At 65.7% G+C, this 57,671-nt stretch carries 47 protein-coding genes and 1 pseudogene (1 of these 48 cut by a window edge); 17 read left to right on the top strand and 31 right to left on the bottom strand.

All coding sequences use genetic code 11. The features are described 5' to 3' along the window. Positions 1-49: 49 nt before the first annotated feature. The 3 genes from nosR to AC0KUR_RS09785 form a co-directional block, all read right to left on the bottom strand. On the bottom strand, positions 50-1,462 hold the full coding sequence (gene nosR, locus AC0KUR_RS09775; RefSeq protein WP_034191779.1) for a response regulator c-di-GMP phosphodiesterase, NosR family: 1,413 nt from the start codon (positions 1,460-1,462) through the stop codon (positions 50-52). Positions 1,463-1,743: 281 nt separating this feature from the next. Beyond that, a complete protein-coding gene (locus AC0KUR_RS09780; RefSeq protein WP_034191780.1) occupies positions 1,744-2,181 on the bottom strand; it encodes a tetratricopeptide repeat protein in 438 nt (145 codons plus the stop codon). 215 nt (positions 2,182-2,396) lie between these two features. Beyond that, positions 2,397-3,005 (bottom strand): short chain dehydrogenase, encoded by a 609-nt coding sequence (locus AC0KUR_RS09785; protein WP_473375790.1) that lies wholly within the window; start codon positions 3,003-3,005, stop codon positions 2,397-2,399. A gap of 107 nt (positions 3,006-3,112) precedes the next feature. Between AC0KUR_RS09785 and AC0KUR_RS09790 the strand changes: the two genes are divergently transcribed. Continuing rightward, on the top strand, positions 3,113-4,006 hold the full coding sequence (locus AC0KUR_RS09790; protein WP_473375791.1) for a LysR family transcriptional regulator: 894 nt from the start codon (positions 3,113-3,115) through the stop codon (positions 4,004-4,006). Between the two features lie 41 nt (positions 4,007-4,047). On the opposite strand, the gene AC0KUR_RS09795 is transcribed toward AC0KUR_RS09790, so the two are convergent. From AC0KUR_RS09795 to AC0KUR_RS09805, 3 genes are read right to left on the bottom strand one after another with little or no spacing between them, the layout of a single operon-like run. After that, positions 4,048-4,509 (bottom strand): chromate resistance protein ChrB domain-containing protein, encoded by a 462-nt coding sequence (locus AC0KUR_RS09795; protein ID WP_034191783.1) that lies wholly within the window; start codon positions 4,507-4,509, stop codon positions 4,048-4,050. A gap of 14 nt (positions 4,510-4,523) precedes the next feature. After that, on the bottom strand, positions 4,524-5,696 hold the full coding sequence (locus AC0KUR_RS09800) for a chromate transporter (RefSeq protein WP_034191784.1): 1,173 nt from the start codon (positions 5,694-5,696) through the stop codon (positions 4,524-4,526). Positions 5,697-5,712: 16 nt separating this feature from the next. Continuing rightward, positions 5,713-6,675 (bottom strand): chromate resistance protein ChrB domain-containing protein, encoded by a 963-nt coding sequence (locus AC0KUR_RS09805; RefSeq protein WP_301741863.1) that lies wholly within the window; start codon positions 6,673-6,675, stop codon positions 5,713-5,715. A 334-nt stretch (positions 6,676-7,009) separates the two neighbouring features. Between AC0KUR_RS09805 and pstS the strand changes: the two genes are divergently transcribed. After that, a complete protein-coding gene (pstS, locus tag AC0KUR_RS09810) occupies positions 7,010-8,035 on the top strand; it encodes a phosphate ABC transporter substrate-binding protein PstS (protein WP_175027723.1) in 1,026 nt (341 codons plus the stop codon). Between the two features lie 87 nt (positions 8,036-8,122). Next, the gene (locus tag AC0KUR_RS09815; protein ID WP_034191787.1) at positions 8,123-8,692 is read left to right on the top strand and encodes a YdeI/OmpD-associated family protein; all 570 of its coding nucleotides are present in this window, start codon (positions 8,123-8,125) and stop codon (positions 8,690-8,692) included. A 172-nt stretch (positions 8,693-8,864) separates the two neighbouring features. Here AC0KUR_RS09815 and AC0KUR_RS09820 read toward each other — a convergent pair whose 3' ends face one another. From AC0KUR_RS09820 to AC0KUR_RS09830, 3 genes and pseudogenes are all read right to left on the bottom strand, one after another. Continuing rightward, positions 8,865-9,986: an ATP-binding protein gene (locus tag AC0KUR_RS09820; protein WP_473375792.1), complete on the bottom strand. Its 1,122-nt coding sequence runs from the start codon at positions 9,984-9,986 to the stop codon at positions 8,865-8,867. 165 nt (positions 9,987-10,151) lie between these two features. Next, the gene (locus tag AC0KUR_RS09825) at positions 10,152-11,099 is read right to left on the bottom strand and encodes a ketopantoate reductase family protein (RefSeq protein ID WP_473375793.1); all 948 of its coding nucleotides are present in this window, start codon (positions 11,097-11,099) and stop codon (positions 10,152-10,154) included. Between the two features lie 10 nt (positions 11,100-11,109). Further along, positions 11,110-11,371 (bottom strand): annotated as a pseudogene (locus tag AC0KUR_RS09830) (aldehyde dehydrogenase family protein); the annotation flags it as partial. Positions 11,372-11,535: 164 nt separating this feature from the next. On the opposite strand from AC0KUR_RS09830, the gene AC0KUR_RS09835 reads away from it, so the two are divergent. Then, the gene (locus AC0KUR_RS09835; RefSeq protein ID WP_473375794.1) at positions 11,536-11,754 is read left to right on the top strand and encodes a hypothetical protein; all 219 of its coding nucleotides are present in this window, start codon (positions 11,536-11,538) and stop codon (positions 11,752-11,754) included. Positions 11,755-11,777: 23 nt separating this feature from the next. Here the strand turns inward: AC0KUR_RS09835 and AC0KUR_RS09840 are convergent, their stop codons facing one another. From AC0KUR_RS09840 to AC0KUR_RS09850, 3 genes are all read right to left on the bottom strand, one after another. Next, the gene (locus AC0KUR_RS09840) at positions 11,778-12,149 is read right to left on the bottom strand and encodes a sensor histidine kinase (protein ID WP_473375795.1); all 372 of its coding nucleotides are present in this window, start codon (positions 12,147-12,149) and stop codon (positions 11,778-11,780) included. Next, a complete protein-coding gene (locus AC0KUR_RS09845) occupies positions 12,121-12,339 on the bottom strand; it encodes a hypothetical protein (RefSeq protein ID WP_473375796.1) in 219 nt (72 codons plus the stop codon). Before AC0KUR_RS09845 ends, AC0KUR_RS09840 begins: the two co-directional genes overlap by 29 nt. Positions 12,340-12,493: 154 nt before the next feature. Continuing rightward, positions 12,494-13,384: a LysR family transcriptional regulator gene (locus AC0KUR_RS09850; protein WP_473375797.1), complete on the bottom strand. Its 891-nt coding sequence runs from the start codon at positions 13,382-13,384 to the stop codon at positions 12,494-12,496. Between the two features lie 187 nt (positions 13,385-13,571). On the opposite strand from AC0KUR_RS09850, the gene acnA reads away from it, so the two are divergent. From acnA to AC0KUR_RS09870, 4 genes are all read left to right on the top strand, one after another. Next, complete coding sequence (gene acnA / locus AC0KUR_RS09855) at positions 13,572-16,223, top strand: aconitate hydratase AcnA (protein WP_473375798.1); 2,652 nt, start codon at positions 13,572-13,574, stop codon at positions 16,221-16,223. A gap of 144 nt (positions 16,224-16,367) precedes the next feature. Beyond that, positions 16,368-17,663 (top strand): MFS transporter, encoded by a 1,296-nt coding sequence (locus tag AC0KUR_RS09860; protein ID WP_175027741.1) that lies wholly within the window; start codon positions 16,368-16,370, stop codon positions 17,661-17,663. A 699-nt stretch (positions 17,664-18,362) separates the two neighbouring features. Further along, positions 18,363-18,578, top strand: coding sequence for a hypothetical protein (locus AC0KUR_RS09865; RefSeq protein ID WP_124608743.1), 216 nt, complete (start codon positions 18,363-18,365; stop codon positions 18,576-18,578). Positions 18,579-19,132: 554 nt separating this feature from the next. Next, positions 19,133-20,053, top strand: a complete 921-nt coding sequence (locus tag AC0KUR_RS09870) for a LysR family transcriptional regulator (protein ID WP_473375799.1) — start codon at positions 19,133-19,135, stop codon at positions 20,051-20,053. Between the two features lie 1,206 nt (positions 20,054-21,259). On the opposite strand, the gene AC0KUR_RS09875 is transcribed toward AC0KUR_RS09870, so the two are convergent. The 4 genes from AC0KUR_RS09875 to AC0KUR_RS09890 all read right to left on the bottom strand — a co-directional run bounded on the left by AC0KUR_RS09875 (position 21,260) and on the right by AC0KUR_RS09890 (position 23,108). Next, entirely contained in the window at positions 21,260-21,601 is a 342-nt protein-coding gene (locus AC0KUR_RS09875; protein ID WP_049034465.1) for an immunity protein Imm33 domain-containing protein, read from the bottom strand. A 202-nt stretch (positions 21,602-21,803) separates the two neighbouring features. Continuing rightward, positions 21,804-22,208: a hypothetical protein gene (locus tag AC0KUR_RS09880; protein WP_049034464.1), complete on the bottom strand. Its 405-nt coding sequence runs from the start codon at positions 22,206-22,208 to the stop codon at positions 21,804-21,806. A 242-nt stretch (positions 22,209-22,450) separates the two neighbouring features. After that, positions 22,451-22,696 (bottom strand): hypothetical protein, encoded by a 246-nt coding sequence (locus AC0KUR_RS09885; RefSeq protein ID WP_473375800.1) that lies wholly within the window; start codon positions 22,694-22,696, stop codon positions 22,451-22,453. Positions 22,697-22,721: 25 nt separating this feature from the next. Further along, entirely contained in the window at positions 22,722-23,108 is a 387-nt protein-coding gene (locus AC0KUR_RS09890; RefSeq protein ID WP_034191796.1) for a MerR family transcriptional regulator, read from the bottom strand. Positions 23,109-23,196: 88 nt separating this feature from the next. On the opposite strand from AC0KUR_RS09890, the gene AC0KUR_RS09895 reads away from it, so the two are divergent. From AC0KUR_RS09895 to AC0KUR_RS09905, 3 genes are all read left to right on the top strand, one after another. Next, positions 23,197-24,105, top strand: coding sequence for an alpha/beta fold hydrolase (locus AC0KUR_RS09895; RefSeq protein ID WP_049034463.1), 909 nt, complete (start codon positions 23,197-23,199; stop codon positions 24,103-24,105). Between the two features lie 65 nt (positions 24,106-24,170). Further along, positions 24,171-24,653, top strand: coding sequence for a cupin domain-containing protein (locus AC0KUR_RS09900; RefSeq protein ID WP_034191798.1), 483 nt, complete (start codon positions 24,171-24,173; stop codon positions 24,651-24,653). 110 nt (positions 24,654-24,763) lie between these two features. Then, positions 24,764-25,498, top strand: a complete 735-nt coding sequence (locus tag AC0KUR_RS09905; protein ID WP_473375801.1) for an ABC transporter substrate-binding protein — start codon at positions 24,764-24,766, stop codon at positions 25,496-25,498. Positions 25,499-25,577: 79 nt separating this feature from the next. On the opposite strand, the gene uvrA is transcribed toward AC0KUR_RS09905, so the two are convergent. Together uvrA and AC0KUR_RS09915 are read right to left on the bottom strand one after the other, a co-directional pair. After that, positions 25,578-31,472: an excinuclease ABC subunit UvrA gene (gene uvrA, locus AC0KUR_RS09910; RefSeq protein ID WP_473375802.1), complete on the bottom strand. Its 5,895-nt coding sequence runs from the start codon at positions 31,470-31,472 to the stop codon at positions 25,578-25,580. Positions 31,473-31,695: 223 nt separating this feature from the next. Continuing rightward, entirely contained in the window at positions 31,696-31,914 is a 219-nt protein-coding gene (locus AC0KUR_RS09915; RefSeq protein ID WP_034192020.1) for a DUF3820 family protein, read from the bottom strand. Positions 31,915-32,076: 162 nt separating this feature from the next. Between AC0KUR_RS09915 and AC0KUR_RS09920 the strand changes: the two genes are divergently transcribed. Further along, the gene (locus AC0KUR_RS09920; RefSeq protein WP_034192021.1) at positions 32,077-32,265 is read left to right on the top strand and encodes a hypothetical protein; all 189 of its coding nucleotides are present in this window, start codon (positions 32,077-32,079) and stop codon (positions 32,263-32,265) included. Positions 32,266-32,344: 79 nt separating this feature from the next. Here AC0KUR_RS09920 and AC0KUR_RS09925 read toward each other — a convergent pair whose 3' ends face one another. The 3 genes from AC0KUR_RS09925 to AC0KUR_RS09935 all read right to left on the bottom strand — a co-directional run bounded on the left by AC0KUR_RS09925 (position 32,345) and on the right by AC0KUR_RS09935 (position 38,552). Beyond that, on the bottom strand, positions 32,345-32,740 hold the full coding sequence (locus AC0KUR_RS09925) for an outer membrane protein assembly factor BamE (RefSeq protein ID WP_049035342.1): 396 nt from the start codon (positions 32,738-32,740) through the stop codon (positions 32,345-32,347). A gap of 44 nt (positions 32,741-32,784) precedes the next feature. Further along, the gene (locus AC0KUR_RS09930) at positions 32,785-37,293 is read right to left on the bottom strand and encodes a YadA-like family protein (RefSeq protein WP_473375803.1); all 4,509 of its coding nucleotides are present in this window, start codon (positions 37,291-37,293) and stop codon (positions 32,785-32,787) included. A gap of 1,031 nt (positions 37,294-38,324) precedes the next feature. Continuing rightward, positions 38,325-38,552 (bottom strand): hypothetical protein, encoded by a 228-nt coding sequence (locus tag AC0KUR_RS09935; protein WP_473375804.1) that lies wholly within the window; start codon positions 38,550-38,552, stop codon positions 38,325-38,327. 180 nt (positions 38,553-38,732) lie between these two features. On the opposite strand from AC0KUR_RS09935, the gene AC0KUR_RS09940 reads away from it, so the two are divergent. The 4 genes from AC0KUR_RS09940 to AC0KUR_RS09955 all read left to right on the top strand — a co-directional run bounded on the left by AC0KUR_RS09940 (position 38,733) and on the right by AC0KUR_RS09955 (position 45,885). Continuing rightward, positions 38,733-39,566 carry a response regulator transcription factor gene (locus AC0KUR_RS09940; protein ID WP_034191802.1) on the top strand — a complete coding sequence of 278 codons (834 nt, stop codon included), beginning with the start codon at positions 38,733-38,735 and terminating at the stop codon, positions 39,564-39,566. After that, complete coding sequence (locus AC0KUR_RS09945) at positions 39,559-41,934, top strand: sensor histidine kinase (protein ID WP_473375805.1); 2,376 nt, start codon at positions 39,559-39,561, stop codon at positions 41,932-41,934. Before AC0KUR_RS09940 ends, AC0KUR_RS09945 begins: the two co-directional genes overlap by 8 nt. Positions 41,935-42,238: 304 nt before the next feature. Next, complete coding sequence (locus AC0KUR_RS09950; RefSeq protein WP_034191806.1) at positions 42,239-43,759, top strand: sensor domain-containing diguanylate cyclase; 1,521 nt, start codon at positions 42,239-42,241, stop codon at positions 43,757-43,759. A gap of 167 nt (positions 43,760-43,926) precedes the next feature. After that, positions 43,927-45,885, top strand: a complete 1,959-nt coding sequence (locus tag AC0KUR_RS09955) for a phosphatase PAP2 family protein (RefSeq protein WP_069704837.1) — start codon at positions 43,927-43,929, stop codon at positions 45,883-45,885. A 46-nt stretch (positions 45,886-45,931) separates the two neighbouring features. Here the strand turns inward: AC0KUR_RS09955 and AC0KUR_RS09960 are convergent, their stop codons facing one another. The 9 genes from AC0KUR_RS09960 to AC0KUR_RS10000 are packed head-to-tail and all read right to left on the bottom strand — an operon-like array spanning position 45,932 to position 55,514. Continuing rightward, complete coding sequence (locus tag AC0KUR_RS09960; protein ID WP_051701118.1) at positions 45,932-46,225, bottom strand: hypothetical protein; 294 nt, start codon at positions 46,223-46,225, stop codon at positions 45,932-45,934. 55 nt (positions 46,226-46,280) lie between these two features. Then, positions 46,281-47,804 (bottom strand): UxaA family hydrolase, encoded by a 1,524-nt coding sequence (locus tag AC0KUR_RS09965; RefSeq protein ID WP_473375806.1) that lies wholly within the window; start codon positions 47,802-47,804, stop codon positions 46,281-46,283. After that, positions 47,801-48,964 carry a mannitol dehydrogenase family protein gene (locus AC0KUR_RS09970; protein WP_226229115.1) on the bottom strand — a complete coding sequence of 388 codons (1,164 nt, stop codon included), beginning with the start codon at positions 48,962-48,964 and terminating at the stop codon, positions 47,801-47,803. Before AC0KUR_RS09970 ends, AC0KUR_RS09965 begins: the two co-directional genes overlap by 4 nt. Before the next feature lie 31 nt (positions 48,965-48,995). Continuing rightward, positions 48,996-50,006 (bottom strand): zinc-binding alcohol dehydrogenase family protein, encoded by a 1,011-nt coding sequence (locus AC0KUR_RS09975; protein WP_175027702.1) that lies wholly within the window; start codon positions 50,004-50,006, stop codon positions 48,996-48,998. A gap of 22 nt (positions 50,007-50,028) precedes the next feature. Then, complete coding sequence (locus tag AC0KUR_RS09980; RefSeq protein WP_473375807.1) at positions 50,029-50,904, bottom strand: amidohydrolase family protein; 876 nt, start codon at positions 50,902-50,904, stop codon at positions 50,029-50,031. Next, complete coding sequence (locus tag AC0KUR_RS09985; protein WP_175027701.1) at positions 50,901-51,917, bottom strand: aldo/keto reductase; 1,017 nt, start codon at positions 51,915-51,917, stop codon at positions 50,901-50,903. The genes AC0KUR_RS09980 and AC0KUR_RS09985 overlap by 4 nt, the downstream gene beginning before the upstream one ends. Positions 51,918-51,955: 38 nt before the next feature. Continuing rightward, a complete protein-coding gene (locus AC0KUR_RS09990; RefSeq protein ID WP_069704842.1) occupies positions 51,956-52,903 on the bottom strand; it encodes an ABC transporter substrate-binding protein in 948 nt (315 codons plus the stop codon). A 42-nt stretch (positions 52,904-52,945) separates the two neighbouring features. Beyond that, entirely contained in the window at positions 52,946-53,977 is a 1,032-nt protein-coding gene (locus AC0KUR_RS09995) for an ABC transporter permease (protein WP_473375808.1), read from the bottom strand. Continuing rightward, positions 53,970-55,514, bottom strand: coding sequence for a sugar ABC transporter ATP-binding protein (locus AC0KUR_RS10000; RefSeq protein ID WP_473375809.1), 1,545 nt, complete (start codon positions 55,512-55,514; stop codon positions 53,970-53,972). Before AC0KUR_RS10000 ends, AC0KUR_RS09995 begins: the two co-directional genes overlap by 8 nt. 234 nt (positions 55,515-55,748) lie before the next feature. Between AC0KUR_RS10000 and AC0KUR_RS10005 the strand changes: the two genes are divergently transcribed. Beyond that, positions 55,749-56,450, top strand: coding sequence for a FadR/GntR family transcriptional regulator (locus AC0KUR_RS10005; RefSeq protein WP_069704844.1), 702 nt, complete (start codon positions 55,749-55,751; stop codon positions 56,448-56,450). 230 nt (positions 56,451-56,680) lie between these two features. Here AC0KUR_RS10005 and AC0KUR_RS10010 read toward each other — a convergent pair whose 3' ends face one another. Continuing rightward, positions 56,681-57,671 carry the 3' portion of an MFS transporter gene (locus AC0KUR_RS10010; RefSeq protein WP_049028483.1) on the bottom strand. It continues 338 nt past the right edge of the window, so the window shows 991 of its 1,329 coding nt (coding positions 339-1,329); its start codon lies off the right edge, out of view — the gene reads right to left on this strand; the stop codon is at positions 56,681-56,683.

Consider the following 57,671-nt stretch of genomic DNA (forward strand, 5'->3'; position numbering starts at 1 on the left):
TTGTGGAAAACCATTGCGGGGGTGGAGGTGCGGCGGCCCCCCGCGACCGTCACGCCGGCGGCGCGCCTGCGTCGGGCGCCTGCGCCGACGCCGCCGGGCCGGCCAGCACGAGGATGTCGAACGGCGTCCCTTCGCGCGTCTCGAAGCGCCGCACGAGTTCGATCTGATGCGCGGACATCACGCTGCCCTTCGTCATCAGCAGCACGCCGCGATGCGTGCGCAGATCGTCGGCGAGCCGCATGCCTTCGCGCAGTTGCGCCGACCGGATCTCGGCGACGGATGCCGCGATGCCGAGACTCGCGGGGTCGCGCATCAGCTCGGTGAAGCGCTCGACCAGTAGCGGGTCGTAACGCACGCCGGCCTGCGAACGCAACACGTCGATCGCCTGCTCGATCGAATGCGGCGCGCCGATTTCGCCGTGGCGCAGCCCTTCGAAATCGCGGGCGATCGCCACGATCCGCGAGCCGGGCGGGATCGCTTCCCCGATCAGCCCGTCCGGCGTGCCGCGCCCGTTGAAGCGCTCGTACTGGTGCAGCACGATCGACGCGACCTTGTGCAATTGCGCGACGGGCGTCAGCACCATCTGCGCCCGCAACGGATGCTCGTGGAACAGCCGCTGCTCGTCCGTCGTCATCCGCGTGAGCGGCTTGTGCAGCAATTCGTCCGGCAGCGACAGCTTGCCGATGCCGTGCAGCAGCCCCGCGAAATAGACGTCCTGCGCGTGCAGCTCGCTCATCTGCGCCGCCAGCGCGAGCCGGCGCGCGATCTCGCCGACCCGCATCGCGTGGCCGCTGGCGGCGCCGCAACGCAGTTCGATCATGCTCGCGCAGACCTGCACCATCGCCGTGAAGCTGCTTTTCAGGTCGCGTTGCGCGGCCTCGAGAAACATCACGGTCTGGCCGAGCTCCTCGGTGCGCGCACGCACCTGCGTTTCGAGTTCCGTGTTGAACCGGCGCAGCGCGTCGTTCTGCGCTTCCGTCAGCGCGGCCAGCCGGGCCGCTTCGCGGCGCAAACTGCGCTGCTCCAACGCCTGCTCGATGGTCAGCAGCAGGTCGTGATCGTCCCACGGCTTGTTCAGGTAGCGGTACACGCCGCCTTCGTTGACGGCCTGCACGACCGACGCGATCTCCGCATAACCGGTCAGCAGGATGCGCATCGTGTCCGGGTACAACGCCCGTGCGCGCGCCAGAAATTCCGCGCCGCTCATGTGCGGCATCCGCATGTCGGACACGATCAGGTCGATCTCCGTCGACGCCAGGATCGCGAGTGCGGCCTCGCCGCTGTCGGCGGTCAGGACGTCGTAGCCGGTGGGACGAAGCACGCGCCTGAGCGCCGACAGCACGTTCGGCTCGTCGTCGACCAGCAGGATCGACGGGGCGCGTTCAGCGTCGCCGGAAGCCGCTGTTGCGTCGGGGGTTTCGGATGGCACGCCATTCACGCCGTTCGTTGCAGATGTCGTCACAATGGGCCTCGGATCGATTGTTCACGTCCTCTCTGCAACATCGGCCGGACTCGCGTTTTCCATATTGGTGGAAACGCTGATAGGTGCGTGCCGGTTTCCACCGACATGCATCCGGCGCTGCGCTACCTCCGTTGTCGAACCCGCTTCGCGCGCGGCGTAGACATCCCCTTCCGCTTCGTCGATACGTCAAAACCCGAGCGGGCGCCATCGGCTTCGATGAAGCGGCATGGCGTCGGGGGCGCGGGTCGGGCTCGTTGGCCGGGACTCGCGCCGCGCACCCGTCAAGGCACCTGGATCCCGTCCGCCCGCGTGGCCAGGAAGCGCAGGTACTTGTCGTCCTCGTCCTCGAAAAGCTCCGGCCCGCCGCCCATGTAGGCGCGCATCAGCTCGTCCGCCGCGCGGTCGAGATCACCGAGTTCGAACTGGCACTGACCGAGCCGCAGGTGCAGGAACGGGTTGCCGATCGCGTTGGGAAACCGCATCGCGTAGCCGAGATTGTCGCGTCCGGCCGCGTAGTCTTCCTGAAAAAAGTTCGCGTCGCCGATGGCGGCCATGAGCCAGGTGCCGGCTTCCCACTGGGTCTTGGGTTCGGGCAGCAGGTCGAACGCCTCCCGGTATTTCGCGAGCGCGCCTTCGAAATCCTCGTCCTCCGCCAGCGCGTCGCCGGCCTCGCTCAGCGCGCCGATCTGCTCGTAAAGTGCGTGGTCCAGTTCTGCCATGAGGGGTCCTTTTTTCCGGAAATCGAAGGGGCGTCGCGCGGCGAACGGGGCGCTGCCAGCGCGGTATCGGCCGCGCCATGCATCGTCGTGCCCGATTCGTTCGCCAGGCGCGTCAACAGTGACGCAGCATACCCGAGCGCGATGACGCGTGCGCTGCGGTTTCCGGTGTACCGGCCCGGCGCGTGCCGCAGGTGCCGACATGCGGGCCCGTCACTTCAATGACCGACCCGATAGATGCGACCGCTATGCACCCCCTCGACACTGCGGCGGTAGGCCAATGCCACGCGTGCCGCCGGCACGCCTTCGTAGCCGGGAAAGAATGGCCCGAACCGGTCCATGGATTCCGTCAGCACGGTCGGACTCACGGCATTGATGCGGAGCCCGCGTGGAAGATCGCATGCGGCGGCACGCACGAACCCTTCGATCGCGGCATTCGACGCTGCGGCATGGGTGCCCTGCGCGATCGGATCATCGACCGCGATGCCCGAGGTCAGCGTGATCGAGCCGCCGTCGCCCAGGAAATGCTGACCCATCAGCGCGACACGCACCTGACCGAGCAGTTTGTCCTGCAGGCCCTGATGGAATTCCTCCGCCGTCATCTCGTCGATGGGCGCCAGAATGACATTGCCCGCGGCGACCACGATGGCGTCGATGCGCCCGATCTGCTCGAACAGCGAACCCACGCTGTCGTCACGGGTGATATCGACCTGGCGGTCGCCACGGGTGCGGCCGACACGAATGATTTCGTGCTTGCCGTCACGCGCCAGTTCATCTGCCACGGAACGGCCGACGTCCCCGCCGGCACCGATTACGACGATCTTCATCGAACACTCCTTTTCGCGTTCAGGTGGAAACGTCGCCATTCTTCCCCGAACCGAAGAGCCCATAAATATGCTCTAATTTCCGACACTACTAACCTACAGTTCGCAATATGGACAGACTGCGTGCGATGGAAACCTTCGTTGCCGTCGTGGAGGGCGGCAACTTCACCGGGGCAGCACGGCGGCTGGCAATCTCGGCGGTCATGGTCGGCAAATATGTGCGCGAACTGGAGGAGCGCCTCGGCGCACGCCTGCTGGAGCGGACGACCCGACGCCAGAACCTGACCGATGCCGGCCGCGCGTTTTACGAAGACGCCAAGCGCGCGCTCGAACACATGCGGATCGCCGAAACGTCGGTCGAACGGCTGCGCGCGTCACCGTCCGGCACGTTGCGCATCAGCGCGCCGATCACCTTCGGCGCCTGTGTGATCGCGCCGCTGGCCGCGACGTTCCGGCAGCGGTATCCGCTCGTGCGTGTCGAACTGGAATTGAGCAATCGCAACGTCGACCTGATCGACGAGGGTTTTGATCTGGCGATCCGCATTGGCGACCTGGGCGATGCCGACCTGGTTGCCAAGCCGTTGACGCTGTATCGCATGGTGATCTGTGCGTCGCCGGACTATCTCGCCCGGTACGGGCGGCCGGAGACGCCGCAGGACCTGGCCGCGCATCACTGCCTGTCTCACACGGTATGGAACAGCCGTCACGGCTGGAAGCTCGGGGACCAGGACAGCCCGCACTTGTCCACGGAACCGGTATTCACGTGCAATGACGGCAACGGCCTGCGGATGGCCGCGATCGCAGGCGCGGGATTGTTGCTGCAACCGGAAGTCCTCGTGCGCCACGATCTGGCCAGCGGCGCGTTGGTACAGGTGCTGCAGGACCATTCACCGAGGCCGCATCCCGTTCATGTCGTGTATCGACACGACCGGCGGCCGCTGCCGAAGCTCACCCGCTTCGTTGCCCATTTGCTCGAGCAGGTGACGGAGCGCGAAGCGTCGTAGCATGCGTTTCCCGCCAGAAAGCATGCACGACAGCGGGTGCGTCACTCCGCCATCTTCGGCGGCCACGCATGGCTTTCGGCCTGACAATGCCTGCACCACGCATACAGTGCGTCGTACATGACCAGGCCATGCTCGAGCATGTCGTGATCGTCGGAAAACAGCGCCGACAGCCCGAGTGAAATCGCGTAGAGCCCGCTGGACTGCGGCGTCAGGTCGAGCCGCGACGTATCCGCGCCCCGCACGATGCGGGCCATCTGCTGCAGCGCCCGGTCGCCGGTCAGGCCGTACTTGTCGAGAAACGCGTCAAAGCTGCAGTACTCGCCGACATGCGTCAATTCCACGCCTGGAATGTCGTACGGGATCGCACCGGTCTCGCCGGCGATCCGCAACACGTCGCCCGGCGGTACGTAGAGGAACACCGGGCGCTCGTCGATGAAACGAACGATGAGCCAGGGACAGGCGACCCTGTCGATCTTGGGACGTTCTCGCGTAATCCACTGCATGACAGCCTCCCCGATCAGTGATGCAACAGCGGATACACCATCAAGCCAATCACGGCGGCCCCCGCCACGACCGCCGGCTCCGGCAGCTTCTTGAATCGGACCAGCAGCACGATCGTCGCCAGCGCCATCAATGCGGTGGGCACGTCGACGATCGAACGTCTGGCCAGCACGATCACCGAACCCGTGATCGCGCCCACGGCGGCTGCCGTCACACCGTCGACGAAGGCCAGAATGGCCGGCAGCTTGCCGTACTTCTTGAAGTACGGGGCCGGCAACACCGTGAACAGATAACACGGCAGGAACGTGCCGGCTGCCGCCACACATGCGCCTGGCAGGCCCGCCACCAGATAACCGATGAAGCCCACCGTGATGACGACCGGCCCCGGCGTGATCATCGCGACCGCAACCGCGTCGACGAACTGTTTCTCGTCGAGCCAATGGTGCTCCGTGACCACACCGCCATAGAGGAATGGCACGATGGCGAGGCCCGAGCCGAACACGAAGGCGCCGGCCTTGGCGAAGAAGGCGGCAAGTTGCGCAAGCTGCGGCCAGTCGGCGATACCCAGCCAGGCGCCGGTAGCCGATACCGGCAGCGCGACCATCGCATCGACGCGCCGCTGGCGCAACCAGCCGGGCGGCGAGCGCGTGAACCAGACGAGCAGGCCTGCCGCGAGAAACAGCCACGCCACTTCCGATTCGGTGATCACCGTCACGGCGACCAGCGTCAGATAGATCGCCCAAAGCAGCTTGTCGCGACCGATGCTCTTCGCGGTCAGCTTGCGTGCGCTGATCGCGATGATGCCGATCACCGCCGCGCCCACCCCGTAAAACACCGACTGCATCCACGTCAGACCGCCGAATCGGGTGTACGCATAACCGAGCAGCACAACCATCAGAAACGACGGCAGCACGAACGCGATCCCGACCATCGTCGCGCCGACGATGCGGTAGTGCACATAACCGAGATATATCGCCAGCTGCGCTGCGAGCGGACCAGGCGCGAGCTGCGCGAGCGCGAGGCCTTCCTTGTAGTCCGCGTCGGCGATCCATTTGCGGGTGTCCACGAGGTCCCGATGCATGTAGCCGGCGAGCGCAACCGGGCCGCCGAAGCCCGTCGCGCCAAGCCACGCGAAATAGATGATCAGCTGCCACAGCGTATAGGCGGGGCGATCGCGATGAATGTTCATGGGGCGAGCAGCAAGATCAAGGTTTCCGGGGGCCGCGGAAATGGGCGTACAGCGAATCGAGCACGGCACCCATCTCCGCCAGCAACGCATCGTCGCCGACAAGGCGCTTGCGGGCGCCGGCCAGAATGGCCTCGAAGCCGCCGGCTTCCGGCACGCTCGCCCCGCCCACGTCCAGCGCATGCACCATCGCCCCCAGCCGGACGAGCCCTTCGTTGTCGTCCAGTCCGAAACTGGCGACCAGGACCTCGAATGAAACGCGATCGCCCACATGCGTGAACGGAGCGCCGTCGAAATCGAAGCCAAGGGCATCGGCCGGGCATTCGGCGATGTTTTCCAGCCACACGAAGCGCGCATGCGGATCGATGAAGCGCTGAATCAGCCATGCGCTGGCGACGCGGTCCACCCACAGGTGACGCCGCGTCGCCCACACTTTCCCTTGATACCGGCCACGATCGCGCCGCGGAATGCCACCCTGGGCAGCACGCGGCTCGTCGGGGGATTTCACCGCTTCGATCGCAGCGGTGAAATCCCGCCATTGCGCACTGGCGCGCAGCGAGGTTTCGCCGGGAAAGAAATCGATGCTGCGAATGGCCTCATACGTGCGCGCGTGGCGACGGTGCAGACGATTGAGATCGGCTGCGGCGAGCTCGGGCAGTGTCTTGCGGTCCTCCGACAGCTCGGCGAGCCAGTCCGCGTAGTCGCCGCTGCGATCGAACAGCGCCTGGTACGCGTCCTCGTCGGACGCATCTTCCGGGCGGACCTGCAACAGCCAGGCTTGCCCCTCGCCCTTGCGCGCTTCGTCGGCCAGCTCGCGCAACTGCGCGGCCTGTTCGGCATGCGCCGGCAACAGGTAGGCACCGTCGCGCAGCGCGCCGCAGCCGAGCGTCTTGACGGTCCGCCAGATGCGCATCCGCGCAGTCGCGCCGGAGGTCGGCAGACTGACGATCAACAGGAGCCAGGGGGCAGGAATCGCATTCATGAGGGCAGCATAGTTTCCCGTCACGAAGACTGCAATCTTGTAGAGATCGCTACAACACTTCAGGCGCGTACCAGCCTCGTTCCTTCCGAATCGGTAGCTGCCGCCCCCAAACGGCCCCCGGGATGCCGATCGGTGCCCGCGCCTCGTCTCGACCCTCATCGGCATCATTCGGGCAGACAGCGGGGGCGTGACGACCATCGCTCTGCTGACGGCACGGGCCGGCAATGCGTCGCGGCCGGACTGGCGGCGGATGCCGTTGCGGAGAAGTTCGACGTGACCGAAACTGCACCCGAGCCGTTGCTCATTGCCATCGAAATCAGACAGGAGACGTTGCATGAACATCCGGATGTGGGCCCCCTGCGCCCTGGCCTTCGTTGCCATCACCGCTCACGCCGCCGACATCACGGGAGCCGGCAGCACATTTGCAGTCCCGGTTTACACGAAGTGGGCGGATGCCTATCGGAAGGCGGGCGGCGGCAAGGTCAACTACCAGGGCATCGGCTCGTCGGGCGGCCTGAAGCAGATCATCGCGAAGACGATCGATTTTGCCGGTTCGGACGCTCCGCTGAAGGATGAAGCGCTCGCGAAGGAAGGCCTGTTCCAGTTCCCGACGGTGGTCGGCGGCGTGGTGCCGGTCGTCAACGTGCCGGGCGTGAAGGCCGGTGAACTGACGCTGTCGGGCCCGGTGCTCGGCGACATCTACCTCGGCAAGATCAGGAAGTGGAACGACCCGGCGATCGCCGCGCTGAACCCGAAGGTCAAGCTGCCGGATACGGACATCGCCGTGGTTCGCCGCGCTGACGGTTCGGGCACCAGCTTCATCTGGACGAACTACCTGTCGAAGGTCAACGACGAGTGGAAGTCGAAGATCGGCGAAGGCACGGCGGTCAACTGGCCGACGGGCACGGGCGGCAAGGGCAACGACGGCGTCGCGGCCTTCGTGCAGCGCCTGCCGGGCGCGATCGGCTATGTCGAATGGGCGTATGCGAAGAAGAACAACATGGTCTACACGGCCCTGAAGAACTCGACGGGCACGGTGGTCGAGCCGAAAGCGGAAACGTTCAAGGCGGCCGCGGCCGGCGCGAACTGGTCGAAGTCGTTCTACCAGATCCTGACCAACCAGCCGGGCAAGGACGCATGGCCGGTCGTCGGCGCGACGTTCGTGCTGCTTTACGCGAAGCAGGAGAAGCCGGCACAGGGCGCGGAAACGCTGAAGTTCTTCGATTGGGCATTCCGCTCGGGCAGCCAGACTGCCACGGACCTCGACTACATCACGCTGCCTGATTCGGTCGTATCTGAAATCCGCACGCAGTGGAAGACAAAAATCAAGGATGCTTCCGGTAAGGCGCTCACGTATTGAGCGCACCCCGGACGGTGATGTCCGCGTCGACACTGCCGGACCGCGGACGCCTGCCCTGTACCGTACCCAACCATTCAGGATAACGACATGACCGAATGCGCGCTGACCTTTGCCAGTCAGGCCGAGTGGGAAAGCTGGCTGGAGCAGAACGGCGGCACCGCGACCGGCGCATGGCTGCGTCTGGCGAAACAAGGCGCGGGGCAGCGAACCGTCACCTACGGACAGGCGCTGGAAAGTGCGCTCTGCCATGGCTGGATCGACGGTCAAAAGCGGGCCGAGAGCGAGACATACTGGTTGCAACGCTTCACCCCGCGCACCGCCAAAAGCATCTGGTCCAAACTCAACAAAGACAGGGCGGAAGCGTTGATCGCCGCGGGCAGAATGCGCGCGCGCGGCATGGTCGAAATCGAGAAGGCCCGGCAGGACGGCCGATGGAAGGCCGCGTATACGTCGGCCGGCAACTCGATCGTGCCGGACGACCTGCAGGCGGCCCTGGACGCCAATCCGCGAGCCGGGAAGTTCTTTGCAACGCTGAGCAGCCGCAACCGCTATGCCATTCTGTTCCGGATACAGAATGCCAAAAAGCCGGAAACACGGGCGCGCAAGATCGGCGAATTCATCGACATGCTGAACCGGGGCGAAACCATTCATCCATAGATCTTGCGCTTCCGATGGAGGCTTTCCTGATGCGGGCATTTCATTCAATCTGCCCGGATGGTCTTGGCGGCCACGATGGAGTGCGGTGACGATCAGCGCCGCGCCCGCGATCCGGGCCGCTGTATCGAGCGATCGTTCCTGGCCGCGGATTCAATCGGTCGATCAACAGCAACTAGCTGCGGTATGGCAGATGTACAACGAACACCGTCTCGCTCGCGTCCGACCTTGCTTCAATGGTCCCGTCATGCGCAGACGCAATTTCACGCGCGATGAACAGGCCCAGGCCCATGCCGTCATCGCCCGGCGCGTTGTGCGATTTGCCGGGACCGCGTTGGAGCGGATTGAAGATTTTCGCCAGCGTCGACGGGTCGAGGGCAGGCCCATGGTTGCTCACTTCGATGCATACGCCCCCGTTCGCCCGCGCAACCGAAACGCCGACCGGTGCATCCTGGGCGCCGTACTTCAGTGCATTGAGTACGAGATTCCCGACCAGCTGCTGGATTCGCTGGCCATCCCAGTACCCCGACAAATTCGATTCGACGCTCAAGTCGATCTGCCGCCTGGGGTATGCGGCGCGAAGCTCTTCGATCATATCCGTGACGATATCGCTCAGATCGGAATCATGTGGATCGATTTTGATCCCCAATCCCAACTGCGTCCGATTGAAGTCACACAAGTCGTCCAATAAGGACCTCATTCTGGCGCCACTCTTTGCGAGTCGCGCAGCAGCGTCCGTCACCGTCTCGCCGGCATTCAGCGACGCGAGATACGACGCCGTCAGCAGGATCGTCTGCAAAGGCGTGCGCATGTCATGCCCGAGCATGCCGAGCAGCAGGTTACGCGCCCATTCCACTTGCGCATTGAAATGGGTGACCGATTCCGTCACGGCCTGATCGATCGCTTCGTTGAAGCGCACCATGTCGCCTATGTGAGGGGCATCCGGGAGACAGTCGTCTATCCACATCCGCAACAAGCTGGCGCGGAGCGCGCGGTACTCGGCGATCAATTGGTTGATGTCGAAGCCGCGCCCGGCGCGCGACTGAGCATGCGTTTGCGCGGGCGTATCGGCAGCATTGCCGTGCTCCTCAGCATGCCCTAACGACTTTTCCCGTTGTTGATCCCGCGTTTCCGGCGTCGAGATGTCTCTGACCAACGCCTCGAGAATTTTCCGGGCATCGTCGCGCAAGGCCATCGGCGACATGCCGTCGGCTGCGGGCATCAGGGTTCTGGCAAATGCCTCCCACTGAACCAGGATAGCTTCGATGTTATGTGTGATGAATTCAGACAAGCGCATGTCGTGTCCTCCGCGAAACGGGCGAACACCCGCGTTGCAGTCGACTGCGCAAGAGTTGAGCCTGAAGCATCGAGGGGATTCTTCTGGAGGATCGTACGTGCTGCTGGAAACTCGGAAGGTCGACGGACAATTCGACGACGCGCGTGGCGGCAACCGCCATGTGCTTCAATGTCGAGCCGTCGCTCCATCCGACTGGCGTGCACGAGCGTCGACGAGCCTGACGAGGCACGCTAGGCTGTTCGTATACGGCACTTCTACACCGACCTTGCGAGCAGCCTCGACTACGGCGCCATTGATTGCTTCAATCTCGGTACGCCGCCCGGCCAGCACGTCCTGCAGCATCGATGGCCGATGCGTACGATGATGGGCGAGCGCATCGCGCACGTTCGACACCACGTGCTCTTCGGTTGCCGAAATACCGAGCGCACGGGCGACGGCCATCACCTCCGCAACGATCTTCAGCGCCAATTCTTCACCGTCAGGGGTACTCGTCAACTCGCCGACCATGCATTGCGTCACGGCACACAGGCTGTTGAGGGCGGCGTTAAATGCAACCTTCTCCCAAATCGCGGCCCAGACGTCGGGATCGACATGGCACGAGAGGCCGGCGTCGTTCAAGGCCTGCACGGTCTGTTCGAGCGCGCTCGTATGCGCGCCGTTCACGTTCATCAGTCGAATCGTGCCCTGGCCATGCGAGCGGACGGCCCCAGGCTCCGACTTGTCGGCTGGCCACGTGGTCACGCCGACCATGACCCGGTCGGGCGATACGGATCGGGCGAGCCGTTCGGCGTTCCCCAGGCCGTTCTGCAAAGACAGGATGACGGTGTCAGAGCCGAGTACTGCGCTTGCGGCAGCGAGTGCGGCGGTCGTATGCATCGTCTTCGTGAAAACGATGACGAGGTCGACGGGCTTGCTGGCCTCCTCCGGCCTCAGCGCGACGAGATTGCGCACAACTTGCTCGCCCGAATCGGTCGACAGCCGCAGGCCGTGGGCGCGAATCGAGGCAAGATGAGCCTCGTCGATATCGAGCAGGCTGACCGAATGACCTGCCAGCGCGAGGCGGCCGCCAAAGAACGAACCCATCGCACCGGCGCCCAGAATGGCGATCTGCATGGCATGCTCCTCAGAACGGATAGTGGCGGGGGGGGCTGCAGGGCGATCCACCGCAAGTCGATAAATTCCGCGCGGCCGCCGAATCGCCCGAAGCCGCTGTCCTTGGCGCCGCCGAACGGCATTTGAGCTCCGTCGTATACCACCGGCCCATCGATACGGCAGATTCCGGATTCGATGCGCCGGGCAACGTTCATCGCGCGTGCGCTGTCCCGACCAAACACGGCCGCCGCGAGACCGTAGCGGTTGTCGTTTGCGCAAGCGATCACCGCATCGCGTACTGTCATGCCCTGCGCATTGCCGGCTTGATGGCCTTGTGGCGGAACGCTGTACGCCATTGGAATCTCCTATTGTTCAGTACGGTTCTGGTGAACGCATTATCTAAACATCCGGCAGAATCCGGAATTGCCGATTTCGCCCAAAGGCATTACCTTCAGGCATGACTTTCAATCGCCAGCAGCTTCGCGCTTTCATCACGACCGCCTCTGTCTGCAGTCTCGGATGCGCGGCCGAGACCTTGCAAACGGACCTTGATGCGCGGGTCGACCAGTACAACAATGAACGAGCGCATCAGGGGCGCTGGTGTTACGGCAAGGCATCGATGCGCACTTTCCTCGATTCACTCGAGCTTGCCAAGGAGAAACTCACCCCCCATTGATGCCTCGTTCTTTGTCGATCCGACTACCTGTCAGATCGAGTCCCGGCTAATACAACTAACGATTGGTTGACGGCTGCCCCATGGTTGCTCATCTCGATGCATACGCCCCCGTTCGCCCGTGCAACAGAAACGCCGACCGGTGCATCCTGGGCGCCGTACTTCAGTGCGTTGAGCACGAGATTCCCGACCAGTTGCTGGATTCGCTGACCATCCCAGCGTCCCGACAAATTCGATTCGACGTTCGAGTCGATCTGCCGCCTGGGGTACGCGACACGAAGCTCTTCGACCATATCGGTGACGATGTCGCTCGCATCGGAATCGTGCGGATCGATTTTGATCCCCAATCCCAATTGCGTCCGATTGAAGTCACACAAGTCGTCCAGCAGCGATCGCATCCTGGTGCCACTCCTTGCGAGTCGCGCTGCGGGCATTCGCCACCGTCTCGCCGGCATTCAGCGATGCGAGATACGACGCCGTCAGCAGGATCGTCTGCAAAGGCGTGCGCATGTCATGCCCGAGCATGCCGAGCAGCAGGTTACGCGCCCATTCCACTTGCGCGTTGAGATGGGTGACCGATTCCGTCACGGCCTGATCGATCGCTTCGGATACTGAATGTCGCATTCGTGCACCCAACGGCCGTGCGCAGAGATGGCGGAGACAGATAGACCCTTTGTCCTCTCAGCAGTGACGCTGGCGGCGTGCTGCGCCCTGGAGGCACGGCGGAATGATTTCCTCGCGGCTACCGAACCGTCTTCTTCCGCACCAGATCGACAAAGTTCCGGGCCGCGGGCGAAATCCCGTTCACTCGATGTACCAAGCCCAGACTTGCCGTCAGTTGCCCGCCTTGCAGCGCGAGATAACGGACGTCGTCCGCCCGGCTTTTGCGCATGCAGGAGGGCACGATTGAAATGCCCAGACCGCCAGCGACCAGATTGATCGTCGACGAAATCTGGGGGGCAAACTGCACGACCTTGGGACTGAAGCCGGCTGCCTCGCACGCCGACAGTACCTTCTCCGGGAGACCGGAGCGCGTGGTCCGCGCGTAAAGCACGAACAGTTCGTCGCGTAATTCGGCGAGCCGCACAGACTTGCGCTTGCCGAGCGGATGCCCCCTGGGAACCGCGACCACCATCGGTTCGGTCGACATCAGCAAAAACGCAACTGCGTCATCCTCGTCGACCGGCGGACGAACGAAGGCCAGATCGAGGCGTTCTTGCCTCAAGGCGTCCATCAACGGCCCCGTGCGATGTTCTTCCAGTGAAATTTCGACGTGCGGATAGAGGCTCCGGTATTCGTGTAGCGCCCAGGTCACCTCTTCGCGATACGACGCCGACTCGGTAAAGCCGATAGCCAGACGCCCAACTTTCCCCTGTGCGCTCAGCTGGCATCGCAGCCCCGCTTTCTTGACCTGCTCGAGGATTGCGCGCGCCTCCTCCAGATAAACCTTCCCGGGGACCGTCAGACTCACACGCCCCGGTTGGCGGTCGAACAATTGCACCCCCAGATCACGCTCGAGTGCTTTGATCTGCGACGTCAATGGCGGCTGTGCAATACCGATGCGCTGCGCCGCGCGTGTGAAGTGCAGTTCCTCTGCGACCACGACGAAGTACCGCAAATGCCTGAGATCCATACATTAAACGTATCGGGACTGCGACTTCAATATATTAGACGCGCTATCCGCGATTGCATAGACTTTGTTCATTCCTTGGCCCCTGCATCGCGTGCCCCTTCAATCGCAAATCGTACTGTCATGCCAACGCGACGATCTCGTCATGGCTGGTCGATGGTCAGGTTTGCTTGACGATTCTCATCCAGACATGAACTTTCAATCCAACGACGCCCTCAAACCGCTTCTCGCAGACGGTCTGCCTGCGAGCCAGTTCTATTCTCTGGCCGTGCTCGAAGAGCGAGGTTTCGGCAAGATCTCGCGATTGCCACATTCGATCCGCATCATCCTGGAAGCGCTTCTGCGCAATCTCGACGGCATCAGCGTGCAGGAGCACCATCTCCGCGAGCTGGCCGCGTGGCGACCGAACGCAACCCGGGAGACGGAGATACCGTTTGTCGTGGCACGCATCGCGGCGCCTGATTCGTCCGGTGTGCCGTTGCTCGCTGATCTCGCCGCGATGCGCGAAGCGGCAGCACAATTCGACGTCGATCCTGCCGATATCGAGCCGCAAATACCCGTCGACCTCGTTGTCGATCATTCAATTTCCGTCGAGCATGCGGGAAGCGCCGACGCGCTGCGCAAAAACATGAGGGTCGAGTATCAACGTAACACCGAACGCTACACGTTTCTCAAATGGGCTGCCAACGCATTCAAGTCGTTCCGGATTTTTCCGCCCGGCACCGGCATCATCCATCAGGTCAATCTGGAATGGCTCGCACGCGGCGTCCATCAAAAGGACGGGGTCACGTACTTCGATTCGCTCGTGGGTACCGACAGCCACACCCCGATGGTGAACGGAATCGGTGTGATCGGTTGGGGCGTTGGCGGCATCGAAGCTGAAGCGGCCATGCTTGGCCAGCCGGTCACGTTGGTGGTTCCCGATGTGATCGGTGTGGAACTCATCGGTACGCCGGGTCCCGGCATCATGGCGACCGATATCGTCCTGACCGTCGTCGAAGCGCTGCGCGCCAGAAAGGTTGTCGGAAAATTCGTCGAGTTCTTTGGAGAAGGTGCAACGGGTCTCTCGGCGCCCGATCGATCGACGATCGCGAACATGGCGCCGGAATATGGCGCGACCGTCGCTTTTTTCACCGTCGACGAAAAAACCCTCGACTTTCTCAAGTCCGTCGGCCGAAGCGACACCGAGCTTGCCGCATTGAAGCGTTATTTCGAAGCCCAACAGATGTTTGGTATTCCAAAGCGCGGTGATATCGACTACACCGATACGGTGACGATCGACTTGTCCGCGGTTGTGCCGAGCGTCGCGGGACCTTCGCGTCCGCAAGACCGCATTCCGTTATCGACACTGAAAAGCAAGGTCCGCGAAATGCTGCCATCAACAGCCCGCGAAACCGGCAAGCTGAGTCACGGTGACATCGTGCTGGCAGCGATCACATCGTGCACCAACACGTCGAACTCGAATCTGATGCTTGCGGCTGGCGTTCTCGCGAAAAAGGCCGTTGCACATGGCCTGAAGACCGCGTCTCATGTGAAGACGTCTTTTACGCCCGGCTCGCGAGTGGTAAGCGCATATCTGAGGGCAGCCGGTCTGGAACAGTATCTCGACGCTCTCGGCTTTCAGGCCGTGGGCTATGGTTGCGCGACATGCATGGGGAATTCGGGTCCGCTGGCACCGGAAATACTCGAACAGATCGACGCTGACAATCTGAACGTTGCGGCCGTGCTGTCCGGCAACCGCAACTTTGAAGCGCGCATTCATCAGGCGATCAAGGCCAACTTTCTCATGAGCCCGCCGCTGGTCGTCGCCTTCGCCATTGCCGGCCGCAGTGATTTTGATCCTGAAAGCGAGCCACTGGGCCGAGGCGCGAATGGTGAATACGTGTATCTGCGTGATGTGTGGCCCACATCTGCCGAGCTCGCTGCCGTTTCGCCGTATGCCCAAAACCCTCGCAACGTGCCGGATATCTATCGGACTACTGCGGAAACGCAATTGTGGGACGCGCTGCCCGCGCCGGAAGGCGACGTGTTCACATGGACTGCCGGTTCGACGTATCTCAAACGCCCGCCGTTTTTCGACGGTGTGACGCCCGATCTGCCCCACTTGCCGGACATTCGGGGCGCGCGGGCGCTTGCGATCCTCGGCGATTCAGTGACGACCGATCACATCAACCCGGGGGGCGCTATTCCACCGGAATCCGAGTCGGGAAAATTCCTCCAGTTCCTCGGCGTCACGCCGCGTGACTTTAACAGCTACATTTCGCGCCGTGCCCACGATCAGGTGATGGTACGCAGCAGCTTCGCCAATGTCCGTCTGCGCAATATGATGGCTGACGGCGAGGAAGGAAGCGTAACGCGACATCAGCCGGATGGCCGGCGCATGAGCATTTTCGAGGCGGCGACGCGCTACAACTCGGACGGCGTGCCCATGATCGTGTTCGCTGGAGAAGAATATGGCAACGGATCCAGTCGTGACTGGGCAGCCAAAGGGCCGCGCCTGCTCGGCGTTCGCGCAGTGATCGCGCGCAGTTTCGAACGCATCCATCGCAACAATCTGGTCGGCATGGGCGTTCTTCCGCTTGAGTTTCCGGACGGCGTGAGCGCGCAAACACTGCATCTGTCCGGCGACGAGTGGTTCGACGTGTGTGCGGATATGAATACTTTACGCATGCGGCAAACCGTCGAAATGGTGATTCACCGAAGCAATGGAGAAACCGAAACCGTGTCGCTGCTGGCGCGCCTTGACTCGGCGATCGAAGAGACTTACTTCCGTCACGGCGGAATTCTCCCCTTCGTCCTGCGTGAACGACTGACGAGATTCAGTGCCGGGCAGGCTACCTGACCCTGCGACATCCGCATGCCACTGGCCGACACACGTCGGCTGTCGCAGATCGTCCTTTAGACCCAAAAACAGGCATGGATACATGCAGGAGACGCTATGACAATCGCAACAGACACCCGTACCGCATGCGACGTTGCGGAGGATATGCCTCGCATCGAATCATCCGGACGTCCGCGCATCCGCTCGATCGCCGGAGGCCTGGGCGGCAATCTGATCGAATGGTACGACTTCCTCACGTACAGTATTTTCTCGATCTACTTCGCGAAATCGTTCTTTCCGAGCGATCAACCGACCGTCCAGCTCATGAACACAGCGGCAATTGCAGCCGTCGGTTATATCGCGCGCCCGCTCGGCAGCTGGTTGATTGGTCTATGGGCCGACAAGCGCGGGCGCAAATCCGCGCTCACCTGGTCGGTCGCAACGATGTGCATCGGGTCATTGATGATCGCCGTCACCCCCGGCTACGAGTCGATCGGTGTGTGCGCGCCGATCGTGCTGATCGCAGCGAGACTGCTGCAAGGCTTGAGCATGGGTGGAGAATATGGCACCAGCGCGACCTATCTGAGCGAAATCGCGCCGCCACACCGTCGCGGTTTCTTCGTCGGCTTTTTGCAGGTGAGTGTCATTTCCGGCCAACTGGTGGCGCTCGGGTTGATGCTCCTGTTGCAGAAGACGCTGAGCGCGCATCAGATCGAGGCATGGGGCTGGCGGATTCCGTTTGCAATTGGCGGCGTGCTTGCCATGTTCGCGCTCTACATGCGTCGTAATGTGGTTGAGACGGCGGCATTTGAAGCAGCGCAGCGCGAGGAAGGACCGTCCATAACCGTTCAATTGCTGCAGCACTGGAGACAGATACTGCTCGCAATCGGCATGACCGTTGGCGGCACAGTAGGCTTTTATACCTACACGGTGTACATGCAGAAGTACCTCGTCAATACCGTCGGCCTCACGAAGGAAGTGTCGACGCTCGCCTTTACCTGCGCATTGGTGTTTTACATGTTCCTGCAACCGCTATTTGGTTATGCATCGGATGTGTTTGGCAGACGTCCCGTACTGATCACGTTCGGACTGTCGACCACGCTGTTCTCCGTCCCGCTCTTCAAGGCGCTAAGCATGACGCACGATCCATGGGTTGCGTTCGGTCTGTCGTTCGCGGGCCTTTTCATGCTGGCTGGTTTCACGTCGGTGCATATGCTGGCGAAGGCCGAACTGTTTCCGGCGCGCATACGGGCCCTTGCGGTAGGATTGCCCTACGCTTTGACCACGGCGATCCTCGGCGGCACTACGGAGCTTGTCGCACTGAAATTCAAGGCGAGCGGGCACGAAGCGTATTTTTACTGGTACGTATCTTTGTGGGCCGCCGTCTCGTTGGCCGTCTATCTACGGATGCCCGAATCCAACAATCCTCACGCGCCAGATGACAGACAGTCCGCCGTCTGAGACGATAAATGCCCTTGGCGCCTGAAGGTCCGCACAATTCCCGCCTTTACAGGTACGGATACCAATACCTAGCCGGAAGGCGAACTTCGAGAGATCGCGTGCGTGCCCCACCTGCGCCTGACGTGACAACGGCCGGCAGTGCAATCTTCGCCAAGACCTACGCTCGTCGTTTTCGCCTACGCTCATCGCGCGACCGTCCGCGAATCCTGCTGGATCCCCGTTTTGACGACTCGAGTGAAATCGGAAACGCTCAGTGGAACTGTATCCGCCTTTGCGTTCGAGCGCGTCTTCCGCGCGACAACCAGGATCGCGCCCAAGTGTTCATAAAAACACGCGAGCTGTCGCGCATCGGACAACAATCTCTCCAGATCGAACGCCCTCTCAAGCACCGTCCGCGGGAGATGAAAGCGCTGAAATCCGCGCCGCAAGCGAACCTCAAAAACCACCCCATCGCTGTTATGCGGTACTCCTGCCCATACAAGCGGGCCGCAATCCATGACGCCTCCGGAAAATCCCTATCGTCAGATCAATATGCCAGCTATTCTCAATACGCACATTAGTATTTCAAAATTGTGGCGACTGACGCACTGACGCATTCGCAACACTCCCGATATTGCGTTGCAGCATGAACTTCCGTCGACTGAATTTTCGCCTTAGAAGCAGTAGCCCCTCAGTCGCCCCATGACGGGAGAGCACGCCATGACGACTTCTTCACCAGCACTGAGCCAGTCCCTGCCCGCCCTCCATGTGTTCGAACAAGATGGAGGTTGGCATTGGGGCATCACGGTTCCTCGTTCGGTGGGATGCGGATTCAAACTGATCGCATCCAGCAATCACATCCTTCCCAACCAAGACACTGCCCGATGTGATGGTGGTCAAGCGCTGGCCGCGATTGTCACAAGTCCGGGCACCTGAACTTGTCGTCTCCGGCACGGAAAGCCCGCTTGAGTTTTCACGTCTGGATGCAATACTCCAATCAACCTTCAAAGCGAAGCATGCATTGCCGGACGACGGCCAGCACATCCAACTAGACAAGTCCGACTTCCAGATCCGAACCAGCGAGTGAGCGGTGCTCGGATCAATGTGTTAGCTGCGGCTAGCAGACGCACCGACGACGAGCCGCCTCGCCAAGAAACAGCTGGCTTGTCTACCTGCAAGCAGCCACTGGCGACTGGCGGCTTCTGGCCGCACGGAGCCCGACGTAGGCGCCGCCATCCTGCTACCGCCCTTCGAATCCGCATGGATTGACTTCCGGCGTTGATAAACTTGTGACCGACGCTTCCGTCCCTGAACACCTCGTATCAGTGCCCCAAAGTCCAGCCGAGCTGACGTGCGTGATCCGAGGAATCAGTGGCAAAGCGTCGTGGCGGCTGCCAAAATGGCGGCCCCGCAGCCGCGAGGGAAGTCTCGACCAACGACACCCCAAGCCCTGCGTCGATCATCAGCGGCGTATCTCACAGGTAATCGCTTTGAAATTGTCGTTTGAAGTTATCGAAGTGCTCGATGCCATAGACCGGGCGGGAACGTTCGCGGAAGCGGCCGTGCTGCTTCATCGCGTACCGTCGGCATTGACTTATCTGGTGAAAAAGGCCGAGGCTGATCTTGGCGTCGCCCTGTTTGATCGCAACGGCCGGCGCGCGCAGATGACGGAGGCGGGGAGACTGCTCGTGGAGGACGGTCGTCATTTGCTGCGAGCCGGGCAGGATCTGGAGAGCAAGGTTCGAAGTGTCCATGCGGGTTGGGAAGCCGAGCTCAGGCTGTGCGTCGACGATATTCTCCCGTTGCCTTCGTTGTGGCCGCACGTGCGTGCGTTCTACGAACTGAAGATGACGACACGGCTGCGTTTATCGACCGAAGTGCTCGGTGGCGTGTGGGACGCGCTTGTGACGGGGCGTGCGGATATCGCGATCGGCGCCGCGGGAGAGCCGCCACACGCGCCCAACATTGCAGCAAGGCCGATCGGCCTGCTACGTCACGTTTTTGTCGTGGCGCCTTATCATCCGCTTGCCGCGAACGAAAAGCCACTCGACAGCAGCGCAATTTCAAGTCACCGCGGCGTCGTCATCAGCGATACATCGCGTGAACTCGAGCCGAGATCGGTGGCCATTCATGACGGACAACCGGTCATCGTCGTACCGAACCTGGCCGCCAAAATCGACCTCCTTTGCGAAGGCATTGCCGTCGGCATGCTGCCCGCGCCTGTCGCCGACGAGTTGATACGGCAGGGCAAGCTCGTCGAGCGCCAGGTAACAGGCGTGCGAGCGCACACAAACTGCTACCTCGGCTGGCGGGAGGATAAGACGGGGCGTGCGTCGAGATGGTGGATTGAACGACTGGATCAGATCGATCTGATAACCGGGCTTTTCAGTGCGCGCGGCATCGTTACCTGAAGCAAATGCCTGTCTCACACCTCGGCGTCGACTCGCTGGATGGGGAAGACAGGATGCTCGGAAAATACGTCGAGGCGCGCGTGATACGTGGTCGTAGCAACGTGAGCGCCTCGAACGATAAACGCATCGCGTCGTGCCCCCGATATCGGCGCGACGGGTATAACGCGCCATCAGGTCACCGTTCGGGACCGACCAGCTGCATCGCTGCGTGAAGCTGCACGCCGATAGGTGTCAACCCGCCCGGGACGCATTTGCACGGCGGGCAGTCGCGGTCACGCGTTCGGCGGAGCCTGAGTTTGGCTGCGCAGGCACGCTGTCGTGATACGCAGGCATCTCGTTATCATGCCGTTCGACGATGTCTGCAAGCGACCCCGCACAACATCGAGTGTCCGCGCGGAGCCGGGGTGAAAGGCTCCTTGCGGCCCTGAAGAGACAATCGCGGAAAGCGAAAGCGGACATTCGCATCGTCGTTAGACGCGAATCTGTCCCATTGGACTTGGCGTCTATCTTGCCTAATTCGCAGAGCGCCTGAATCGCCATCCCTGATCACGGTGTGACAGGCAGTTGTCTCCATGCGCCGGCTATGCGTCGGTACAAGTGCGGGAGCAGTCGATGGTCGCAATCCCCGGACCGCTCTACGACTTGCCGAAGCTCCACTAACCCTTGTGCGGAAGATGAGTCGCAGAATGCAAGGAGGTCACGCGCTGGAGCAACAGCGACAAAGCCCTGTGGGGCGACATGTGCATACCAGTGATTCCACATGGCATCAAGCGTGAGAAGACTCGCCTCGAAGTTACCTCCCATGAGTGCAACATATATGGAACCGTACTCACGAACAACCAGCCTTTCTTCCGCAAGAGTCTGCAAATTTGAAACGGCGATCGAATGAAGCTGATCAGCCGAAACACACTCCTGTTCCAGATGCCGGTGCTGAACGAAAGCCAAATGATCAGATGCGTCTACGACATACGAAACCAATAGGTCGCCGCTAAGAGGACGAAGAACAGGCGAGTCTTCGCCTGACAACGATATTGCTGGTGTTGAGTCTTGCACCATGGGCTTCAGATAAGCGATGGCGCGGGCACAAATGCCGCCTTCTCTCACGGTCATAGGGCGATATTCAATCAATCTTAAAATACTGCTAGAACCATCCTCGGAGGATTGTCGGCGATTCGGGTCGCGATGTCGAATGGCCGCTCATAGCCGTTACGAGCTTTCAGTGACCAGCAACTCGCCATCGAACCAGACATCCTCATAGTCCGGCGCAAGCAATACACGCCATCCCGGCGGCAGTGCCAAGTAAGGGACAATGTTCGGACAGCGCTCGATCAAGTGGGCCACATGAAGCGGCTGATAGAAGTCAGCGTCCGGTGAGTAGTCGCCGCCGTAAATATACCAACCACACGTACCGTTTTCCGGGGTTAGCCGAACCGCGTGAAGCGGCACATTCTCAAGGGATCCAAGCGCGATCCCTACCTTCTGGCTCGCCTCGGGCGGCATGTATTCTGCACCGAATCGGTGGCAAACGTTTCTTTGATCATTGGACATTGTTGTGCAATATGCTTAACTCGTCGTGATTGTCACCGATCCTGCCGGGTTTGTTGGATGTCCCAAGTTGGCCGAATCTGGTCGGTTGCCATCCCGGTGGCCCGCGACGGCCTCAACCCGATCCTGACCAGCCACTCAATTGCTCTTGAAGCGGTCGCTGGATCTAGCTAGCCGAATCTGAACCGAACGCTCTATTGGAAAGTTAGTCGAAATCGATCCGAAAGGCACTCTCGTCTTCGTATTGCAGCTTTAAATCGACCAGGATCGCACTTGCGAGTGCGGTTACCAACGCGATCTTCAATTCTGGTATGACGCCATTGAGATGAAATGAAAACTCCCATCCCGGCGACGCATCGATCCAGGACACGAATAGATCATCGCTGTCGGACCGCCAAAACTGAACGTTCTTCACTACACCTGTCGATGCTTCATCAACAATCTTGGCTCTGGATACTTCGATCTGTTGGCCGTCATCGCTCCAGTGCGTTATTCGCCCACTATCAGGGTTGGCAAGCAGAAATCCAAGAGGCTTGAGCAAAGTCTCGACAAAGTAAAAAGCTTCCGGAAATGGACCTTTCAGCAATACGATCAAGATAGGTTTTGCCATCGCGTTTACCGACCCGAGTGTTGGCTGGCTGCAGTTGCCGTCATAAGAGCCCGGTCGATTGTCGACGATTCCGGTGACAGTGTCGAACGACTGTTGGTGGCCGGGAGCCGACAGATGTACAGAACCGCTACAGCCCCCTGAGGCGACCATCAAGATTATGAAAGCGGACGCTCATCCTCGCGCATCGACTTGCCGATCCATTTAGACGCGCAGGCAATGCCAATTGACGATCATTCGACTACCTACCGCTGCCCGGTCATTGATTTCCACACGAACGCGGCAATCCTTTCGACGATACCGTCCGCCAACGGGAGATCGGGATCAGGATAAGCCGCGAGGTTGGCTCGACGGTCAGCCGTATGTACCGCTTTGAGCACGTGGTTGGCGTCGGCGACAAGCACGAGTTCAACGGCGGGATTTGCCTGTTTCAACCGTTGCGCATCCGCGGAGCCCACCTGAAGATCCTGCAATCCCTGCATGATGAGCACTGGCTTGCCCGCTCATCCCCGGACATCAATCCAACGGCGGCACGGCCCCCTCGGCCAAGGTCTTGAGCAACCGCGCGCGACGGCGTTCGAGATCCGCGATCTGACGTTCGATCGACGCCAGTCGTTTGCGCTGGGCATCAGTGGTTTCAGGGCATGCGCCCGCGCCTTCGATCATGCGCATGCAGTCGGGAAACGAACGAATCTCGGCCAGACTGAAACCCGTTGCGATCATCCGCTGAATCTGCCTGACCTGCGTCACCGCTGCGGCAGGAAACGCGCGGTAACCATTGCTCGCGCGAACGGACGTGAGCAGCCCCTGCTCGTCGTAATGACGGATCGAGCGCACGCTTGCGCCGGTCTGGCGCGCAAGCTCGCCAATGGTCAGCAGGTTTTGTCCGGGAGATCGAGTCATGGAAAAAGCATAGCAGCTTTCGCTTGACCCTCACATCAGTGTCAGGGTTGAAACTCGTGGGCATCTCAACGATTCTCGAACACCGATCATGCCCCATACCCTCTTGCGTCACGTGCTTTCGACACTGGTGGCCATGCTCGCCGCGCTTGCGGTGATATCGACGGCCGGCGCCGCGACAACAAACTATACGGTGACCGCGCCGGACGGCGTCACCCTTGCCGTCCAGGAATCGGGAAACCCGTCCGGGCCGGCGATCGTGCTGATTCACGGCTTGCTCGGCAGTCATCTGAACTGGGATGCACAGGTCGACAGCGCGCTGCTTCAGCGGTATCGCATCATCACGTACGACCTGCGCGGCCACGGCCTGTCCGGGAAGCCGGCGGGAACCGCCGCCTATCTCGACGGGCGGCGCTGGGCGGACGATCTCGCCGCCGTCATTGCGTCATCGCATGCGAACCGTCCGGTACTGGTCGGATGGTCGCTGGGCGGCGCCGTCATCTCGAACTACCTGGCCGCTCATGGCGATAGCCGGATCGCGGGAGCCGTCTACGTCGACGGAGTGATCGAACTGAAGGCGGACCAGCTCGTCGCCCATGCGGACATCTATCGCGACATGATCTCCGCGGACCTGAAGACGCACCTCGATGGCGAACGCGCATTTCTCGGCCAGTGCTTCCACACGCAACCCGACACCGCCACGGCCGACCGGCTGCTCGCGAACGCGGCGATGGCTTCATGGGACATGCAGCGCGCGGTGCCGTCGATGACGGTGGCGGCGGCCGAAGGCCTCGGCAACACCCGCGTGCCGGTGCTGCTGCTCTATGGCGAACGCGACGCGCTGGTGAACACCCACGGGGCGATCGCCCGTGCCAAGGCCATTGCGCCGCGCGTTCAAATCCGACTGTACGCGAACTCGGGCCATGCGCCTTTCATCGAGGAACCGGCGCGCTTCAATCGCGATCTGGCTGATTTCGTCGACCGTGTCGCAACGCACTGAGCAAACCGTGTCCGCGCGGACGCCAAACCGCTACCATCGATGTTCGTCCCCACGGAGAACCGCCGATGAGCCGCCCCGATTTCATCAAGCACTGGACCGAACTCGAAGAACCCGATGCGCATTGCTATCGCGGCGATACCGAGCCGATGGCACTGGATGCCCCGCTTTCCGCCGCGCTCGGCATCACGCGCATCGGTATTCATCACGTGAGGCTGCTTCCGGGCCGGCGGACATCGTACCCGCATGCCGAAAGCACCGAGCAGGAATTCGTGTACGTGCTCGAAGGCAAGCCCGACGTCTGGATCGACGGCGTGCTTCATCCGGTCGCCGAAGGCGATTCGGTCGCGTTTCCCGCGGGTACCGGCATCTGCCACACCTTCATCAACAATACGAAGGACGAAGTCCGGTTGATGGTGATCGGCGAACGCCCGCGCGACGACAACCGCATTCGCTACCCGCTCAACGAGGCCTATGAACGGACCCGCGCGGATCGCTGGGTCGACTGGCCCGACAGGCCGCTCGGCCCCCATGACGGGATGCCGGACTGACGTTTGCAGCGGCTCGCCCGCGGCATACCGGCCCGGGCCCGGGGCTGGTGATAAGCTGCGAGGCGGTACGCAATCGCATCCGCCCGCCCACGCCCCAACGAGAGCCCGTCATGCCCATCGCTTCCTCCGTCCGCTCCGCCTTCACCCCCACCGGCAAGCTCCGCGCGTCGATCAACCTCGGCAACCCGATTCTCGCGAACCGGGATCCGGCGACCGGCGAACCGTTCGGCGTCTCGATCGACCTCGCGCGCGCATTCGCCGAGCGCCTGTCGGCCGAGCTGGAACTCGTCGTATTCGACACCGCCGGCCAATCGGTGCAGGCGCTGACTGAAGAACGCGCCGACTTCGGCTTCTTCGCGGTCGATCCGCTGCGCGGCGAAACGGTTGCGTTCACCGCACCGTACGTGCTGATCGAAGGCTTCTATCTCGTGCCCGACGCATCGCCGATCCGCACCAACGCGGACGTCGACCAGCCGCACAACCGCGTGGCCGTCGGCAAGGGCAGCGCGTACGACCTGTTCCTCACGCGCGAACTGAAAGCCGCCCGGATCGTGCGCGCACCGACATCGCAGGCCGTCGTGCCGACGTTTCTCGAACAGCATCTGGAAGTCGCCGCCGGCGTGAAGCAGCAGCTCGAAGCCGACGCCGCGAAGACGACCGGCCTGCGCCTGCTCGACGCGCGCTTCATGGAGATCCGGCAGGCGATGGGCGTACCGAAGAGCCGCGGCGAAGCCGCCGCCGCGGTGTTGAACGCCTTCGTCGAGGACATGAAGGCGTCGGGCTTCGTCGCCGAATCGCTGCATCGGCACGGTATCACGGGCGCGTCCGTCGCCCCGGCCGCCTGACCGGACGCGCATGACGAAATGAAACGGCCGCGGTGTCCGGCAAGACACCGCGGCCGTCGACCGAATGGAAGCCCCGCGCTCAACCGACGCGCGCCTCTCCCTCGCGCTCGGCTTCCCCTTCATCCGAACTCGTGCGCGCCAGCACCGGCTTGAGCGCCTGCCCCGTATGGCTCGCGCCGACCTTCACGAGCGCTTCGGGCGGCGCCGCCGCGACGATCGTGCCGCCGCCCACACCGCCCTCCGGCCCGAGGTCGATGATCCAGTCGGCTTCCGCGATCACGTCGAGATCATGCTCGATCACGACGACGCTATGCCCCGCATCGACGAGCCGGTGCAGCACGCGGATCAGCTTCGCGACGTCCGCCATGTGCAGGCCGACCGTCGGTTCGTCGAGCACGTACAGCGTATGCGGCGCCTTCTGACCACGCCGCGTGATGTCGTCGCGCACCTTCGTCAGCTCGGTGACGAGCTTGATGCGCTGCGCCTCGCCGCCGGACAACGTCGGTGACGGCTGGCCGAGCGTCAGGTAACCGAGCCCGACGTCCTTCATCAGCTGCAGCGGATGCGCGATGTTCGAGATCGGCGCGAAGAATTCCACCGCCTCGTCGATCTCCATCGTCAGCACGTCGCCGATGTTCCGGCCACGCCACGTGACGGCGAGCGTCTCCGGATTGAAACGCTGGCCGTGACACACGTCGCACGGCACCTTCACGTCGGGCAGGAAGCTCATGCCGATCGTGCGCACGCCTTGTCCTTCGCACGCCGGGCAGCGCCCGTCGCCGGTATTGAACGAGAACCGGGACGCCGTATAGCCGCGCGCACGCGCCTCCAGGGTGTCCGCGAACAGCTTGCGGATCGTGTCCCACACGCCGATGTAGGTGGCCGGACACGAACGCGGTGTCTTGCCGATCGGCGTCTGGTCGACTTCGAGCACGCGATCGATCTGCTCCCAGCCGCTCAGCGACGCGCAGCCCTGCCACGCGTGCGTGACGTTCAGCGACGGCCGCGGCGCGCTGCGTGCGAGCACGCTCGAGCGGCGGTTGGCCGCCGGCGCGTCCTGCTGCGCGGCCTTGCGTGCGCGCCGTGTGGCGGGCGACGAAAGCACCGAGCGGCCGACCGCGTCGAGCAGGTTCGTCATCAGCACGTCGCGCGCGAGCGTCGACTTGCCCGAGCCGCTGACACCCGTCACCGCGACGAGCCGCGCGAGCGGAATGCCGACCGTGACGTCGCGCAGGTTGTGCAGCCGCGCACCGTGCACGGTCAACCACGCTTCCGGCACGGCCGCGCCGCCCTTCTTGCCCGGCAGGCTCACGCTACGGCGCGGCTGCAGCGGATGCGTCATCGGCCGCGCGAGCAGCCGACCCGTGACCGAGTCGGCCTGCGCGGCGAGATCGGCGACCGCGCCCTGCGCGACCAGCGCACCGCCGCGCTTGCCGGCGCCGGGGCCGATGTCGATGATGTGATCGGCGCGACGGATCGTGTCCTCGTCGTGTTCGACGACGACGAGCGTATTGCCCTTGTCGCCGAGCTTGCGCAGCGCGTCGAGCAGGATCTGGTTGTCGCGCGGATGCAGGCCGATCGTCGGCTCGTCGAGCACGTAGCACACGCCCTGCAGGTTGCTGCCGAGCTGCGCGGCGAGCCGGATGCGCTGCGCTTCGCCGCCCGACAGGCTCGGCGCCGCACGGTCGAGACTCAGGTAGCCGAGACCGACTTCCTCGAGGAACGCGAGGCGGCTGCCGATCTCGCTGACGATGTCGCGCGCGATCTGCGCGTCGCGCCCGGTGAGTTCGAGCGCGTCGATCCAGCGGCGCGTGTCCGACACCGTCCACTGCGCGACCTCGACGATCGGATGCGCGTCGAACGTGACCGCGCGTGCGGTCGGGTTCAGCCGCGTCCCGCCGCAGTCCGGGCACGGCTCGTTGCCGACGCCTTCCGGTTCCTGCTCGTCCGACGGCAGCGTCTGCTCGCGGCCGCGGCCGTCCTCGGCGAGTACCGTGTCGTCGTAAGCGGCGCGTTGTTCGCGCGTGAGCGTGACGCCGGTGCCGACGCAGGTCGTGCACCAGCCGTGCTTGCTGTTGTACGAGAACATTCGCGGGTCCAGCTCCGGATAGCTCGTGCCGCATACCGGGCACGCACGCTTGACCGACAGCACCTTGACCGTGCCGACGCGCGCGGTCGAATGGTCGTTCCGCATCGCATCGTGCAGCCCGTCGAGCGGCGCGAGCAGATGCATCACGCCCTTGCCGAGCTCGAGCGTCTCGTCGAGCCTGCGGCGCAATTCGGCTTCGTTGTCCGGCGACACGACGATATCGGCGACCGGCAATTCGATCGTGTGCTCGCGGAAGCGGTCGAGCTTCGGCCACGGATCGACCGGCACGAACTCGCCGTCGACACGCAGATGCGTGCTGCCGCGCGCCTTCGCCCACTTCGCGAGATCGGTGTACACCCCCTTGCGGTTCACGACGAGCGGCGCGAGCAATCCGACGTGCTCGCCGCGATGATCGCGCAGCAGCTGCGCGGCGATCGATTCGACGGATTGCGACGTGACCGGCGTGCAGTCGTGGATGCAATGCTGCAGGCCGAGCTTCACGTACAGCAGCCGCAGGAAGTGCCACACTTCGGACGTGGTCGCGACCGTGCTCTTGCGCCCGCCGCGCGACAGCCGCTGCTCGATCGCGACGGTCGGCGGAATGCCGTACACCGCGTCGACTTCGGGCCGCCCGGCCGGCTGCACGATCGAGCGTGCATACGCGTTCAGCGATTCGAGGTAGCGGCGCTGGCCTTCGTGGAACAGGATGTCGAACGCGAGCGTCGACTTGCCGGAGCCCGACACGCCGGTGATCACGTTGAACTTGCCGTGCGGAATGTCGACGTCGAGCGCCTTCAGGTTGTGCTCGCGCGCGTTGACGATCCGCACGACGTCCTCGCCCTCGATCGCACGGCGCTCGCGCGCGGCGTTCAGCACGGCCTGCAGCGGCACGCCTTCGTCGGCGAGCGCCGCCTCGGCGTCCATCGCGCGATCGTACTGCAGCAGCGCCACGCCCGTGTGCGATTCGGCGCAGGCCTTCACGTCGTCGGGCGTGCCCGCGCACAGCACGAGGCCGCCGCCGTCGCCGCCTTCCGGGCCGAGGTCGATCAGCCAGTCCGCCGCGCGGATCACGTCGAGGTTGTGCTCGATCACGATCAGCGAATGGCCGGCCGCGAGCAGCTTGCCGAACGCCTGCATCAGCTTCGCGATGTCGTCGAAGTGCAGCCCGGTGGTCGGCTCGTCGAACATGAACAGCTTCGCGCGCGCGATGCGCGCCTCTTCCGTCGCGACCCGGCGCCCGTTGGCCGCCGCCGCGGATTCGGCGAGGAAGCCGGCGAGCTTCAGGCGCTGCGCCTCGCCGCCCGACAGCGTCGGCACCGGCTGGCCGAGCTTCACGTATTCGAGGCCGACGTCGACGATCGGCTGCAGCACGCGCAGCACCTCGGCGTCGGTCGCGAAGAACGCGGCCGCCTCGCTGACGGTCAGGTCGAGCACGTCGGCGATGTTCAGCGCACGGCCGCCGCGTTCGATGCGCACCTCGAGGATCTCGGCGCGGTAGCGGCTGCCGTCGCAGTCCGGGCAGCGCAGGTACACGTCGCTCAGGAACTGCATCTCGATGTGCTCGAAGCCCGAGCCGCCGCAGGTCGGGCAACGACCGTCGCCCGAGTTGAAGCTGAACGTGCCGGCGCCGTAGCCGCGCTGCAGCGCGAGCGGCGCCTTCGCGAACAGCTTGCGGATCTCGTCGAACGCGCCGACGTAGCTCGCCGGGTTCGAGCGCGTGGTCTTGCCGATCGGCGACTGGTCGACGAACACGACGTCGCCGACCTGGTCCGCGCCCGTGAGGCTGCGGTACGCGCCCGGCGACTCGGTCGCCTTGCCGTGGTGCCGCGCCATCGCCGGATACAGCACGTCCTGCAGCAGCGTCGATTTGCCGGAACCGGACACGCCCGTCACGCAGACGAGCCGCTGCAGCGGAATCTCGACCGTCACGTCGCGCAGGTTGTGTTCGCTCGCGCCTTCGAGCAGGATGCGCGGCGTATGCGCGTCGACCGCCCGGCGCGCCCAGTTCGACGCGTGCGCGACCTGCTTGCGGCCGCCGAGATACTCGCCGGTCAGCGTGGGCGCGGAACGGATGTCGGCCGGCGTGCCGTCGTAGACGATCGTGCCGCCGCGCTCGCCCGGACCCGGCCCCATGTCGATCAGCCGGTCGGCCGCGAGCATCACCGACGGATCGTGCTCGACGACGACCAGCGTATTGCCCGCGTCGCGCAGCCGCTGCATCGCCTCGACGATCCGTGTCAGATCGCGCGGATGCAGCCCGATGCTCGGTTCGTCGAGGACGAACAGGGTTTTGGTCAGCGACGTGCCGAGCGCCGTCGTCAGGTTGATCCGCTGCACCTCGCCGCCGGACAGCGTGCGGCTCTGCCGGTCGAGCGTCAGGTAGCCGAGCCCCACGTCGCACAGGTATTTCAGGCGCGTGCGCACCTCGGCGAGCAGCAGCTTCAGCGCATCGTCGAGCAGCGCGCTCGGCAGGCTGATGCCGTCGAAAAAGCGCCGGATGCGCTCGATCGGCAGCAGCATCAGGTCGTGCACGGTCAGGCCCGGCAGCGCCTCGAGCTGCGCGCGGCTCCAGTCGACGCCGCGCGGCATGAAGCGCTCGGCCGGCGCGAGCACGCCGTCGGCATTCTCTTTCGAGCCGAGCCGCCATTGCAGCGATTCCGTCTTCAGGCGCGCGCCGCCGCACACGTCGCACGGCGTGTAGCTGCGGTATTTCGACAGCAGCACGCGGATGTGCATCTTGTACGCTTTCGATTCGAGATAGCCGAAGAAGCGCTTCACGCCGTACCACTGGCTCTGCCACTTGCCGTTCCAGTCCGGCGAACCGTTGACGACCCAGTCGCGTTCGGCGTCGGTCAGCTCGGACCACGCCACGTCGCGGCGGATGCCGGCCTTCGCCGCGTAGCGCATCAGGTCGTCCTGGCACTCTTTCCATGCGGGGGTCTGCATCGGCTTGATCGCGCCGCCGCGCAGCGTCTTGCGCGCGTCCGGAATCACGAGGCCGAGATCGACGCCGATCACGCGGCCGAAGCCGCGGCAGGTTTCGCACGCGCCGTACGCCGAGTTGAACGAGAACAGCGCCGCCTGCGGTTCCGCGTAGCGCAGGTCGCTGTCGGGATCGTGCAGCCCGGTGGAGAAGCGCCACACCTGCGGCTCGGCGACCGCATGTTCGGCCTCGGGGGCCAGCACGTATACGTTCACGCGGCCGCCGCCGCGCTTCAGCGACGCCTCGATCGCCTCGACCACGCGCACCTTGTCGGCCTGCTGCACGCGGAAGCGGTCGGCCACCACGTCGAGCACCTTGCGCGGCCCGGTGGGCGACGCGACTTCGCGCCGCGCCTGCACGCGCGTATAGCCGCTCGCGGACAGCCACTGCGCGATTTCCTCGTCGGACACCGCTTCCGGCAATTCGACCGGGAACGTGACGACGACGCGCGGATCGTCCGCCCGCGTGCGGGCGACGAGATCCGCGTAGATCGTTTCCGGCGTGTCGTGCCGCACCTGCCGCGCGGTCTGGCGGTCGAACAGCTCGGCCGCGCGCGCGTACAGCAGCTTCAGGTGATCGTTCAGCTCGGTCATCGTGCCGACGGTCGAACGCGAACTGCGGACCGGGTTGGTCTGGTCGATCGCGATCGCGGGCGGCACGCCGTCGACGCGCTCGACCTGCGGGCGGTCCATCCGGTCGAGGAACTGGCGTGCGTACGCGCTGAAGGTTTCGACGTAGCGCCGCTGCCCTTCCGCATACAGCGTGTCGAACACGAGACTCGACTTGCCCGAGCCCGACGGGCCGGTGACGACCGTCATTTCGCCGGTGCGCAGGTCGAGATCGAGGTTCTTGAGGTTGTGCTGACGTGCTCCGCGAATGCGGATCAGATTGCTGGATGACAATTTGCCTGCCCGTCTGAATGAGTTAGCCGGAATTCACGGTGCCGGAACGCTGCGGCGGATATCCGCAGGCGCGGCGCACGCGCCGCAAGGGTTGCACCTGTGCGGCTCGAGTTCGACGGGTACTATACTGTATATTCATACAGTTTTCCATGACGACCCTGCGGGCGTCATGGGCAGGCGGCCGGGGAACGGCCGGCAAGCGCCCTGGCGAAAGCGGCGTCGCTCACGACGAACGCGTGCGCAACGGTTCCAGCAAGTCCCTCAGGCCGTTGTGATCGATTTCGTGCATCAGCGCCAGCTGCCGGCCGATTTCGCCGCGCGGGAAGCCTTCACGGGCCAGCCAGTTGAGATAAGGTCCGGGCAGGTCGGCGATGAGCCGGCCCTTGTACTTGCCAAAGGGCATGGTGACGGTGACGAGGTGTGCGAGGTCCGCGGTCTGCATCCGCGTATTGTGCACGCCTTTGGGCCCGTGTCGCGCGCCGGGCCGATGCGGCACGCGGCAAACCCGCCGGCCGCGGCCTCGCGAACAGGCCGCCACGAACCGCCCGCGCCCCTTTTCCGGCCTGCTAGACTGAAATTCCCCCTGCAAACGATGGAGGGCGTCATGTTGTCCGTCTACGTCGTGAAGACCGGCGAGCAGTTCCTCTGCACCGCCGAGGATGGCGATATCGGCATGGCACCGGCGGTTGAAGATGCCACGTCGTTTCGTTCGTATGAGGAAGCGGAAAAGGCGGCGCACGTGCATGCCGACCCCGGGTACGAAATCGTGGCCGTGTGCGTGCTCAGGCACTGACCCGACGCCCGGTGGCGGGCGCCGATGGACCCTGCGCCATCGACGCCCGCCGCCCGGCCCGAGAACCGGCCGTGCCGCGTCAGCCTGCGTTGCCCGCCGCCCCCTTCCCGCCGAAGGCCTCGCACTCCGGCTTGTCCCACCGCGTCTTCGCGACGCGGCTATCCGAATCGAACTGCACCTGATACTGGCAGGTCGCGACCTTCCCCGCGTCGCGGAACTGGAACAGGTAGTTCCACGTGCGCACGTGGAAGATCCACTCGTGGAAATGCGGCGGGCCGAGCAGTTCGTACAGCTGGTTCTTCGTCACGCCCGGCTGCACCTGCGCCAGGTTCGCGAGATTCGGATACGTGCCTTCGGGCAGTGTGGCCGTATCGGGCGACGGGAACGGCGGATCGCCCTGCTGCGTGGCGCATCCGGTCAGGCCGGCGGCGGCGACCAGTGCGGCGGCCGCGAACTTTGCAAGATTTGCGTTCATGTTTGCCATTGTCTGAATGGAAGGGAAACGGCGCGCGCCGCGGCTCACCACTGATACCCGGCACCGACCACCGCGCCATACGTGCCGCGCGTGTTGGTCGAGACGGCCGCCTTGTAGATCCAGTGGTTGTTCTCCGAAATCGTCGAGATGCCCAGCGCCTGCCCCGACTGGCCGCGATACACGCTGCCGGCCAGTGCGACCATGCTCTTGCCGGGGCCGGACGGCTGCGGCAGGCCGGCGACGGCCATCGCCGTCGCCGTGCCGCCGTCCGCATCGCGGCGGTAGCTGTCGAGGCTGTTGCGCAAGCTCGCGACCTGACCGTCCGTGTAGCTGTTCGCCTGCGACAGCGTGTTGCCGACGCTCGCGTTCAGCTGGTTCACGTTGACCGCGTCGGTGCCCTGCGTGCCGGCCGCGACGTTGACGACCTGGCGCGCCGAATCCGCGGAGCCGACCGCCACGACGTTCGAGCGGCCGCCGTCGTTGCTGCCCGTGCCGATCGCGGCCGAATTGCTGCCGGACGCGGTCGACCCGACGCCGATCGCGGTCGAGCCGTTGCCCGATGCGAGCGCCCCGTTGCCGACCGCCGTGCTGTTCGAACCCGATGCGACCGCGCCCGAGCCGCCCGCCGACGAGTTCGACCCGGTCGAGCCCGGCGGCACGTTCGTGCCGCTCGGATTCGTCGTGTACGAGCCGCCGAGGTTCGACGTGCGCTGGTTGATCAGCGTCGTCAACTGGTTGGCGACCGAGTCGAGCTGCGACACGTTCACCGCATCGGTGCCGTTCTTGCCGGCCGCGAGGCCGGTGATCTGCCGGTTGCCGATGTTGACCTCGCCGGCCGACGACTGCGGGCTGCTCAGGCCGTACGCGATGTAGTTCGTCTGCGCGCCGACCGTGGTCAGCGAACCCGCGCCGAGCGCGACGCTGTTCGCATAGGTCGCCGACGCGCCGGCGCCGAACGCGAGCGCATCGGTCGCCGTGGCGTGCGCGCCCGACCCGAGCGCGACGCTGCCCACGCTCGCCGCGACCGCGTTCGCGCCCTGCGCGACGGACTGCGCGCCGGTGGCCGTCGCCCCGCTGCCGAGCGCGATCGCATCGGCCTGCGCGACGCTCGCCGCCTGCCCGATCGCGACGCCGCCCGGCGCGGTGGCATCGACGATCGCGCCGTTGCCGATGCCCACGCCGTTGTCGCCGTTGACGACCGTCGTCGGGCCGACCGCGACCGATTCCGCGCCGACCGCGAGCGAATCCACGGCCGTCGAGTTCGCGTGGAAGTACTTCGTGGTGGTGACCGCGAACGATTGCAGCGCGCCCGCCAGTTGTCGCACGGTGACCGCATCCTGCTGGCCGGTGCCGTCCGCGACGTTGGTGATCTGGCGGTACGTCTTGCTCGTCGCGTCGCCGACCGACACCGCGCCGAGCAGCGTCTGGTCGGTCGTGTTGAACGGAATCGACGCGCTGCCGTTGCGAATCGTGCCGGACGTCGGCACCGTCGCGCGATCGGCTACCGAGCCGGCGCCGAGCGCGATGCTGCCGTCGACCTTCGACACGGCGTTCGGACCGATCGCGACACTGTCGAGTCCGAGCGCCTGGCTGTCCGGCGCGGTCGAGTTCGCGTGGAAGTACTTGATGCCGTGCGCGTTGATGTTGTCGACCGCCGAACCGACATTGTTGTTGACCGTCGTCGTGCCGTCGCTGTTGTACGTCACGTACGACGGCGCGGAGATCGTGCCGGTCGTCGGGTCGTAGGTCGCGCCGCCGCCGATCGCACCTGCCGTGCTGTTGCCGAGGTTGGTGTTGTTCGACGCGATCGAGCTGAGGCCCGTCGACAGCGAGCCGATGCCCGTCGACGTCGCGGTGGACAGCGACGTCAGGTTGCTGTTCGTGCTCGACAGGCCGGTGGACAGCGAGCCGACGGTCGTCGACGTCGACGTCGACAGCGACGAGATCGAGCTGGTCGTCGAACTGAGGCCGGTGGACAGTGAACCGATACTCGACGACGTGGCCGTCGACAGCGACGTCACGCTGCTGTTCGTCGTGCTCAGGCCGGTGGACAGCGACGCGACGCCGGTGGACAACGAACCGACGATCGTCGACGTGGAGGTCGACAGCGACGTGACCGTGCTGTTCGTGCTCGACAGGCCGGTGGACAGCGACGTGATGCCCGTTGACGTCGACGTCGACAACGACGTGACCGTGCTGTTGGTCGAACTCAGGCCGGTGGACAGCGAACCGACGACCGTCGAGGTCGACGTCGACAGCGATGTGACCGAACTGTTGGTCGAGCTCAGGCCCGTCGACAACGACCCGACGACGGTCGACGTGGAAGTCGACAACGACGTGACCGCGCTGTTGGTCGAGCTCAATCCGGTGGACAGCGACGTCACCGAACTGTTGGTCGAACTCAGGCCGGTGGACAGCGAGCTGATGCCCGTCGACGTCGAGGTCGACAGCGACGTCACCGTGCTGTTGGTCGAACTCAGGCCCGTCGACAGTGACGTGATGCCCGTCGACGTCGAGGTCGACAACGACGTGATCGCGCTGTTTGCCGAAGACAACCCGGTGGACGTCGACGTCGACAGCGACGTGATGCCGGTCGACGTCGACGTGGAAAGCGACGTGATCGCGCTATTCGCCGACGACAACCCGGTGGAGGTCGACGTCGACAGCGACGTCACCGTGCTGTTGGTCGAACTCAGGCCCGTCGAGAGCGACGTGATGCCCGTCGACGCCGACGTGGACAGCGACGAAATCGCGCTGGTTGCCGACGACAACCCGGTGGACGTCGAGGTCGACAACGACGTGATGCTCGATGCCGTCGACGTCGACAGCGAATCGACCGCCAGGTTCGTCGCGGCCAGTTGCGAGCCGTTGATCGCGTCCGTGCTCGACGAACTGATCCGTCCGGCCGCGACGTTGGTGATCTGGCGCTCGGTACCCGCCGCGCCGACGCTGACGACGCTGGTCGGCGACGTACCGTTGAAGTTGTACGTGACACCGCCGATCACCGCGCTGGCCGTCGGATTCGGCGCGGCCGTCGTCGAGCCCGAGCCGAGCGCGACATCGTTCGCATTGTTCGCCACGGCCGAGGCGCCGAACGCGACCGCCCCCGCTGCTGCTGCCGTCGACGTATTGCCGAGCGCGAGGGAACCAGTGCCCTGCGCGTTGTTGGTATTGCCGATCGCCACCGCCCCGTCGCCGTTCGCGGTGTTGTTCGCCCCCAGCGTGACCGCGCCCGTGCCGATCGCGGTGCTCGGATCGCCGATCGCTACCGCGCCGTTGCCGCTCACGGTCTGGCCGAAGCCGAGCGCGACTGCGCCGGTACCGCCCAGCACCTTCGAGCCGTAGCCGCCGGCGACCGAACCGGCACCGGCCGCCGCGGCGACCGAGTTGGAATCGCCGATCGCCACGGTCGAACTCGCCGCCGCGACGCTGTTGATACCGACCGCCGTCGCATTCGTGGCCGACGCCGTCGCGCCGGATCCAAGTGCGGTCGCCGAAATGCCGCTGCTGCGCGCGAGATTGCCGAGCGCGACGGCGAACTGCTGCGTCGCGGTCGACTGCACGCCGGCCGCGATCGAGCTGACGCCCGACGCATTGGCGCTCAGGCCGAGTGCCATTGCCTGATCGGCGCCCGCAGTCGTGGCGGAGCCGAGCGCGATCGAACTGGTACCGAGCGACTGCGTGCCCGAGCCCGGTACGCCGGCCGTGCCGCCCCAGCCGATCGCGATCGACGTTGCACCCTTCGCGCCGCTGTTGACACCCATCGCGATCGACGAATTGCCGGTCGTCAGCGCACCGCTGCCCACCGCGACACCGGCAGCGCCGGAACTCGTCGACTGGTTGCCGAGCGCAACCGCGCCCTGATTGGTCGCCTGCGCCGAAAAACCAAGCGCGACGCTGCCGATACCCGACGAAACGGCGCCGAGTCCGAGCGCAGCCGCACTCTGACCGGAGGCCGTCGCATTGTTCCCGAGCCCGATGGCGGACGTGCCGCTCGCGGTCGCGCCACTGCCGATCGCCACCGTACCGGACTGCGTCGCCTGCGCTGCATTACCGACGGCAACCGAAAACGCGCCCGACCCGATCGCCTGCACACCGAACGCCGCGCTATTGACACCGGTCGCCTGCGAATTGATGCCGACGGCCGTCGAACCGTCCGCCATCGCATGCGCGCCCGGCCCCAGCGCGGTGGCCGACACGCCCTGCGCCGTCGACAGGTTGCCCAGCGCGGTGGAATTCTGCTGCGCGGCACTCGACCCGACGCCGATCGAGATCGAGCTCACGCCGCCGGTCGCGGAGCCGCCATCCTGCGCATACTGCGCGTGCGCGCCCGCATGGAACAACGCAAGATAAGTTGACGCCATCAGCACGGCCAATCGCCGCGGCGACGGCATCGAAGACCGGCCCGCGCGGCTCGCGGCGCCCTCGCTCGCGGCATGCCCGGACCTGACTGCCGACGACGCAACCCGCTTGCCGCGCGCACGGTCAAGCTCGGACGCCGCGACCCAGGCCCCCAGTGCTTCGTTCCAGATCGACTTGAACGACTTGTTCATCTTGTGTTCCCTCGGTTCTCATGTGCTGGATGACGCAGCAGCGAGCGCGACGGCAAGCGATGATGCATCGGCCCGCCTCCTCGCCCGTGTCGCGACGCTTCGCGATTCACTTTGGATAGCTAACTAAACGATCGAACAACGCTGCTCGGCAATCGCGATCGCCACGGCGATCGCGCGACGGCACGCCGCACGCGCGCGTCGGCACGCTGCGCGGCGGCACTCGCCGGTTATCGGATCATGGAAGCCGATGGCACGCGAAGACGGCGGCACGCTGCCCCGCGCATCGCGGATTCGCGTGCGCGCGCCGTCGCGCCGAGCCGGCGGCGACCTTGAATTTCATGGGAAGGCGCCGTTCAGACGCCGGATGAACGAAAGCCGGCCCCGAACCCGGGGCGGCTTTCGTCACGATTCATTCAGGAGGAGGATGACGCCGTGTGGTCCCCGGGTATGAAGCATGCGCATCCGGTCCGTTCGAGCCGGTGCGTTGACCTGTCATGCCTGTCGTATTCATGTTTTTCGTGCCCGCCTGATTCGAGAACGCGCCGCGCGATCGCGCCACGACGGATCAGACCGTCGGGCGGACCATGCGCAGCCGCTCACCCTCTCCGCCGGCAGTCGAGCGCTTTCCGGATTTCCGGAAAAATCGCCCGACTTGCAGAACGGCCCCCGCATCGATTGAGTCGATCGAATTTTCTTGACGATTTTTCTTGTCGATGCGTCACACCCGAACCAATCTCACAATCATTCCGCTTTTCTTGTATACGAACACATTCGGAAAATTATGAAATTTGTATTACCCTCGTGCCAATTTTCTTGTTCATCATCGCACTCTCAAATTCTGAGAATTGCCATCATTCGATGTCACATTGAATATCGCAACATCCGAACGTGGCAGCGGCAAGGAATCCACGAACATCCGTTCCCCTCGAAGAACCGATTCCAGCCGCGCCGGAGCTAGTGTGCAGTCATCCGTTCAAACAAACCTTTTCCAGAGCGGAAAAATCCTTTTCCAGAGCGGATGATATTTACATTCATACATTTCCACTCGAAATCGGTTTTTCATCAAAACAAATCCTGACCGGCCAACCAAAAAAATCAACCGGACGAGCGCCGATTCGACGCGCCTGTTTCAAATCGAAAGACATCACCTCTCGACACAATTCATCCCAATTTATTCCGCGGGCCAATTCGATCACATAATCCATAAAAATCGGAAATAAAGACCGAAATAAAAAAGACGGCTCGGCATGTTTTTCCACTCCATTTCTTCCGGTCTAGCAACGCTGCCGAAACCGCTCGGCGTCCCGGCGGATAAGCCCACACAGTCCGCACGGAATCCTCACAATCGGTATTGTTGTCGACATATAATTTTTCGCAACAATCGCACCCACTGCGATGCTTTCAATCCGACCGACCACCCTTCCCTCGCGTCCGCCACCATGCCATCCCGCTTGCCCAGTTCGGCGCCGCCTCGTACCACGCCGGATCTCGCGGGCGCGCATATTCTTGTCGTCGACGACCGCCCGAACGACCTGCGGCTCCTGACCGAAATCCTGCGCGCGGCGCGGTGCCGGATCAGCGTGGCGTTCGACGGGCTGCAGGCCTATCACCGTGCGCAGGCCATCGCGCCCGACCTGATCCTGATGGACGTCCGCATGCCGCGCATGGACGGCTTCGCCGCGTCGCGGCTGCTGGCATCGACGCCGTCGACGCAAGCGATCCCGGTGATCATCCTGACGGCGGCCGGCGAGCTCGAGGATCGGATCGCCGGGCTCGAAACCGGCGCGATCGACTACATCGTCAAGCCGTTCGAGCCTGCGGAAGTCATCGCGCGGATCCGCAATCACCTGAAACGCGCGCGGCGCAGCCAGCCGTTCGCGCACTTGCCCGAGCTACCCGACCACCCCGACGCCGCGCTCGTACGCGCGGCGACCGACGTATTGCTGCGTGACCTGCGGCATCCGCCGGCGCTCGACGATCTCGCGAAGCAGGTCGGTACGCACGAAAAGCGCTTGTCCCGCGTGTTCCGCGACCAGCTCGGCCAGACCGTATTCGAGTACTTGCGCGACACGCGCCTGCGTGCCGCGATGCACTTCCTGTCGGATACATCGATGGGCATCGGCGACATCGCCGAGGAAATCGGCTTTTCCACGCCCGGCAATTTCGCGACGGCGTTCCGCGAACGTTTCGGTATCACGCCGTCCGACTGGCGGCGCCAGCGCCACACCGGCGACACGCCGGCCGCACCGGGGGGGCGCCACGGCGATGCGTAGGCGACACGCGGCGTGGGCAGCCGGATGGCGCGCGGTGCTGCTGCTTGTGATCGCACTGGCCGTCACCTGCGCGACGGCCCGCGCGGCATCGACGCCGAACCCCGCGCAACTGGACGGCGTATCGGTGTTCGAGGACGCGAGCACGACGATGACGGCCGAACAGGTCGCCTCGCGCCTCGCCGGGCCCGCTCGACGCGCGCCTGCGGCAAGCACGTCGACGCTCAACGTCGAGTTCTCGCGGTCGGCATGGTGGGTCCGGGCGACGCTGACCAACCGCGGCAGCGTCGCGCGTCCGCTGGTGCTGGTGATTCGCGACGCGCGCATCGACCACGCCGACTTCCATGTCGGCCAGGACGGCAGCTGGACGCTCGTCAGCCGCTTCCCGGCTGCCGACGCCGGCAGCGACGCGGCCCGTCAGCCGTCGCGCTACCCGGTACTCGATGTCACGCTGCCCGCCGGCGCAAGCCTCCCCGTGCTGATCCGCGTCACGTCGCGCAAGGAAATGCGGCTCGCGCCGGCCGCGTTCACCCGCGCGGCATGGGATGCGCAGGAACGGCGCGCGACGATGTGGGACTTCGGTTTCTTCGGCGGCCTGCTCGCGCTCCTGTGGTGCGCGCTGCTGATCGGGTTCTTTTCGCGCAGCGGCGTGTTCCATGTACTGGCCGCGATGGCGCTGGGCACGACGCTGTTCGAGGCCGCTTACCGCGGTTACGTGGCCATGGCGTTGCCGCCCGCACTGCGCGAGTGGTCGGCGCGCGGCGAGGTGATCGCCGTGTACGCGGCGATCGCCTGCTTCATCGTCTTCATCCTGACAGTCGCCCGGCGCGAACAGGCCAGGCTGCCCTTGCGTGCCGTCTACATGGCGTTCCTCGCGCTCGAATGCATCGGCATGGCCGGCGCCGCAGGCGGCGACCTGCTGACCTTCACGTGGTTCTGCCTGCGGCTGAACGCGGTGCTCGGGATCGTCAACATCAGCCTCGCGCTGATGCTCGCGATCCGCCGGACGCCGACCGGCCGCGTGATGCTGATCGCCATCGTGTTCGCCACCTTCAACATGCTGATCCGCGTGCTCGACGGCATGGACGCGCTGCCGCCGCTGCTGTCCTGGCTCAAGTCCGATATCTATCCGAACCCCGTCATCGCGATCGTCGGGCTCGCCACGCACCTGCTGGTGCTGGCCGCGTGGATCCACCACGTGGGCCGCCAGCGCACCGAGGCCAGGAAGCGGCTCGAATACTGGCAGCTCACCGAACAGGATCGCCTGCGCGACGAAGTCGCGAGACGCACGGTCGCGCTCAACGACGCGTTGCAGCAGGTGACGACCCACATGCAGCAGAAGATCGAGACGCTCGGTTATGTGAGCCACGACCTGCGCGCGCCGCTGTCGACGATCAACGGTTATGCGAAGCTGCTGCTGCAGAGCGCGACGCGCAGCCAGGCGCGGCTGATCCGGTCGATCGACCGCAGCATCCGCTACCAGCTCACGCTGATCGACGAACTGCTCGCGTTCACGAAGGCCGAACTGCAGCCGCTCGGTGTGGCGCCGGACGCGACCGACCTGCCCGGCCTGCTCGACGACATCGGCCACTATGCGCTCGCGCTGTGCGCGCAGCAGGACAACCGGTTCGTCTACCGGCCGGCCACGCCGCTGCCGCGCATGGTATCGATCGACGGGATGCGGCTGCAGCAGGTGCTGCTCAACCTGCTGTCGAACGCGTCGAAGTTCACGCGGGACGGGACGGTCACGCTGTCGGTGCACGCGGCGCGCGAAGGTAATGCGTGGCGCCTGCTGTTCGAGGTCGCCGATACGGGCATCGGCATCGACATCAGCGGCACCCGCGACATCTTCCGCGCGTACCAGCAGGTCCAGGCCGTGAACGGCGGAACCGGGCTCGGCCTGTTCATCGCGCAGCGCATCGTCGGCGCGATGGGCGGCGAGCTGGCCGTCGCGAGCCAGCCGGGCGTCGGCACCGCGTTCTCGTTCCCGGTCGTCGCACCGGCGCTCGGGCACGCGCTCGTGCCGGTGTCGGAACTCGTCCGGCGGTTTCATCCCGGCGACGAGGCCGGCCCGGAACGCGTCGCGCCCGCGATGGATGGCCCGCCCGACGATGCACTCGACGCACTGATCCTGCTGGCCCGTGACGGGCGGCTCACCGATATCGAGACATGGCTCGGCCAGGTTGCGGACGAGCACGGTTACGCGGCCTTCGTGCAGCGCGTGCGCGAGCATCTCGATACGCTCGACCTGCACGCGATCGAGAAGCTGGCCGGGGCGCTCAAGCGTGTGCGCGGCGCGGACGCTTCGTTCGACGCCGAAGCGGACGCGGCCGGGCCGGAACGAATCGGCGCTTCAGCCAGACGACCCTGATACTCCTCCCGATTTCGTCGGGCGTCCCGGGGATGCCCTATTGCTCGAAACAAAGACGGAATCCGACGCATCCGAGCCGGGTGCGGGCCACATGCCCGATCGCCGCGTCGGGATCGAGCGCCGCCCCGCGCCGGACCGCCGGGTCGAGCCGTTCCCGGCCTGGCCTCACGGGCCGCACACGTTTGCGACCGCGCCCCGCCCATTTGCGTTGCACACGACCCTCGATTTCCCCGCGGACCTGCCGTTAACCCGGATTTAAGCGCAGCCCGGTTCATCGCGCCGGGCCTTCCCCGCGAGCGCCAGCATGTCCGCATCCACCTCCATCGAGAAAATCGCCGACTGGGCGGGACGACACTACCTCGTCGTCGGCGCGCTGGGCACGCTGATGTCGCTCGCGGCGCTGAGCATCAGCGCGATCACGCTCTGGGCCACGAGAAGCGAAGTGGTCGAACATGCGCACGAAACCTCGCGCAACGTCGCCGCCGTGCTGGTGAGCGAGATCGCGCGGACCGTCGAAACGTCCAACAACGCACTGGTCGCGCTCGCCGCCGACCTCGGCAAGCCGGCGGTCCGGCACATGGACGCCGGGCTGCGGCACGATCTGCTGTTCCAGCGCTCGGCCGCGCAATACGTGACGGGGATGGGCGTGACGGACCGGGACGGCCAGTTGATCGACGCGTGCTGCGGGCCGTCCCACCACTGGAACTTCAGCGATCGCGATTATTTCAAGGTCCATCGCGACGCGCCGAATGTCGGCCTTTACGTGTCGGAGGCCTATCGCGCGCGCTCGCGCGGCGGCAAGGAATCGATCGCGCTCTCGCGGCGCATCGAACAGCCGGACCACACGTTCAACGGGATCGCGGTGGTCGCGATCGACCTCGCCTATTTCGATCAGTTGCTGTCCCGGCTGGACGTCGGGCCGCACGGCATCAGCGCGGTCCTGCGCGCGGACGGCACCATCCTGGCCCGCAACCCGTCGCTGAACGACCACCAGATGGTCCGCCTGCGCCGTTCGAACACCTTCGATCGCATGCTGAACCAGGACTCGGGCTTCTATGCGGCGCATTCGCGCATCGACGGAACGTTGCGCCTGTATACGTTCCAGCGGGTGCCCGGCACACCGCTGATCGCCGTCGTCGCGCCGGCCGAAGGCGACGTGCTGGACGGCTTCATCCGCATGTCATGGTCGGTCGGCATATCGGCGTCGCTCCTGTGCGCACTTTTCTGCGCGGTCGTCTGGCTGCTCGCCTTCGCGTTGCGGGACAACCTGCGCAAGCAGACGCTGCTGACCGGCCTCAGCCGCACCGATCCACTGACCGGCCTGCACAACCGGCGTGCGCTCGACTTCGCGCTGGCCGACCAGTGGGAGCGGCTGCATCGAAACGGCCACGGCAGCCTGTCGCTGCTGTTCATCGATGCCGACCACTTCAAGCAGTACAACGACCGGCACGGGCACGCGCGAGGCGACACGGGGCTCCGGTTCCTCGCCGCCTGCATCCGCGCGCACACGCAGCGGCGCGGCGACTTCGCCGCGCGCTACGGCGGCGAGGAATTCGTCGCGGTGCTGCCCGATACCGATGAACGCGGCGCCGCGAAGGTGGCGGAGGCGATCCGCCGGGAAGTGGAACGCAACCGCCTCGACGGGTTCGACGACCCGGTGCCGGCCTTCACGGTGAGCATCGGCTGCGCGACCGCCCGCGCCGGATGGCCGGCGTCCGTCGACGCGTGGTCGCGCGAGGCGGATCTCGCGCTGTACGCCGCCAAGCGTGACGGACGCAACCGCGTCCGTCACGCGCCGTCGCCGCGGAACGAACAAGCGGCGTGACGGCCGGATCGATCCGCCATCCGCACCGCGTTTAGGATATCGGAGTAAACAAACCCGTCGGCGGGTTCGATCCATGCATCGCTCGTGACGCACAGCCGATTCGTAACCATCGCGTCACGATCGGCCACGACAATGCGCCATCTTTCACACCCAGGATGGAGTCTTGCATGTTTGTGTCATCGAGCCGTCTCCCGCTGCACGTCGCAGCCCTGTCGACCGCGGTCGTGCTGGCCGCGTGCGGCGGCGGCGACGACGTGGTCGCCACACCCTCGACGAACGCCGCGATCCCGGCGCCGCCGGCCGATCCCGGTTTCGTCGACAGCGCGCCGGTTCCGAGCGTGCCCGCATTCGTCGACAATATCGCGACCAACCAGCGCGGCGACGCGCGTTACGCGACGCTGTCGACGAACGCCGCGGTGCGCGTGGTCAGCCGCTTCCTGGACCTCTGGCAGCCGTCGACGATGCTCGTCGATGCGGGCGTGACCGCGCCGGCCAACGGCGCGTTTCCGGCCATCTCGCCGTCGACCTGCACGGGGCTGCCCGGCAACGGCACACCGTGCGGCACGATCCTGAACGACGCGGTACTGCAGGCGAACGTGCAATACGTGGTCAACGCGACGACCGCACGCACGCCGCAGCAAGCCGACGCCGCGTACTACGACGACCGGCGCGGCAAGGGCTACAGCGTGACCGACGGCATGGGGCCGCTCACGTCGGCCTGGCGCACCGCCGCCCAGCAGACGACCAGCATCACCAGCGTGCCGGCCGACGCGACGAGCGTGCTGTACAACGACACGGGCAACAACGTGGGCGTGGGCGGCAGCGCGAACGCGAGCTTCGGGAAAGTCGTCGATCTGCTCAATGAAATGGGCAACAACGCGTCGACCGAACCCTCGAAACGTTTCTACAAATATGCGCGGCCGTACCGCTGGAGCACGAGCGTCGTCGTCGACCCCACGCTCGTGCCCGCGGAAAGCACGACGCCCGCGACCGACGGCGGTTTCATCAGCGGCCATCAGGCGGAAGCGATGCGCGACGCCGTGACGATGGCGTGGCTCGTGCCGGAGCGCTTCCAGGAAATGGTCGGCCGCGGCCTCGAACTCGGCGAGAACCGCATTCTCGCCGGCATGCACTCGCCGCTCGACGTGATCGGCGGGCGCATGCTCGCGCTGGCGATCAGCGCGGCCAATCTCGCGGTGTACGCGAACGATGCGCAGGCCGCCTACGGCCAGGCGCACCAGACGCTGCAGCAGCTCACCGGCACGACCGACGCGACGTTCCAGGCATTCGCACGCTCGGGCACGACGGCGACCGACCGGTTCGCCGATTACACGACGAACAAGACGGCCTTCGCGCGCCGCATGACCTACGGCTTCGGCGCGCTCGACGCGACCGGCGCGCCGCCGGTCGTGCCGAAGGGGGCGGAGATCCTGCTGCAGACGCGTTTCCCGTACCTGGGCGCGGATCAGCGGCGCGTCGTGCTGAAAACCACCGAACTGCCGTCCGGCTACCCGGTGATGGACGATGCGGAAGGTTGGGGCCGGCTGAACCTGTTCGCGGCCGCCGACGGCTACGGCGCATTCAACGGCAACGTGACCGTCGCGATGGATGCGTCGAAGGGCGGCCTCAACGCCGCCGACCTGTGGCGCAATGACATCGCCGGCTCGGGCAAGCTGACGCTACAAGGCAGCGGCGTGCTGACGCTGGCGGGCAACAACAGCTACACGGGCGGCACGCAGGTCGGCGGCGGCACGCTCGCCGCCGCGTCCGCGACGGCGTTCGGCAACGGCGACGTCTACGTCGGCGCGGGCGGCGGCGTCAGGATCGCGGCCGGCGCGCCCGTCACGATCGCCACGCGCTACACGCAGCTCGACGGCGCCACGCTCGAACTCGACATCGACGGCAACGGCGGCGGACGCCTGCGCGTGGGCGGCGCGTTCACCGTCGCGGGCGGCACGCTGCACGTGAAGTTCGTGAACGGCTATCAGCCGAAGGCCGGCGACACCATCGCGCTGATCGACGCGGCAGCGGGCGCGGCGAAATTCGCGACGGTGACCGTCGACGGCTTCAAGGCGACGCCGGTCTACACGGCGACGGGCGTGTCGATCACGCTGTCGGCGGCGTAAGCGGCGCCGCAGCGACCCGGGCGACGTCGCCGCCGAGCGGCGGCGGCTACGCGAAGCGACCGGGCACCGGCCCGTCGCCCGGGGTGCCGGCCTCGCCCGACGGACGAGGCCGCGTCCCGAAACGCCGTTGCAGATCGATGATCGCGGGCAGGTTGAAGTCGTGGACGTCGGGCACGGCGCCGCCTTGCCGCCGGTTCACCTCGGCACAGAGTTCCAGCGCCCGGGCGCGTGTCTCGGCGAGCATCCGCAGCGCCTCGCCCAGCAGTCGCTGCTCCAGGTCCGACAGCGGAAAGTCGCGGCCGGTGTCGCCGGCCGCCGGCTTGCGCATCAGGGTCGTCATCGCGGGGTCTCCTTCGAAGCCGGATCGCGCGGGCGGCCACATGCCGCCCCGCGCGTCACATGATCGCGCCGCGCAGCCACGGCACGAACTCGCGTTCGCCGATACCGTTCTCCTCGCTGCAGGTCCTGCGCCCGGACGCGACGTCGAGCATCAGCCGGAACAGCCGCGCGCCCGCGTCGTCGACGCTCGACGAACCAGTGACGATCCCGCCGCTGTCGAAGTCCATGTCGGCGCGCATCCGCTCGTACAGGCCGGTCGTCGTCGCGATCTTGACCGTCGGCACCGGTTTCGACCCGAACACCGAACCGCGGCCCGTGGTGAAACAGACGAGATTCGCGCCGCCGGCGATCTGCCCGGTCGCCGACACCGGGTCGTAGCCGGGCGTATCCATGAAGACGAGGCCGCGCTGCCGCACCGGCTCCGCGTAGTCGTAGACGGCGCGAAGCGTCGAGCGCCCGCCCTTCGACACCGCGCCGAGCGATTTCTCGAGAATGGTCGTGATGCCGCCGGCGATATTGCCGGGCGACGGGTTGTTGTTCATTTCGCCGCCGCCGTCGGCCACGTAGCGCTCCCACCACCGCAACCGGCCGAGCAGGCGTTCGCCGATGTCGCGCGATGCCGCGCGGGCGATCAGCAGGTGCTCCGCGCCGTAGATCTCGGGCGTCTCGGACAGGATCGCGGTGCCGCCGTTGCGCACCAGCAGGTCGACGGCGGCGCCGAGCGCCGGGTTCGCCGTGATCCCCGAGTAGCCGTCGGATCCGCCGCATTGCAGGCCGACCGTCAACCGCGCCGCCGGCACCGCACGGCGGCGCGCGCCGTCGGCCGCCTCCAGCAGCTCGCGCACGATCGACACGCCGCGCGCGACCGTTTCGCGCACGCCGCCCTCGTCCTGGATCACCAGCGTGCGGACCGTGCCCGGCGCGGCCGCGTCGAGCCGCTCGGCCAGCACGCGCACCTGGTTGACCTCGCAACCGAGACCGACCAACAGCACGCCGGCGAAATTCGGGTTGCGCGCGTAGCCCACGAGCGTACGGCGCAGCAGCTCGACCCCGTCCCCGTTCGCCGCCATCCCGCATCCGCTCTGATGGGTGATCGCGACGACGCCGTCGACATGACCGAACGGCGCGAGCGCCTCGTGCCGGTACGCATCGGCAATCGCGTGGCACACGCTCGCCGAACAGTTGACGCTCGCGATCACGCCGATGTAGTTGCGGGTACCCACACGGCCGTCGGGCCGCACGAACCCGTCGAAGGTGTCGCCGAGGTCGGTCGACGCGTCGGGCGCCGCACCTGCCGCGCCGTGATCGAGCACGTGCCGCTCGGGCATCCCGACGTTGTGCACGTGCACGTGCTCGCCCGCGGCGATGTCGCGCAGCGCGACGCCGATCGGCTGGCCGCACTTGACGATCCGCGCGCCGCGCGCGATCGGCGCCGTGGCGAGCTTGTGGCCGGCCGGCACCGCGGCGGCGACGCGCAGCGTCGTGCCGTTCGCGTCGACCGGCACGTCTGGCGCCAGCGCGTCGAGCGCGACGGCCACATTGTCGTCATGATGCAGGATCACTACTGCCGGCTGGTTCACGATGCGATGCTCCCTGTGGTGGCGCGGCGCGCCGGATCGCAGCGGGCCGCGATGCGTCGCAGGCGCGGCTGCCCGTCCGGCAGCGCCAGCGAATCCGCGAGCGCGAGCAGCGGCGCGATCCGCCGCGCCACCTTCTCGCGATGATTGCCGGCGATATCGGCGAGGCGATGCGCGAGATACGGATTGAGAAAACGTTCGCGCACGCTGTCGAGGTAGCGTTCGGCCGTTTCTTGCTGACCCAGCGCGGCGAATACCGGCGCGACCTCATCGCGCCATACGGCCTCGAGGCCGTCGCGCAGCCGCACGTCGTTCATCGCGTCGAGCACCGTTTCCGATTCGGGCCGCCCCGTGACGAGCCATTGCTCCGCCAGCCAGCTGTGCCCGAGGTTGAGGAAAAACAGTTTCAGGCGCTCGTGGCTGCGCAGGTCGTCGGTGACGACGATCCGCGCGTGCCGGCACGGCAACGCCATGCCGGCACGCCGCTCGATCGCCCACAGCGCGTAAGGCTCCGCGACCGCGCCGACCGGGTGGATCGGCTCGGACACGATGCGGTCGACGAGCGAGTTGACCCAGATGCAGCGGTGCTGCAGGTAGTCGACGAACGCGTCGGGCAACCGCCATTCACGCGCGAGCGCGAGCACGCCGCCGCGCAGCGTGTCGCCGTTGTCCGCGACCAGTTCGCAGGGCAGCACGGTGACGCCGTCGGCGGGCCGCACCTGCCAGCGCGCCTGCAGCAGCACGAGCAGCTTCGCGGGAAAACCGCGCGGCGCGCGGTCGGGATGAGCCAGCACCTCCGCCGAATCGTGCGGGTCGGCGCGATAACCCGCGTCGCCGGTGTTCGACACGATCGCCCGCACGGACTCGATCGCCGCGCGGCGGATTTCGGCCCAGTCCGACTCCGCATCCCACGCGCGGTGCACGGCGCGGCACTCGACCACCTCGTCGACGATCCGGCCGCCGTCGCGTCCGCGTATGCGCACCGGATAGTGCGCGCCCGAGCGCAGCGCGTCGATGCGCGCGCGGCTGGCCGGGTTCCCGGTCGACTGCACGATGCCGATGCCGCCCATCGCGCCGCCTTCGTCGAGTGCCTGCGACACGAACAGGTCGACGTGCGCGAGCAGGAAGCGGCTTGTGCCGAACTGCAGGATCGGCGGCGTCATGACGTGCGCCCCGCGGCTTGCATGGCGCGGCTCAGCATTCGACGAGCGCCTTCACGACGGTCTGCCCGGCGTCGAGCAGGCGCGGCAGCGCGTCGGGCACGTCCTCGAGCCGCATCCGGTGCGTATTCAGCGCGCGGTCCGGAATCCGCCCCGCGCGCATCGCATCGAGCACCGTCGCGAAATCCTCGGCCGTGGCGTTGCGGCTCGCGAGCAGCGTGGTTTCGCGCTTGTGGAATTCCGGATCCGAGAAGGCGACGTGCCCGCGCACGATCGAGATCAGCGTGTATTTGCCGCCGTGCGCGACGAATTCGAAACCGCGGTTCATCGCATCGAGGTTGCCGGTCGCATCGAACACCGCATCGAAATACTCGCCGTCGGTCAGCGCCGCGAGGCGTGCGGCATCGTCGGGCCCGACCTCCACCGCCGCGTCGACCCCCAGATGCTGCCGGCAAAACGCCAGGCGGTCGGCCCGCGTATCGAGGCAGGTCACGTCGGCGCCGCGCAGCTTCGCGAAAGTCATCGCCGCCATGCCGATCGGCCCGGCGCCGACCACCAGCGCTCGCTGGCCGGCCCGGATGTCCGCGCGCCGCACCGCATGCGCGCCGATCGCGAGAAATTCCAGCATCGCCGCCTGGTCGAGCGAAATGCCGTCGGCCTTGTGAACGAACTGCGCGGGCACGCTGAGGTATTCGGCCAGCGCGCCGTCGCGATGCACGCCGAGCACCTTGATGTTCACGCAGCAGTTCGTGTTGCCGTGACGGCATGCGACGCAGTGCCCGCACGACAGGTACGGCATCACGTACACCGCGTCGCCAACACCGAGCCCCGACTCGGGTTCCGCCTCGACGACGACCGCGGAAAGCTCGTGGCCCATCACACGCGGATATTCGAGGTACGGCTGGTTGCCGGTGAAGATGTGCAGGTCGGTGCCGCAGATGCCGACACGTTGCACGCGCAACAGCACTTCGCCGCCGCCGCGCACGGGCAGTTCGCGATGCTGCACGCGCAGCACGCCGGGGGATTCGCAAATCACGCTGAGCATGTCGGTTCCTTTCGTTCGGGGTTCATTCGTCGTGGCGTGCGGTGTCGATCCGGTAGAAGCGGCGCGCGTTGCCGCCGAAGAGGCCGGCCAGCGCCGCGGAGCCGAGCCACCGCGCGCAATCGTCCTCGCACGCGGCCAGCCATTCGCCGTAGCCGCCGCACGCCGACGCGAGCCGCAGCACCGGCCAGTCGCTGCCCCACATCAATCGCGTCGGCCCGAACAGCTCGGCCAGCGCGCGAACATACGGCCGCGTGCGCGCCCGCACGGCGTCCGGCCCGGCCGACGGCCCGGCCTCCGTCCACGGGCCGGACAGCTTGCAATGCAGGTTCGGCAGGCTCGCCAGCCGGCGCATCGACGACAGCCACGGCTGCAGTTCGCCGCGCTCGACGAACGGCTTCGCGCCGTGGTCGATCACGATCGGCAGATCCGGATGGCGTCGCGCGAACGCATGCAGCGCATCGAGGTGGCGCGGCATCACCAGCGCGTCGAAACTCAGCACATGCTCAAGCATCGCGGCCACCGCGCGATCCAGCCGCGGATCGTCGATCCACGCGTCGTCGGGCAGATCCTGAAGCATCGGCCGCAGGCCGCGCGCCTTCGGCGCGCGCGCAAATGCCGCGATCCGCGCCGGCGCGTCGTCGGCCTTCATGTCGACCCAGCCGACCACGGCGCCGACCGTCGGGGTGTCGGCCGCGAGATCGAGCAGATAGCGCGTGTCGGCTTCGCTCGGCAACGATTGCACGAGCACGGTGCGCTCGATGCGCGCGGCGTCGAGCAGCGGCGCCAGATCGGCGGGGCCGAAATCCCGATGGATCGCATCGAGCTCGGCCGGCGGCCAGTTGCCGGCCCGCGCGCCGATGCGCCAGTAGTGCTGATGGGCGTCGATACGCACGGTCATGCGTGCGCTCCCGGAACCGGCGCGTGCGCGTCGATCAGTCCTTCATCGCGCAGCGCGTCCCACAGTTCGGCCGGCGCGGCGCGCTCGAACCATTCGATGTTCTGCGTCAGCTGGGCCACGCTGCGCGCGCCGATCACGCACGACACGACCGCCGGATGGCCGAACGGAAACTGCAACGCGGCGGCGGGAAGCGGCACGTCGAAGCGCCGGCACAGCGCGCCGAGGCGCGTCGCCTTGTCGATCACGTCGGCACGCGCGTCCGAATAGTTGAACTTGCCGTTGCCGGCGAGCACGCCGGAATTGAACACGCCGCCGATCACGATCCCCGTCCCTTCGCGAGCGCACGTGTCGAGCAGCGGCTCGAGCGCCGCCTGTTCGAGCAGCGTGTAGCGGCCGGCCAGCAGCACCGCGTCGAGCGCCGCTTCGTTCAGCGCGTCGGCCGCGACTTCCCATTCGTTCACGCCGAGACCGAACCCGCCGATCTCGCCGCCCGCCCGCAACGCCTCCAGCGCGCGGAACCCGCCGCCGCGGGTCAACTGATCCCAGTAGTGCGCATGACGCTCGCCGTGCGTCATCGCGCCGATGTCGTGCACGTACAGCATGTCGATCCGCGCGAGCCCGAGCCGTTGCCGGCTGTCGTCGTGCGAACGCATGATGCCGTCGTAGCTGTAGTCGTAGACGGGCCGGAACGGCAGCGGCTCGGCCCAGCCGTCGTCGCCCGGCCGCACGCTCGCGTCGGCGCGCATCAGCCGTCCGACCTTCGTGCTGAGCGTGAAGGCGCCGCGCTCGCGCGGGGCAAGCCCCGCGCCCACGCGCCGCTCGGACAGCGTGTAACCGTAATACGGCGCGGTGTCGAAATAGCGCAGGCCCGCCGCCCACGCGGCGTCGACGAGCGACGCGGCATCGGCCGCCGACATCGGACGATAAAGGCCGCCGAGCTGCGAGCAGCCGAGACCGAGCGCGGATACCGTCAACCCGCTGCGCGGCAAGGTGCGCGTATCGTTTGCGTTCATGAGGCGTGACAGGTAGTACGGAAAGGACGCATGGGCGGTCAGTACAGGACGTTCTTCGACGCCTGCGAATCGAGGTTCTGCTTGTCGACCATCACGACGCCGGTATCGATCAGCTTCGGCGCGGGCTTGCGCGCGATCACGTCGAGCGCCGTGCGCACGCCCTGGTTCCCCATTTGCCACGAGCCCTGCACGGCGATCGCCTGCACGGTGCCGTCGCGCACGAAGCCCTGCAGGTCCTCGTTGCCGTCGAACCCGATCGCCACCACCTTGCCCGCCTTGCCCGACTGCTTCAGCGCACGGCCCATCCCGACCGCGGTCGGCTCGTTCGCGCCGAAGATGCCCTTCAGGTCCGGGTTCGCCGACAACACGTCGGTCGTCTGGTTCAGCGCGGTCGCCATTTGCGATTGCGAGTAATACGGGCCGACGATCTGCAGCTTCGAGTGGCGCTCGATGTACGTGCGGAAGCCGCCGACGCGGCTGACCTCGGACCCCGCGCCCGGCACGTACGACATGATCGCGATCTTGCCGGACTGCCCGACGCGATCGATCAGCGCCTTCGCGCACAACGCCCCCGCCTTCTCGTTGTCGGTCGACAGGAACGCCTGGTAGTACGGCTTGCCGGCATCCGAGATGGCCGAGTCGATCAGCACGACGGGAATGTGCGCTTCCCACGCCTTCTTGATCGCGGGTACGAGCGCATCGGGATCGGACGGCGCGAGCACGATGGCCGCCACATGACGCGTGACCGCGTTGTCGACCATGTTGACCTGCCCGCTGATGTCGGATTCGGCCGCCGGCCCCTGGAACGTCATCGTGTAGCCGCTGGCCCCGTCGAGCGCCGCCTTCGCGCCTTTCTGCACGTTCTGCCAGTAGTTCGAATTGACCGTCTTGACGATCACCGCGATCTCGCCGCCGGCCGCATACGCGCCGCTGTTGCATGCCGCGAACAGGCACGCCGAGGCCGCCAGCAGGATGGATTTGTTCATGTCTCGCTCCGCTTCTCGTTGGTAGGGACTGCTTGCTGCCGGTCAGGGCCGGCGATTGCGCAACTGGTCGATCCAGACCGTGCCCAGAATCACGACGCCGATGATGATCTGCTGGATGAAGCTCGACACGCCGTTCATGTTCAGGCCGTTGCGCAGCACGCCGATCACGAACGCGCCGATCGCCGTGCCGGAGATCGTGCCGACGCCGCCCATCAGCGACGTGCCGCCGATGACCGAGCTGGCGATGGCGTCGAGCTCGTACATCACGCCTTCGTTCGGCTGCCCGGTGACGAGCCGCGACATCAGTACGCAGCCGGTCACGCCCGCGAGCGCGCCGGACAGCACGTAGGTGAACAGCTTCACGCCCTGGACGTTCACGCCCGACAGCCGCGCCGCCTCGGCGTTCGAGCCGACCGCGTAGATGTGACGGCAAAGCGACGTCCTCGACAGCAGCACGGACACCACGACGAACAGCACGATCATGATCACGACCGGATACGGAATGCCGGGAAACGTCGTGTCGGGGAACCCGTCCGCGCCGATGTGCGAGATCCGCAGCAGCGCGCCGTTGCCGAGCGCGCCGAACGCGTCGCCGAGATCCGATACGGGCCGGGCGCCCGTGATCTGGAGCGCGATGCCGCGCGCGACGAGCATCATGCCGAGCGTCGCGATGAACGGCGGCAAGCCCATGCGCGTCACGCAGATGCCGTTGACGAGCCCGCACAGCGCGCCGACCAGGATGCCGGCCGCCATCGCGGCGGGCACCGGCACGCCCGCCTTGACCAGCAGCGCGGCGCACACGCCGGCCAGCGCGAGCACCGAGCCGACCGACAGGTCGATGCCGCCCGTGATGATGACGCAGGTCGCGGCCACGCCCAGATAGGCGATGGAGGTCACCTGCAGGCCGACGGTCATCAGGTTGTCGACCGAGAAGAATGCCGCGCTCGATATCGAGAACGCGAACACGAGCACGACGAGACTGCCCAGCGCCGCGAACTTCTGGATCAGGTCGCGCCGCCGCTGTCGCGCCGCCCGCTCGTCGGCCTGGCTCCGATCGGATGTCATTTCAAGCATGGGAACGCCCCGACGCATAGTGCATGATCTCCTCCTGACTGGTGTGTTTCGTGTCGAGCAACGCGGTCAGCCGACCTTCGTGAAAAACGGCGATCCGGTCGGTCATGCCGAGCAGTTCGGGCAGTTCCGAACTGATCAGCACCACGCCGACGCCGTCGGCGGCGAGCCGGTCCATCAGCCCGTAGATCGCGAACTTCGCGCCGACGTCGATCCCGCGCGTCGGTTCGTCGAAGAACAGGATCTTCGAGCCGCGGTAGAGCCATTTGCCGATGACGACCTTCTGCTGGTTGCCGCCGGACAGGTTGCGCACGCGCTGGTGCACGGACGGCGTGCGAATCGCGAGGTCCTGCACGTAGCGGCGCGCCACCTCGAGCTCGTCGTCGAAGCGCAGGAAGCCCAGGCGCGACGAGATACCGCGCACGTTCGCGAGCGTGAGGTTCGCCGCGACCGGCATCGGCAGCGCGAGCCCCTCCTTCTTGCGGTCCTCCGACAGATACGCGATGCCGTGCCGGATCGCCTCGCGCGGCGAGCGGATCGTCACGGGCCGGCCGTGCAGCGCGATCGAGCCGCCGTCCGGGCGATCCGCGCCGAAGATCGCGCGGGCGATCTCGGTGCGGCCGGCGCCGATCAATCCCGCGAAACCCAGAATCTCGCCGCGGCGCAACGCGAACGACACCGGTCCGAACACGCCGTCCCGGCGCAGCGCGCGCACGTCGAGCAGCACGTCGTCTGTCGGCACCGATTGCCGGGACGGATAGGCGTCGTCGAGCGTGCGTCCGACCATGCGCGCGACGATGTCGTCGAGGCTCACGTCGGCGAAATCGTCCGTCGAGATATGGCGCCCGTCGCGCAGCACGGTCACGCGATCGACGATCTGCGCCATTTCGTCGAGGCGATGCGAGATATACAGAATCGCCACGCCGTCGGCCCGCAGTTCCTCGATGATGCGGAACAGCTGCACCGTTTCCGACTCCGTCAGCGACGACGTCGGCTCGTCCATGATCAGCACGCGCGCGTCGTGCGACAGCGCCTTCGCGATCTCGACCATCTGCTGCTGCGCGATGGACAGCACGCCGACCTTCGTCGTCGGCGCGACATTCAGGCCGATCCGCGCGATGCAGCGCGCCGCGTCCGCGTTCATGCGCTTCGTATCGACGAACGGCCCGCGCCGCGGCTCCCGCGCGAGGAACAGGTTCTCCGCCACGCTCAGGTGCGGGACGAGATTGAGTTCCTGGTGAATGATCGCGATGCCGGCCGCCTGCGCTTCGGAGGCCGAACGGAATTGCACCGGTGCGCCGCGATAGTGAACGACGCCCTCGTCGGGCAGGTACTGACCGCTGATGATCTTCATCAGCGTGGATTTGCCCGCGCCGTTTTCGCCGCACACCGCATGCACCTCGCCGCGGCGCAGGTCGAGGCGAATGCCGTCGAGCGCCACGACGCCCGGGAAGCGCTTGCGAATGCCGTCCAGGCGCAGGATCTCCCGGTCGGTTTCGTCCTGCGCGGCCTGGCCGGGCAGATTGCGAGGCAATGCCATTGCGTCTCCTGGGGGCGGATCGACCTCGGCTTCGTCTGGTCAGTCCAATTTGGAGGGATTACATCAATCAAACCTATTTTGGTCAAGCCAATTTAACTATCTCAATCCCGATCTTACCAATAGTGAAAACCCGGACATCCGGATGAACCCGCCACTGCAAAGGGCGATGCGGCGGGCGTGATAGACTCCGCGACACGCGCTTGCGCCGAAAGCGCATTGACCCCAATCCATCGGATGAAATCGACAGAACCCAAGCGGCTTTACCAATCGGTCGCGGCCCAGATCGTCGCGTTGATTCGCCAGGGCGAATTCGCGATCGGCGAGCGGCTGCCGCCGGAGCGCGAGCTGGCGCTGACGCTCGGCGTATCGCGCCCGTCGCTTCGCGAGGCGCTGATCGCGCTGGAAATCGGCGGGCAGATCGAGATCCGGATGGGCTCCGGCGTCTATGTCCGCGACACGGCGGCCGACGATGTCGGCACGATGGTCACGCTCGGCGACAGTCCGTCGGAATTGATGCAGGCCCGCGCGGCCATCGAAGGCAGCGTGGCCGCGCTGGCCGCCGCGCGGATGACGGCCGCGATGCTCGACCGCCTGCGCCGCACGCTTCAGCGCATGAAGCGGCTCGCGGAAGCCGGCAAATCGCCGGTCGAAGCCGATCGGCAGTTCCACATGCTGATCGCGGAAGCCGCCGGCAATTCGGTGCTCACCCGCTTCGTCGGCGAGTTGTTCGACAGCCGCCACGACCCGATCGCGACCGCGATGCGCGGCCACGCGGAAAATCCGCAGACCTGGACGGCCGCCGTGCGCGAGCACGAGGACGTGCTGCTCGCGCTGCAGGCCGGCGATCCGATCGCGGCGCAGACGGCCATCCGCGCGCATCTTCGCGCGTCCGAAGCGCGGTGGATCGAGGGTGGCCTGAAAGCCGAGCCGGATTGACTGCTGCGGGCGTCGGCACATGCGGGCGAACGCGTTGCCAAACGAGGCCGGCCCGATATCCGTCCCAATCTCCGTCCGGATCTCCGCTGAAAAAATTCCGGCGCTTGCCGCGTAAACGCGGCAGCGTCATCGCGCGTCACGTCGACCGGGTCCGGCCGATTCGCGCGAGCCGCTGCCCGCGACGCCGAGGGCAGGCCGTTGGCGCCGCGACACGCGGGCCCGGCCACGCGCTATTCAACGCCCTGCAACGCCGCCCGTTCGCTCGCCGTGCGGCGCGGCGGCAATGAGCGCGGGACCAGGCTCGTCACCAGCACCGAGCCCACCACCAGCAGCCCCGCGACCACCGCGAGCCCGGCATACGGCGCGCCGGTCCGCGCAAACAGGGCGCCGACCAGCCACGAACCGAACGCGCCGCCGAGCGAACCCAGCATGCTGATGACCGCGATGCCGGCCGCCGCCGCGCGCCCGGTCAGTTGCGCCGCCGGAATCGTCCAGAACACGATCGGCACGGTGAACGCGCACAGCTGCGCGATCGCCAGCAAGGTCACGGTGAGCCAGACATGGCCGACAGCGAAGCGCAGGAACAGCAGAGCGCACGCGGTGACGAGCATGCAGGCCACCGTATGCCACCGGCGCTCGCCGTACCGGTCGGAACTCCATGCGATCGCCACATTGCCGATCATCGTGAACACGGAAATCAATCCGGACAACCAACCGATTCCGGCGACACTCGTCACCCCGGCCGCCTTCAGCACCGTGGGCGACCAGAACGTCACCGTGCCCATCCCGACGTACACGCAGAAATAGATCGCCGCAAGCCCCAGCACGCGCGCGTGGCGGACAATGTCGAGAACGCCCACCCGGCCATGGCCGATCACGGCCGAGGCCCGCTCCGCGTCAAGATCGCGCAAGAGCGCCTGCCGGTCCGACGGCGACAACCATGCCGCCTGTTCCGGCCGGTCGCTCAGCATCAGCGGCGCAACCAGCCCGAGCGCGATGGCCGGCAATCCCTCGATCAGAAACAGCCACTGCCATCCGCGCAACCCCATCGCGTCCTGCATGTGCGCCATGATCCAGCCGGACAGCGGCCCGCCGATCATCCCGGCGACCGGAACGGCGAGCAGCAGCACGCTGTTGACACGGGCGCGCACCGCATCCGGAAACCAGTACGACAGGTACAGGATCAGGCCCGGAAAGAAGCCGGCCTCGGCGGCGCCGAGC

It is taken from the genome of Burkholderia sp. YHN3-13, from assembly GCF_055810675.1.

Bases quoted from the DNA above. Each gene is read 5' to 3' on its own strand.
- AC0KUR_RS09805 (WP_301741863.1), bottom strand. From the start codon at position 6,675: ATGAATGCGATTCCTGCCCCCTGGCTCCTGTTGATCGTCAGTCTGCCG.
- AC0KUR_RS09960 (WP_051701118.1), bottom strand. From the start codon at position 46,225: ATGACGACCCTGATGCGCAAGCCGGCGGCCGGCGACACCGGCCGCGAC.
- AC0KUR_RS09985 (WP_175027701.1), bottom strand. From the start codon at position 51,917: ATGAACGCAAACGATACGCGCACCTTGCCGCGCAGCGGGTTGACGGTA.
- AC0KUR_RS09980 (WP_473375807.1), bottom strand. From the start codon at position 50,904: ATGACCGTGCGTATCGACGCCCATCAGCACTACTGGCGCATCGGCGCG.
- AC0KUR_RS09835 (WP_473375794.1), top strand. From the start codon at position 11,536: ATGACTTTCAATCGCCAGCAGCTTCGCGCTTTCATCACGACCGCCTCT.
- AC0KUR_RS09905 (WP_473375801.1), top strand. From the start codon at position 24,764: ATGCCCATCGCTTCCTCCGTCCGCTCCGCCTTCACCCCCACCGGCAAG.
- AC0KUR_RS09990 (WP_069704842.1), bottom strand. From the start codon at position 52,903: ATGAACAAATCCATCCTGCTGGCGGCCTCGGCGTGCCTGTTCGCGGCA.
- AC0KUR_RS09840 (WP_473375795.1), bottom strand. From the start codon at position 12,149: ATGCGATCGCTGCTGGACGACTTGTGTGACTTCAATCGGACGCAATTG.
- AC0KUR_RS10005 (WP_069704844.1), top strand. From the start codon at position 55,749: ATGAAATCGACAGAACCCAAGCGGCTTTACCAATCGGTCGCGGCCCAG.
- AC0KUR_RS09890 (WP_034191796.1), bottom strand. From the start codon at position 23,108: ATGACTCGATCTCCCGGACAAAACCTGCTGACCATTGGCGAGCTTGCG.
- pstS (WP_175027723.1), top strand. From the start codon at position 7,010: ATGAACATCCGGATGTGGGCCCCCTGCGCCCTGGCCTTCGTTGCCATC.
- AC0KUR_RS09795 (WP_034191783.1), bottom strand. From the start codon at position 4,509: ATGCAGTGGATTACGCGAGAACGTCCCAAGATCGACAGGGTCGCCTGT.
- AC0KUR_RS09900 (WP_034191798.1), top strand. From the start codon at position 24,171: ATGAGCCGCCCCGATTTCATCAAGCACTGGACCGAACTCGAAGAACCC.
- AC0KUR_RS09850 (WP_473375797.1), bottom strand. From the start codon at position 13,384: ATGGATCTCAGGCATTTGCGGTACTTCGTCGTGGTCGCAGAGGAACTG.
- AC0KUR_RS09860 (WP_175027741.1), top strand. From the start codon at position 16,368: ATGCCTCGCATCGAATCATCCGGACGTCCGCGCATCCGCTCGATCGCC.
- AC0KUR_RS09925 (WP_049035342.1), bottom strand. From the start codon at position 32,740: ATGAACGCAAATCTTGCAAAGTTCGCGGCCGCCGCACTGGTCGCCGCC.
- AC0KUR_RS09815 (WP_034191787.1), top strand. From the start codon at position 8,123: ATGACCGAATGCGCGCTGACCTTTGCCAGTCAGGCCGAGTGGGAAAGC.
- AC0KUR_RS09995 (WP_473375808.1), bottom strand. From the start codon at position 53,977: ATGCTTGAAATGACATCCGATCGGAGCCAGGCCGACGAGCGGGCGGCG.
- AC0KUR_RS09780 (WP_034191780.1), bottom strand. From the start codon at position 2,181: ATGGCAGAACTGGACCACGCACTTTACGAGCAGATCGGCGCGCTGAGC.
- AC0KUR_RS09920 (WP_034192021.1), top strand. From the start codon at position 32,077: ATGTTGTCCGTCTACGTCGTGAAGACCGGCGAGCAGTTCCTCTGCACC.
- AC0KUR_RS09945 (WP_473375805.1), top strand. From the start codon at position 39,559: ATGCGTAGGCGACACGCGGCGTGGGCAGCCGGATGGCGCGCGGTGCTG.
- AC0KUR_RS09865 (WP_124608743.1), top strand. From the start codon at position 18,363: ATGACGACTTCTTCACCAGCACTGAGCCAGTCCCTGCCCGCCCTCCAT.
- AC0KUR_RS09800 (WP_034191784.1), bottom strand. From the start codon at position 5,696: ATGAACATTCATCGCGATCGCCCCGCCTATACGCTGTGGCAGCTGATC.
- AC0KUR_RS09970 (WP_226229115.1), bottom strand. From the start codon at position 48,964: ATGACGCCGCCGATCCTGCAGTTCGGCACAAGCCGCTTCCTGCTCGCG.
- AC0KUR_RS09940 (WP_034191802.1), top strand. From the start codon at position 38,733: ATGCCATCCCGCTTGCCCAGTTCGGCGCCGCCTCGTACCACGCCGGAT.
- AC0KUR_RS09930 (WP_473375803.1), bottom strand. From the start codon at position 37,293: ATGAACAAGTCGTTCAAGTCGATCTGGAACGAAGCACTGGGGGCCTGG.
- AC0KUR_RS09875 (WP_049034465.1), bottom strand. From the start codon at position 21,601: ATGTCCAATGATCAAAGAAACGTTTGCCACCGATTCGGTGCAGAATAC.
- AC0KUR_RS09825 (WP_473375793.1), bottom strand. From the start codon at position 11,099: ATGCAGATCGCCATTCTGGGCGCCGGTGCGATGGGTTCGTTCTTTGGC.
- AC0KUR_RS09820 (WP_473375792.1), bottom strand. From the start codon at position 9,986: ATGCGCTTGTCTGAATTCATCACACATAACATCGAAGCTATCCTGGTT.
- AC0KUR_RS09895 (WP_049034463.1), top strand. From the start codon at position 23,197: ATGCCCCATACCCTCTTGCGTCACGTGCTTTCGACACTGGTGGCCATG.
- AC0KUR_RS09955 (WP_069704837.1), top strand. From the start codon at position 43,927: ATGTTTGTGTCATCGAGCCGTCTCCCGCTGCACGTCGCAGCCCTGTCG.
- AC0KUR_RS09785 (WP_473375790.1), bottom strand. From the start codon at position 3,005: ATGAAGATCGTCGTAATCGGTGCCGGCGGGGACGTCGGCCGTTCCGTG.
- AC0KUR_RS09950 (WP_034191806.1), top strand. From the start codon at position 42,239: ATGTCCGCATCCACCTCCATCGAGAAAATCGCCGACTGGGCGGGACGA.
- acnA (WP_473375798.1), top strand. From the start codon at position 13,572: ATGAACTTTCAATCCAACGACGCCCTCAAACCGCTTCTCGCAGACGGT.
- AC0KUR_RS09790 (WP_473375791.1), top strand. From the start codon at position 3,113: ATGGACAGACTGCGTGCGATGGAAACCTTCGTTGCCGTCGTGGAGGGC.
- AC0KUR_RS10000 (WP_473375809.1), bottom strand. From the start codon at position 55,514: ATGGCATTGCCTCGCAATCTGCCCGGCCAGGCCGCGCAGGACGAAACC.
- AC0KUR_RS09880 (WP_049034464.1), bottom strand. From the start codon at position 22,208: ATGGCAAAACCTATCTTGATCGTATTGCTGAAAGGTCCATTTCCGGAA.
- AC0KUR_RS09915 (WP_034192020.1), bottom strand. From the start codon at position 31,914: ATGCAGACCGCGGACCTCGCACACCTCGTCACCGTCACCATGCCCTTT.
- AC0KUR_RS09975 (WP_175027702.1), bottom strand. From the start codon at position 50,006: ATGCTCAGCGTGATTTGCGAATCCCCCGGCGTGCTGCGCGTGCAGCAT.